Origin of the sequence: Brachybacterium tyrofermentans, assembly GCF_014897585.1 — a bacterium.
In the GTDB taxonomy this organism is placed as follows: Bacteria; Actinomycetota; Actinomycetes; order Actinomycetales; family Dermabacteraceae; genus Brachybacterium; species Brachybacterium tyrofermentans.
In genome coordinates this window covers 1-51,442 of the sequence record NZ_JABUXW010000029.1, presented here as the reverse complement: position 1 = coordinate 51,442, position 51,442 = coordinate 1, and the positions used below count along the sequence as shown (strand labels likewise).

Below are 51,442 nucleotides of genomic sequence, written 5' to 3'. Positions count from 1 at the left end.
AACACCGGCAACGACGCCGGTCGCCCCCGCTCACAACCCCGATGAAACATCGAGGCTAGCGATTCCGAGGGCGCGTTCCGGGAACGCACAGCTCGGGAGTCGTCAGCTCGGGAGTTCTCAGCTCGGGAGTTCTCAGCTCGCGTCGGCCGGGGCGCCGAGCTGGTCGGCGTCCATGATCGTGTACGCATACCCCTGCTCGGCGAGGAAGCGCTGGCGGTGCGCCGCGAAGTCCTGGTCCTGCGTGTCGCGCATGACGACCGTGTAGAAGTGCGCGGTGCGGCCGTCAGCCTTCGGGCGCAGCAGTCGACCCAGGCGCTGAGCCTCCTCCTGGCGAGAGCCGAAGGCGCCGCTGACCTGCACGGCGACGGATGCCTCCGGGAGATCGATCGAGAAGTTCGCGACCTTCGAGACCACCAGACGGGTCAGCTCCCCGGCACGGAAGGCGTCGAACAGCTCCTGGCGGCGGCGCACCGGGGTCTTGCCGGTGATGAGCTCGGCATCGAGGTGGGCGGCGAGCTCCTCGAGCTGGTCGATGTACTGACCGATCACCAGCATCGGCTCGCCCTCGTGCCGGGCGGCGATCCGCTCGACCACGGCGTTCTTCGCCGGATGCGCCGCCCCCAGCCGGGCCCGGTCGGAGGCCTCGGCCATCGCATAGGCCATGCGGTCGTCGGCCGGCATCGCGACCCGCACCTCGGTGCAGTCCGCAGGGGCGATATAGCCCTGGGCCTCGATGTCCTTCCACGGGGCGTCGTAGCGCTTGGGGCCGATCAGGGAGAACACCTCGCCCTCGCGGCCGTCCTCGCGCACGAGCGTCGCGGTCAGGCCCAGCCGGCGGCGGGCCTGCAGATCGGCGGTCATGCGGAAGACGGGCGCGGGCAGCAGATGGACCTCGTCGTACACGATGAGACCCCAGTCGCGGGCGCTCATGAGCTCGAGATGGGGGTGGATGCCCTTCCGCTTCATCGTGAGCACCTGGTAGGTGGCGATGGTGACGGGACGGATCTCCTTGCTGGCTCCGGAGTACTCGCCGATCTCGTCCTCGGTGAGGTCGGTGCGGCGCAGCAGCTCGCTCTTCCACTGCCGCGCGGAGACCGTGGAGGTGACGAGGACGAGGGTGGTGCGCTGCATCGCCGCCATCGCGGCCGCGCCCACCAGGGTCTTCCCGGCGCCGCAGGGGAGCACGACGACCCCGCTGCCGCCATGGCGGAAGCCGTCCACAGCCTCGGCCTGGTAGGGCCGCAGCTGCCAGTCGTCCTCCCGCAGCGCGATGGCATGGGCCTCGCCGTCGACGTACCCGGCCTGATCCTCGGCGGGCCAGCCGAGCTTGAGCAGCGCCTGCTTCAGCGCACCGCGCTCGGAGGGGTGCACGAGCACGGTCGACTCGTCGAGGCGCTCGCCGAGCATCCCTTGGATCCGCTTCGCCCGGGAGACCTCCTCGAGCACCGCGCGGTCCAGGGCGTGGAGCACGAGCCCATGGGTGGGGTCCGAGCGCAGCTGCAGGCGGCCGTAGCGGTCCATGGTGTCCGCGACGTCGATGAGCAGCGAGTGGGGGACCGGGTACCGGGAGTTGTCCACGAGGGCGGCGACCACGGATTCCGCGTCATAGCCCGCGGCCCGTGCGTTCCACAGACCGAGGTCGGTGATGCGGTAGGTGTGCACGTGCTCGGGAGCCCGTTCGAGCTCGGCGAAGGCGGCGATCGAGGCGCGGGCGGACTGCGCCTGCGGATGTCCCACCTCGAGCAGGAGGGACTTGTCGCTCTGGACGATGAGGGGGCCGTCGGTCATCCCCTCAGGCTACGCCGCAGATGCGGACGGACGACGGGCCGACGGGGTGTGCCGGGACACGCCCCATCGGCCGTCGGGGAATTGCGGCTCAGCCCTTCGCGGGGTCGGGCAGCTCGCGGCGGTTCAGCCGCTCGTACATCCCGAACTCGAAGAGCACGACGAACGGGATCAGGGCGATGATCGAGATGATCAGCATGCCCGCCACGGAGCTGATCACGGAGATCACGAGATACGCGACGATCGAGGTCCCGAGGTTGTTCTTGACCAGGGAGAAGCTCTCCTTGACCGCGGCGAACGGCGAGGCGCCGCGCGCGGCTGCCGGGATCGCGAACATGAGCATCACGGCGGCGATCAGGCCCGGGATGTAGAACAGGAGGAAGCCGACGAAGGTGATGGCGCCCACCAGCAGAGCGGTGAGGATGACGCGGAACGGGCCGATGAGCGCCTGACCGATGCTCGGCCGTCCGCCCTCGAGGATGATCTCGGCGCTGCGCACGGAGCCCGACTGCCACAGCAGCCCGAAGGGGACGGTGAGCAGTCCGGCGCCGAAGAAGATCGCATAGAACAGCAGGAGAGTGCCGACCGGTACCTCGTCGGACGCTCCGGCGGTCTCCATCGCGGGGAGCATCGCGGCGAAACCACCGGCGAATCCACCGATGAGGATCACGGTGGCGATGGCACCGTAGATCAGCCCGGCGACCAGGAACGGGACCCAGTTGCGCAGCAGGGCGTTGCCGGCGAACTTCAGGGCGGCACCCAGGTCGGAGCCGAGGTCCTGACCGGGAGCGGGAACGCCCGATCCGACCTGGCCGTCCTGCAGACCCCAGGCGGCATCGTGCGAGGGTCCGGGCTGGCCCGTCGGGCCTGCCGGCGCCGGCTGCCCGTAGGCCCCGCTGGGAGACGGCTGGCCGTACGCGGCCGCAGGCGACGGCTGGCCGTATCCCGAGGCGGGTGACGACTGGCCGTAGGGGTCCGCAGCGGACGTCTGGCCGTATGCCCCGGCGGGCGACGGCTGGCCGTACGACCCACCGGACTCAGGCTGGTCGTAGGGCGCGGCGGACGAGGGCTGCCCGTAGTCGCCGGCCGGGGAGGGCTGGCCGTACGGGCTCGCGCCGCCCGGCTGGGCAGATGGTTCGTGCGGGGGCGGGGGGACTGTCATGTGTCTGGTCTCTCTCGCGGTCGCGGCGTCCCGGCCTGTGCAGGCCGGTCCTCAGGGGCCGAAGCGGATCGGCTCGCGGCGCCGTTCCCGGCGCCAGCAGGTACACGATACGAAACGTTCGGCCCCGGCGATACCCGACGAATGGACGACGCACGGTGACCGACGGCGGGATCCCGGCTGTCCGGACCTCGCCGTCCCGCGGCGCTTCTGAGGGCATTCAGCAGGCCCCGCGGCGGGCGCACCGTGCCCTGCACCACGGCAAGCCCTGGCACGTGGGGCTACCCCCGCGCGCTTTTCATTAGAATGGGCCGTGATGGACCGGGCCCCGCAGTGCGTCGACGTCCTCGGCGCAGCGGTCCGGCCCGGCTCGACAGTCACCTGATCTGAGGAGAACCCATGGCTAGCTTCGCTCCGTCCCCCGCCGATGTCGCGGACATCGGTGTCACCGGAATGGCGGTGATGGGCTCCAACCTGGCCCGTAACTTCGCCCGCAACGGCTTCAAGGTCGCCCTCCACAACCGCAGCGTCGGCAAGACCGAGAAGGTCATGGACGACCACAGCGCCGACGGCGAGTTCTACCCCTCGGAGTCCATGTCGGACTTCGTCGCCTCCCTGCAGAAGCCGCGCGTCGCGATCATCATGGTCAAGGCCGGCAAGCCGACCGACGCCGTGATCGACGAGCTCGCCTCCCTCATGGAGGAGGGCGACATCATCGTCGACGCCGGGAACGCCCTGTTCGGCGACACCCGCCGTCGTGAGGCCGATCTGCGCGAGAAGGGCCTGCACTTCGTGGGCTCCGGCGTCTCCGGTGGCGAGGAGGGCGCCCTCAACGGCCCCTCGATCATGCCCGGCGGCACCAAGCAGTCCTACGAGCGCCTCGGCCCGATGCTCGAGAAGATCTCGGCGCACGTCGACGGCGAGCCCTGCTGCACCCACGTCGGTGCCGATGGAGCCGGCCACTTCGTGAAGATGGTCCACAACGGCATCGAGTACGCCGACATGCAGGTCATCTCCGAGGCCTACGACCTCATGTCCAAGGCGCTGGGCAAGAACGCCGGCGAGATCGGCGACGTGTTCGCCGAGTGGAACAAGGGCGACCTCGAGTCGTTCCTCATCGAGATCACCGCCGAGGTGCTCCACCACACCGACGTCACCTCCGGCAAGCCCTTCGTGGACGTCATCCTCGACCGCGCCGCCCAGAAGGGCACCGGCGCCTGGACCGTGCAGACGGCCCTGGACCTCGGCGTCCCGGTCACCGGCATCGCCGAGGCCACCTTCGCCCGCTCCGTCTCCGGCTCCACGCCGCAGCGCGAGGCCGGCCTCAAGGTGCTCCCCGCCGAGGCGCAGACCCTCGAGATCGCCGACGAGGCCCAGTTCATCGACGACCTGCAGAAGGCGCTCTACGCCGCGAAGCTGGTCTCGTACTCGCAGGGCTTCGACGAGATCGCCGCGGGCGCCGAGGAGTTCGGCTGGGACATCGACCTCGGTGCGATGGCTCGCATCTGGCGCGGTGGCTGCATCATCCGCGCCCGCTTCCTGAACCGCATCACCGAGGCCTACGAGCGCGACGCGAAGCTGCCGCTGCTGCTCTCGGACGAGTACTTCACCACCGAGATCGCCAAGTGCATCCCGGCGTGGCGTCGCGTGGTGGCCTTCGCGGCCGCCAGCGGCTACCCGGTGCCGGTGTTCGCCTCGACCCTGTCGTACTACGACGCGGTCCGCTCCGAGCGCCTCCCCGCGGCCCTCGTCCAGGCCCAGCGCGACTACTTCGGTGCGCACACCTACCAGCGCGTCGACGCCGAGGGCACCTTCCACGTGGAGTGGTCCGAGGACCGTCGCGAGACCAAGCAGGACTGATCCGCCACGGAGCGGACGATCGGTCGTGACCGTCCGTCCGCTCCGCGCTAGGACATGACGAAGGCCCGGACCATATCGGTCCGGGCCTTCGTCATGCTGCGGGTGATCGACGGCGCCTCAGCGCCTCGATCCGCAGATCAGTAGGTGTTGACGCTCGCGGAAAGCCCTCCGGTGGCGATCACGATCACGATCAGGATGATGTAGAGGATCCAGATGATCGCGAAGACGATCCAGCCCCACTTGTAGAGCTTGTTCGCCAGCGGGAGGTCCGTATCCGCCTTGACCAGGCCCACGATGGCGAGGGCCAGGACGATGAGGTTGCCGCCGCAGAGGATCGAGACGATCAGCTGGACGATCCACTTGGTCTTCTTGACGGGGGCGCCTCCGGTCGGCGCGGCAGGAGCGAAGTTCGGGTCGGTCATGATGGTGGTCCCTTCGAGGTTCCTAAGGGTTGAGTCCCCTGAACGTTTCATCAGTCGCCGCGGAGATCCCGCTCGACGTCGAAAGAGATCATAACCCTGGGAATACCCTGATGCGCCATGGGCAGAAGTCCCCACGCCGGTGGTCCGCCACGACGGCGGCGTCCTGGATCAGCCAAGCGTCACCCGGTGCACGAGCACCGTGAACTCCTCCGGGCTCCCCGACTCACGGGCCCGCAGCCGCCCGCCCTCGAGGGACAGCGCGTGCACCTGCTTCGCGACCACGCCGCCGCGGCCGTCGACGATCCCGATCGCGATCTCGCTCTCCTGCGCGATCGCCTCGAGCAGACGGTCGGTGACCGACAGGTCCGTCGCGCCGGCCTCCGCCGCCCGGATCCGGCCGACGGCCTCGAGGGCCGGGACCCGCAGGTCGGGCCCGTCGACGGTGACCAGGTCGGGGTCGACCGGACCGCCGGGAAGGGAGTGCGCGAGCTCGGGCCCGGCTGCGCTGCCGTCGGGCCCCACTGCCTGCGGGGAGAGACCGGCCGTGCGTGCCAGCTGCAGGGCGAAACCGGGATCCGAGAGGGTCACGGCGACGGTCGGTGCCAGGCGGCGCAGGGAGAGGGCTGACGCCTCGGGGGCGACCTGGAGGAGGTCGAGCACCTCGGGGTCCGCCGTGAGCACGGTGGTGGCCCGGGAGATCTGGACCCGCCCGTGTCGACGCTGCTCGTCCTGCAGCAGGTAGCTCAGACCCTGCGGGATCGGCGAGCGCGAGGCGCTCTCCAGCAGGGCGAGCAGGGCCTCCGCGTCCCGCCCCGAGCCGAGGGCCCGACGGACGGAGGCGGTGCTGAACCGCAGCGTGAGCGCACCTCCGCGGGAGACGACCTCGGCCCAGTCCAGCAGGGGCAGCAGACGCTCGGCGGGGCGACCGGGCACGACGACGGTGAGGTCGGCATCCAGCAGCACCTCGTCCACCGGGGCGGGGGCCGCCTCCTGCAGGGCTCCGGCGAGACGGGCATCGGCCTGGGTGACGTCCTCGTCCAGCGCGAGCACCAGCTCCTGGCCGAGCACCGTCAGCGCCCCGTCGTCGAGCACCCCGAGCGCTTCACCCTCCACCAGCACCGCGGCGGTCTCCTCCTCGATCACGTCGGCCGGGACCAGAGGGAACGCCCAGGCCAGCGAGAGCGCCAGGGAGTCCTCCTCGACGCTGAGGCCGGGGCAGGTGCGCAGGGCGCGCAGCAGGCTGCCGCGGCGCGTGCGCACGCCGTCGCGGCGGGTGAGGTCCGAGAGCAGCGAGCGGTTCGCGCCCGCGGCGTCGGGGGTGCCGACGACGGCTGCGAGATGGTGGCCGAGTGCCCAGGCGAGGACCAGCTCGGCCCAGCGCTGCTCGGCCGGTTGGATGCGGTGGGCGTCCCAGTCCCGGGTGGGATGCCATTCCTGCCCGTCGTGGCCGATCAGTCCGGCCTGCCAGGCGGATTGCAGCACGGTGGCGTAGTTGAGGGTGGAGGTGCCGGCGCGATCGGCGAGGCGGCGCAGGTCACGCTGGGGAAGCCCACCCTTGCGCAGCACTCCCGGCGGGTCCTCGTCGAAGCCGCGCACGGTCCCCAGCAGTCGCAGCGCCTCGAAGGCCCGCTCGACGGCCTGGGCCGAGCGGGAGCCCGGGATGCTCTCGGTGAGCGCGGGCCCGGTGGGGGAGCGGCGCAGCGCCGCATGGCTGCGGTGCACGCGACCGCCGCGGAGCGCCAGCTGGACGGTGCGGGGGATGTGCAGCGTGCCCTCGCCGTCGGCCACGACGATGCCGGCACCCTGCAGGGCGGCGGCGAGGCGGCCGCGGCCCTCCACGGTCGACGGGCCCCAGGCCAGGGTCTCGAGCACCTCGGACAGGGTCTCGCGCGCGGCATCCACCCGGCGTTCCGCCTCGGCCGGTGTCGGGTCGTCCGGGGTGGCAGGGGCGAGGCCCGCCGGGGCGCGGAGACCTTCGCGCAGCGGGCGGATCAGGTGCAGCTCGTCCTCGCCCCAGACCAGGGCGAGGGTGGTCAGGCGCTCGAGGCCGGGGGAGATGGTCGCCGGATCCGAGGAGACCGCCGCCGCGAGGTCCGCCGGTGAGGAACCGTCGTCCAGCACGGCGAGCGCTTCGACCAGATGCAGCTCCGGGAGGGTGAGCGCTCCGAGCGCCCGACGCGCCGAGGTGGCGCCGGCGGCACGGGCCGCGAGGGGGCCCAGCCCCTTGGGAACGGGCGAGGCGAGATCCGGTCGGGCGAGGAGCAGCGCCTCGAGGCGGTCGTCGCCGAACCGTCGCAGGGAGTCCGCGAGGGACCGGATCACAGCGGTCATGGTGCAATCCAGCATAAAGTGATTCTGCAGTGCTCAGTGCACGCGGTCCGGATGGATCATAGGGACCAGCCCCCATAGCCCAATCGGCAGAGGCGGCCGCCTTAAAAGCGGCACAGTGCGGGTTCGAGTCCCGCTGGGGGCACGAGGTTCCCGGAGCGGAACCCGATCAGGTCGTGGAGTCGGACAGGTCCCGGGAACCCGACCGGTCCCAGGAGCGGGACCGTCCAGGGAGCCGGTCCTGCCCGATTCCCGGGGACGACTCGTTCCGGGCCACAATGGAGGGCATGACCGCAGACTCCTCCGCCTCCGATCAGCTCGCCGCCCGCCTCGACGGGGTGCTCGCGCGCCTCGACGACGCCGCAGAGCGCAGCGGGCGCGATGGTCGGGCGATCACCCTGCTGCTGGCCACCAAGACGCGCACGCCGCAGGAGATCGCCACGGCGATCGAGATGCTGAGGGAGCGCGGCCGGGAGATCGCCGTGGGGGAGAACCGGGCTCAGGAGATCGCCAAGCACGCCGATCCGCTGCTCGTGGACAACGGGGTGCCACGGCACTTCATCGGCCGACTCCAGACCAACAAGGCCCGTGACGTGGTCGCGTTCGCCGAGCTGATCCACAGCGTGGACCGCACGGACATCGCCGACGCGCTCGAGCGCCGCGCCGATATGGCCGGCCTGGTGCGCGATGTGCTCGTGCAGGTCAACACCTCGGGGGAGGAGTCCAAGGGAGGATTCGCCCCGACGCTGGAGGCCGTCGGCCCGATCCTCGATCGTCTGCGCGCGAGCGAGCATCTGCGGCCCGTGGGCCTGATGACCATCGGCGCCAACACCAGCGACGCGGACCAGGTGCGGGCCTCCCTGCGCGGGCTGCGGGAGCTGCGGGACCAGGCCCGTGAGAAGTGCGATCTGCCGGAGCTCGAGCAGCTGTCGATGGGCATGAGCGGCGATCTCGAGATCGCCGTCGAGGAGGGCGCGACCATCGTGCGCGTGGGCTCGGCGATCTTCGGCGCGCGCGCCTGACCGGAACCGCGCCGGACCCAGGGCCCCGCCTGACCGGAGCCGCGCCGGACCCAGGGCCCCGCCTGACCGGAGCCGCGCCTGACCGACGGCCTACTCCACGAGCCCGTCCAGCTGGCTCAGGACGTCGTCCAGGTGGCTCTGGCCGCGGAGCAGACGGGTGAGGCGGCCGTGCGCGGTGCTGCGCGGGCCGGGCTCCGGGTGGTGCGCGTAGATCGCGAGCTCCATGGTGAGGTCGTAGACGGCCAACCGCTCACGCAGGTGCTCGCGCTCGAACAGCTCCGGATAGGTGCCGTGCAGCCAGCGGGGGACCTCCGCGAGAGCGGATCTCTCGAGCCCGTGCCCGCCAGGCGTGGGCGGGAACTCCTCTGACCTCGCGCACCAGCGCAGGAGGGTGTCGAGCTCGGCATCGGCCGCCTGGGCCGATGCCTCCGCGAAGTCGATGAGCCCGATGACGCGCCCCTGGTCGACCATCACGTTGGATCCGTGCAGATCGCCGTGGACGAGCACGGGGCGGTCCTCGGCGAACAGCCCCATCCGCTCCTGGAGCCACGCGGCGACGTCCGCGAGCAGGCGCGGGTCATGACCGGGCCGTCGCCGAGCGGCCTCGACCTGCGCCGGCGCGGCGCTGACGAGGGGCGGGTGGTACGCAGGCCACGGCTCGCCGGCGAGCGCATCGACCAGCCACGGCGGCAGCAGGCTCTCCGGCACCGGCATCTGGTGCAGGGCTCGCAGCGCCGAGCCGAGACTCTCGATCAGGGCGCGGCGCGTGGACGGGTCCGCCTCCGGCCACGCCGCATGCAGGGTGCGGCCGGGCAGGCGTTCGGAGACGTACCACGGGCCGTCGGGGCCGTCCCCGTGCGCGATGTGCGGGGCGTGGGGGACCTCGGTGCCCTCGAGCAGGCCGACGACCGCGGCCTCGTGGCGGTAGGCGTCGCGGAACCGCCCATCGCTCAGCCGGACCACGTGGTGCTCGCCGACCCACGCGCGGCTGACCCAGCCGTGTGTGGGGAGGTAGCGCCCCCGAGCCGGCAGGCCGGCGGCGGTCAGCGCCCTCCGCAGCGCCGGATCGGCGACGGGCTCGCCCTCGGGCGCCGTGGTCACCACCTCAGGACCCGGGGCCGACGAGCGCCTGGGGGTTCCCGTACTCGTGCTCGAGGACCTCGCAGGCGGCGCCGACGGCGATGAGGTCGGTGCCGCGCGTGGAGAGCATGACCTCGACATGCACCCAGGGCTCGGCGTGCAGACCCTCGGCCAGCGCCGCGCGGATCGCGTTCATGGACGACTCATGGTGGGCGTAGACGGTGCGGCCGCCGAGGACCACACGGTCCACGTCGACCAGGCGCACGATGTCCACGACGATCGTGGCGAGCACCTGGGCGGCGAGGTCGTCGTCCCCGGCGGCGAGGGCGGCCTGGTACTCGGCCTGCGCGCAGCCGCGTCGGCCGCAGGTGCAGGGGGTCCCGCCCATCCGCACCACCGTATGGCCGGCCTCGCCGGCATGGGAGTGGGCGCCGCGCACGATCGAGCCGTCCAGGCACAGGCTCGCCCCGAGGCCGTCCTCGACCAGCACCAGGGCGGCGTCGTGGAGCAGGCCGGGCTGGGACCAGGTCTCGCCCACGAGCGCGGCGCGGGAATCGTGATCCAGGAGCACGGGGAGGCCCAGCTCCTCCAGGAGCAGGCGGCGGATCTCCGCCCCGCGCCAGGGATCGGGGTCGGAGGTCCCGCGGTAGACGCCCTCGGACCAGTCGACCGGACCGGGCATGCCCACCCCGGCGCCCAGCAGCACCCCGGGGCCCACCTCGGCGAGGGCGCGCGCCTCCGTGGCGAGGGTCTCGATCAGCTCGGGCACGGGCTGCAGGCGGCCGATCTCGAGCTCTCGGCGCTCAAGGATCTCGCCGCTGAGGTCCACGACCACGCCGTGCACCCGCGAACGGGTCAGGTGCAGGCCGATCGCCCGGCGGGAGGACGGCACGATGCGGTAGAGCGTGGTCGGCTTGCCGGGGCCCGCGGCGAGCGTGCCGGCCTCGGCGATCAGCCCTCGACCCATCAGGCGCCCCATGATCTTCGAGATCGCCTGGGGCGTGACCTGGAGCGCGTCGGCCAGCTCGGCCCGCGAGACGGGGTCGCCGCGGCGCGCGACGGCGAGCACGGCGGCGTCATGCGCGCCGGCGACGCGGTCCAGGGGAGTTGTCTGTCTCACGCCGGTCATCCTCGCACGTGGTCCGTGTCTCGGCGCGCTCGGGAGCCACGCCGGCGCCGAGCCGACGGCGGCAGAGGACCGGTGCCCGCGAGACTCGGCCGGGACCTGCAGGGACGGTGACAGACGGCGCTCAGCGCGGACGCGACGACTGGAGCGCGGGGGATATGTGATCCGCATCGGCCATGCAGCGTCTTGACGTAACGCAACAGCGTTGCCTTACTCTGGACGCCGGGTCGATGGAGCCCGCCCCTGAACATCCGCATCCGAAAGGTCGAGGCACTCATGACCACCATCGACAGCACCCGAAGCATCCGCACCGCCCCACCGCCGCTGACCCCCGCCCGCCGCCGCCTCGCGCTGCTCGCGATCGCCCTGGGCGGCTTCGGCATCGGCGCCTCCGAGTTCGTGTCCATGGGCCTTCTGCCCGGCATCGCGCACGGCCTGCTCGGCGAGCAGATGGCCGCCGACCCCGAGGGCGGCATCGCCAGGGCCGGCATCGCGATCACCGCCTACGCCCTCGGCGTCGTGGTCGGCGCTCCGGTCCTCGCCGTGCTCTCCGTGCGCTGGAGCCGGTCCTCGATGATCATCGCGCTCGCCGCGGCGCTCGCCGTCGGCACCGTGCTCTCGGCGGTCATGCCCACCTTCGAGCTGACCGTGCTCGCCCGCTTCGTCGCCGGCATTCCCCACGGCGCCTACTTCGGGGTCGCCTCCCTCCTGGCCGCCTCCCTCATGGGGCCCGGTAACCAGGGCAAGGGCGTGGCCCTCGCACTCTCCGGGCTCACGGTCGCGAACCTGATCGGCGTGCCCGTGCTCACCGCCGTCGGCCAGGCCGCCGGCTGGCGCGCCGTCTACCTCCTGATCACCCTGATCTTCGTGACCACCGTGGTGGCTCTGAAGCGCACCATTCCGCACGAGCCGAAGGTCGTCGGCCGGCGCATGGTCGAAGAGGTCGTGGCGCTGAAGCGCGTGCAGCTGTGGATCATCATGGGCATCGCCGCCGTCGGGTTCGCCGGTGGGTTCGCCGTGTTCAGCTACGTCGCCGACATCACCACCAAGGTCACCGGTGCCCCGGCCACCGCCGTCCCGTGGGTGCTCGCCGCCGCCGGACTCGGCATGACCCTCGGCAACGTCATCGGCGGTGCCGCCACGGACCGCTCCCTGAACAAGACCCTCCTGATCGGCTTCCCGATCTACATCGCCGCCCTCGTGGGCCTGTTCATGGTCGCGCACCTCTCGCTGGTCGCCCTGCTGGTCGGGTTCTTCCTCGTCAACGCGGCGAACTCGTCCCTCAACCCGGCGATGCAGACCTGGCTGATCCGCGTGGCCCACCGCTCCGAGGTGCTCGGCGCCTCGCTCAACCACGCCGCCTTCAACGTCGCCAATGCCCTCGGCGCCTCCCTCGGCGGCGCCGTGATCGCCGCCGGCTTCGGCTACGAGGCGCCGATGGTCGTCGCGATCGCGCTGGCCTGCGTCGGCTTCACCCTGGTGATCGGGACCCTGGTGGGCCTGCGGGTGCGTGCCCGTCGCACCCTCGAGGTCCTCAGCGAGCACGAGGACACCATGACCGGCTCGCTCCCGGTCGTCGAGCCCGTCTCCGTCTGAGAACCACCACCTGTCCGCCGGGGCCCGGCCTCTCCCGCAGGAGGGCCGGGCCCCGGCGCATCCGGTCGGCCCGACCGGCGCCCCGACTTCCGCCCCGGAGCTCGTCATACTCGGTCATCCGGCTCCTGACAGCGGAAACCCGCATGCCTACAGTGGAGTGGCGCCGAGCGACGGCGCCCGAGCTGCCCCGCCTCACCGGAGCCGCGCCGACGCAGAGACCGTGGAGGCCCCGTGCATATCCAGACCGCCGCCGTGCAGACCCTCCGGCACCATGAGCACGGTGCCGTGGTCCCGCCGATCCACCTCGCCTCGACGTTCGAGCTCGACCCGGGCCGCGAGGACGGCAGCTACGCCTACCAGCGCGGCGCCAACCCCACCCGGGCCCAGCTCGAGACCGTGCTGGCCACGCTCGACGGCGCCGCCCACGGCTTCGCCTTCGCCTCCGGCATGGCCGCCACGGCCGCCGCGCTGTCCACCCTCGAGGTGGGCGACGAGGTGATCCTGCCCGCGAGCGTCTACGGCGGCACCTACCGCTTCGTGGATCTGGTGCTGCCGGGCCGCGGCGTCACCGGCCGCTTCGTGGACGACCTCGGTGCGCTCACCGATGCGGACTTCACCCCCGCGACCAGGGCGATCTTCATGGAGACCCCGGCGAACCCGACGCTGCGGATCACCGACCTGCGCCGCCTCACCGAGCTCGCCCACCGCCATGGGGCGATCGTGATCGTCGACAACACCTTCATGACACCCGTGCTGCAGCGCCCGCTCGAGCTCGGAGCCGACGTCGTCGTCCAGTCCGCCACGAAGTACCTCGCCGGTCACTCCGACCTGCTCGCCGGCGCGATCACCACGAACGACGAGAGCCTTGCGGAGGCCTTCGCCCTCGCTCAGAAGGCGCAGGGAGGGGTGCTCTCCCCGGGGGACTCCTTCCGCCTGATCCAGGGCATCAAGACGCTTCCGCTGCGCCTGGAGCGCCAGCAGGCCAACGCGGTCGCGATCGTGGACCACCTGCGGGGCCATGACGACATCGCCCAGGTCTGGTACCCCGGCTCCCACAGCGAGGACGAGGCGCGCATCCATGCCGGACAGGCCACCGGCACCGGCGCGGTGCTCTCCTTCGAGCTCGCACCCGAGCTGGACCGCGTCGCCTTCCTGCGAGCCCTGCGCTATCCCGGATACGCCGTGAGCCTCGGCGGGGTGGAATCGCTGATCTGCCGCCCGGCGACCATGACCCACGAGGCCATGACGCCGCAGGCCCGGGAGAAGGCAGGCATCTCCGACGAGCTGCTGCGGCTGTCCGTCGGCATCGAGGACATCACCGATCTCCTCTCGGACCTCGACCAGGCGCTCGCCGAAGCCGGCTGACGGGCGCTCGCCGCCACCCGCAGAGGCGGCGCTCCTCGCGGAGAGCGGAGCGGGCTTCCAGCCCAAGCACGGGAAACGCCGATACAGTAGGGGAGTCGGCGCGCCAGGGAACGGTGCTCTCCGTCCCTGACGTCGGCCCACCATCTCTCTCGTGAGGAGCGCCATGGCACGCCACAACATCGTGTTCGGCCGTGACCAGGCCGTGCAGGGGCAGAACTACAGCGCCCCCCAGTTCGGTCAGTCGCAGAGCGGCCCGGCCCAGGGGACCCAATGGTCCCAGGGCTTCGACCAGCAGAGCCCCGACAACCTCGAGGCCATGTACAGCAGGCCGGCTGCGACCGGTCACGACACCGGCCGCATGACGATGCGCGACGCCCTGAACGCGATCACCGCGACCCTGGGCCTCATCGTCGTCGTCGGCTTCGCCGTCGGGATCACCCCGAAGTTGCTCGGCGCCGTCGCTGGCCCCGAGGGGCAGCAGCTGGGCTCCCTGGTCGCCGGGGGTGCCCTGGTCGTCGGTCTCATCGGCGGCCTGGTCATGGCGATGGTCAACATCTTCAAGAAGCAGCCCTCGGCGATCGCCGTGCTCGCCTACGCCGTGTTCGAGGGTCTTCTCCTCGGCGGCATCAGCGGGATCATGGAGCTCGCCTACCCGGGCATCGCCCTGCAGGCCGTGCTCGGCACCCTCGCCGTGGCCGGCACCGTGCTGGTGCTGTTCCGCGTGGGCGTGCTGCGCACCTCGCCGAAGCTCACCAAGATCGTCTCCGTGGCGATGGTCGCCTACCTGATCTTCGGCGTCGTGAACATCGGGTACCTGCTCATGACCGGGCAGAGCCTGCGCAACGGGCTGATCGGCCTGATCATCGGCGGCCTCGCCGTCGTCATGGCCTCGTACTGCCTCGTGATGGACTTCGAGGACGTCCAGCGCGCCGCGAACTCGGGCGCGCCGCGCAACTACGCCTGGCGCTGCGCCTTCGGGCTCGCCGCCACCATGGTGTGGCTGTACATCGAGATCCTGCGGATCCTCGCGATCCTCCGCGGCGACTGACAGCGTCGATCGGCGAGCGCTCCGTGCGCCGCCCGTATGCTGGAACGGCGGGTCCCCTCCTCGGGGGCCCGCCGTTCCGTTCCCGACAGAGAGGTGTTCCCGATGGCCGAGCTGTGGCAGTGGGTGCTCGACCACGGCGTCGTCGTCATCACGTACATCTTCTTGGCGATCGACGTGATCCTGCGGATCCTCGGCCTCGTGGTGGTCCCGCGGAACCGACGGCCCGGATCAGCCCTCGCCTGGCTGATGGCGATCATGATCTTCCCGCTCCTCGGCTTCCCGTTGTACCTGCTGCTGGGCAAGGCGCAGCTGCCGCGGAAGCGACGTGAGAAGCAGAAGGTCATCAACCGTCTGATGCATGTGCGGGCGCACGACATCCCCGACAGCGAGCTCGATGCCGATTCGCCGAGCTGGCTGCAGTCCGCGGTGAACCTGAACCGCGAGCTCGGCGCGTTCCCGCTCACCGGGAACAACTCTGCGGATCTCGAGATCGACTACGACACCTCGCTGTCCCGCATGGCCGAGGACATCCGCGCCGCCGAGAGCGAAGTGCACGTCCTGTTCTTCGCGATGGCTCTGGACACGACCACCCAGGACTTCTTCGATGCCCTCGCGGAGTCCGCCGCTCGTGGCGTGAAGGTCCGGGTGCTGTACGACCACTGGGCCTCGCTCACCCACGGCTCGGTCTACCGGGCGATGCGTCGCCACCTCGACGCCCACGGCATCGAGCACTACCCGATGATGCCGGTCAAACCCTTCCGCGACGGCGCCTTCCAGCGGCCCGATCTGCGCAATCACCGCAAGCTGCTGATGATCGACGGCCAGATCGGGTGGATGGGCAGCCAGAACCTCATCGCCGCGCACTACAACAAGCGGGCCAACATCCGTCGGGGTCTGCACTGGCAGGAGACGATGGCCCGGTTCCGCGGCCCCATCGTCTCGGAGATGAATCTGCTGTTCGCCACCGACTGGTACTACGAGTCCGCCGAGATGCTCTCCGAGGCCGACCTGGTCCAGGCCCCGGTCGACACCTCCGGAACCTACGAATGCCAGCTGGTCCCCAGCGGCCCGGGCTTCGTGTTCGAGAACAACCTCGCCCTGTTCAATCAGCTGTTCTACTCGGCGGACCGGCGCATCTGCGCGGTCAGCCCCTATTTCGTGCCCGACGAGTCGATGCTCGCCGCGATCGTGACCGCGGCGCGCCGCGGCGTCGAGGTCGAGCTGTTCGTCTCCGAGATCGGCGATCAGTTCCTGGTCTTCCATGCCCAGCGCTCCTATTACTCGGAGCTGCTCGCGGCAGGGGTGAAGATCTGGCTCTACCGGGCCCCGACCATCCTCCACGCCAAGCACGTCACCATCGACGACTCGGTGACCGTGATCGGCTCCTCCAACATGGACATCCGCTCGTTCCTGCTGGACATGGAGAGCTCGATGATGGTCGGCGGCACCGATTTCATCCAGAAGATGTACGACGTGGAGGACGTCTACCGTTCGCGCAGCCGGCAGCTGACGCTCGAGGAATGGGAGCAGCGGCCCGTGCCGATGCGGCTGCTGGACAACCTCTGCCGGCTCGCCTCGGCGGTGGTCTGAGCAGAAGAGCTCCGAGCAGGGCAACTCCGAGCCGGAGTGCTCTGAGCGGGGGAGCGGAGGCGGTCAGCTGCCCAGCCCGGTGAGGGATTCCAGGGCGGCATCAGCGGCCTCCTCATGGTCGGTGACGCCGACGGCGGTCTCGAGGGCGAGGGCGCTGGGACCCTGCTCGGTCTCGAGCACCACTACGACGATCTCGGTGGCGTCGGTCTTCTCGAGGTCGTCGGAGCCGAAGTTCACGATGGCCCGGGTGGTGTAGCCGGGCATCCCGGCGATGGTCACCGGGGTGGTGGTCTCCTCGTCCCAGGTGCGCTCGCGGGCACGGTTGTCCCCCCAGTCGCCGTCCGTGAAGAAGCATTTCGCGATCTTCTGGGAGGCGATCTCGTTGCCCGGGTACTCGACGCCGGGCTGCCAGTCGACGGCGCCGACCGTGATCGTCGAGATCCATCCCTCCTCGACCAGCGCGGTCGCGACCTGGGTGTCATTGAGGAAGGAGGCGGGCCCGGCGCTCTCACGGCCGTCGAACACGGCCGGCGGGATGAACTGGAGGCCACCGCCGAGCAGCTTCCCGGAGGGGTTGGTGGAGGCCCGCTCGTACTCGGGGGTGTAGCAGCGCTCCTCGACGACTTCCGTCGGGGTGGGCGACTCGGACTCCGTCGACGTCGTGGAGGCGCTGGAGGAGGCGCTCTGGCTGTCGGGGCCGCTGCTCGCAGCGGGCCGCAGCACCAGATAGGCCACGGTGGCGCCGACGATGAGCAGGAACACGAGCGCGAAGGAGAGCCCGCCGAGCAGCAGAGCGTTGCCTCGGCCACCGCCGGTCTGCCGGGTCGTCATTCGACGACCTCGAGGCTGGCGATGATGTCGGCGAGCTCCTGGACGTGCTCAGGCTGGTCGGCCGCGACGTCGCTGGCCAGGGCGCTGGGCCCGTCGGGTCCTTCGACCACGATCGCCGTCACCACCGAGGAGTCCGTGGTCGCGAGGATCTCGGGGTCCTCGAAGTGGTAGGTGGCCTGCACGATCCACGCCTGATGGCCGTCGACTGTCATGACCTCGGAGCGGTAGTCGGTGACCTTCGGGTGGTCGCCGAAATAGGCGACGACCCCGGAGGTGGTCGCGTAGCACTGGAAGATCGCGACCGCGGCCTTCTCGAGCCCGGGATAGCCGCCCTCCTCGTCCGACCAGACCACCCGACCGAGGTTCACGACGCTGAACCAGGAGTTCTCGACCTGTCGTCCCTGGGCGTTGACCTCGGACATATAGGGGAGGTCACCGGAGCCCCACGGGTAGTCCCAGGTGTCGGGGATCGTGTACTGGAGATCGCCGCCGCGGATCGTGCCGGGGTCCGAGGACGGGGGCGAGCCGGGGTCGCTCGGGAAGGTGCAGTCCGTGGTCGGCTTCTCGGTGAAGATCGGCGGAGGGGGAGCGAGGTCGGGGTCCTCGGGATCGGGCACGTACTCCGACTGGCCGCCGGCGGTCCGGTCACCGGTCTTGAACGCGGTGGGATCGCCCTCGTCGAGCACGGAGCGGAACACCGTCTGCGAGAGCACGAGGGCGATGACGGCGAGCAGCACGACCCCGGAGCCGACGACGGCCAGCACGGTTGCCAGGGTCCGGTGGCGGGCCCGCTCTCCGGGCTCGCCCAGGGTCACGCCGTTCTCGGCAGGCCCCGTCCCGGACAGCTCATGCGGATCGTGATCGCTGAAGTCGGGCAGGCCGGAATCAGGCGACCGCTGATCGTCGCTGTGCGGATCCTGAGTCATCGCCACCTCCCCGGCGCGGAGGGCCCCTGCCCCGTCGAGGGATCCCTGAAGAGGACCCCGTGTCCCCGGGTGATTCTCGCATGCGACGCCCGGCGTTCCTGAACCGGGACGACCCGCGGGACGGACCTGCCTCGACCAGCGGGATCGACGGTGCCGCGATCGGCGGGCCGGGCAGCAGCACGAGGAGCGGGGCCACCAGCAGGTCCAGGTCACGACGAGCAGGTGCGATTGATACTCTCCGGGCACAGGCCGACGGAGACCTCGCTCCGGTCCCGGCACCGATAGATGGAGTCCGCATGCGCCCACCCCTCGTCCTGACGATCGCCAGCTCCGATTCCGACGGGGCCTCCGGCCTCCAGGCGGATCTGAAGACCTTCACGGCGCTCGGTGCCTATGGGGCGAGCGCCGTCACCATGGTCTCGACGGTGAACTCGCAGGGGCTCCGCGGCATTCACTATCTGCCCGGAGATGTGGTGCGCAGCCAGATCGATGCCGTCGCCACGGACCTCCTGCTCGACGCCACCAAGATCGGTGCCCTGGGCAGTGCGGCCGTGGTCGAGGCCGTCGCGGAGGCGGTGCGCGAGCACTCCGGGTCGCTGGGACGTCTCGTGCTGGATCCGGTGATGGTGGGCAGCGACGGTTCGGCGCTGATCTCCGCGGAGGGCGCGACGGCGCTGCGCGACTCCCTGCTGCCGCTGGTCGATGTGCTCACCCCGAACATGGCGGAGGCGGCTCAGCTGCTGGGCCGGCCGCTGGCCACCTCGATCGACGAGATGCGGGAGCAGGCGCTGGCCCTCCAGGCGCTCGGACCGCGGGCCGTGCTCATCACCGGCGGACGGCTGGAGCACGACGACGCGGTCGACGTCCTCGTGCACCCCGGCGGCACCGATCTGCTGCGGGCGGAGCGCGTGGCCGGACGGTTCGTGCGCGGCGCCGGGTCGACCCTCTCGGCCGCGATCACGGCGCAGCTCGCCCGGATCGAGGAGTTCAGCCGCGCCGGGGAGCTCGGCGAGATCGGCGATGCCGGCAGCCAGGACGACCTCGTGACCATCGTGGCCTCGGCCCGGGAGTTCCTCGCGAGCGCCATCGAGAACGCGCAGGGCTGGAAGGTCTCCCGTCACAGCGGGACCGGCTACAGCCCCTTGAACCACCTGATCACGCTCGACAAGGCCTGATCGCTCGACAGGGCCTGATCGCTGAGCCCGGCCTGATCACTCAGCCGTGAGCAGCCCGAGCTGCTCCTTGAGAGCGAGCACGCGCAGCACGGACTCCTTGACGCGCGCCAGGTTCGCGGGATCCTCCGCGGCCCACGCCTCGAGCGCGTCGACCAGCTGACCGGTGAGCGAGGCGTCGGCCGTGATCACCACGTCTCCGCCGGCGGCGAGCGGACGGGTGGCACGCTCGGCGACGGGAACGTCGGCGACGGCCTGAGCGGCCCCGATGTCGTCCGTGATCACGAGCCCGGTGAAGCCGAGCTGGTCGCGCAGCAGGTCCTGGATCGCGGCCCGCGAGAACATGGCGGGCACGCCCTCCTCGAGCTGCGGGTAGATCGCCGAGGACATCATCACCAGCTGTGCGCCGGCGTCGATCCCGGCGGAGAAGGAGCCCAGGAACGGATCGTCGGGCCCGGTGACGGTGTCCTCGATGCCCTCGGCCGAGAAGTCGGTGTTCTCGCGGACCCTGCCCAGGCCCGGGAAGTGCTTGAGGGTCGCCGCCACCCCCTGGGCATCCAGCGCCTCGACGGCGGCTGCGACGCACTCGCCCACCTGCTCGGGCTCCGTGCCGAAGCCGCGGTCCAGCGTGCCGACGGGCCCGTTGCCGTCGCCCAGCGCGGGATCCACGACGTCGGCGACGGGGGAGAAGGCCACGTGGATGCCGAGAGCGGCGAGGTCCTCGCCGATGCTCGTGTACGCCTCGGCGACGGCGTCCGTGCCGTCCTTCCCGAGGGATTCGGCCGACGGGGTATTCCGGGCGGCATCCCCGCGCAGCATCCTCACCTGCCCGCCCTCCTGGTCCACGGCGATCAGCGGGGGCAGGTCGGGGCGGGAGCCCTCCTGGGCGGCGTCCACCGCGGCGTCCACCGCGTCGGCGCTCTCCCACACCTGCAGCAGGAAGATCCCGCCGGCGTGATGCTCCGCGAGCACCTCGCGAGGGATCTCGGTGCCCGCCGGGATGCCGACCAGCACCAGCTGCCCGGCCAGCTCCCGCGGCTCGAGCTCCTCGAGCAGCAGCTCGGCGGCCGTCGGTGGATCCTCGGTCGGCTCGGTCGTGGGGTCGTCGGTCGGGCCCCCGCCGTCCGAGCCGTCCGCCGAGCCGGTGCCGCCGTCCGAGGAGCCGCCGGAATCGCCGTTCCCGTCCGTCGCCGGATCCTCCCCGGGAGTGGTGCAGGCGGCGAGGGCGGCCGTCGGGGCCAGGGCCAGGAGATGACGTCGTCGCATGGCGCCAGTGTTCCATGCCGACCCCTGCCCCAGGATGCTGTGATGTGCGGCACCGGACGCCCCGTAGGGTGGCCCCATGAACACCGAGACGTCGCCGCGGGAGCACCCCCGAGCTGCCTCGATAGAGTCCGGGACCGGCACCGCGCTGGAGACCTGGGTGCAGCGGATCACCGAGGCCGGTGGTCCCGATCTCGACCACGCCGCCATCGCCCGCCTGCTGCCCGAGCGCTGGGACATCACCGAATGGTGGGCGCAGGGCGTCACGGTCGCCTATGAGCAGGTCATCGGCCGACGGGTGGTGGGACAGAGCTGCGACGGCGATTTCTCCGCCTCCGCCTCCCGGACCGTCCCGGGGGACATCGACGCCGTGCGCGACCGCTGGGCGACATTCATGACGCCCGCGCGACGAGAGCAGCTGGGACTCGAGGAGCCCCGCCTCAGCGACACTGCGACCTGGCGCTATTGGCGCGCCGCGGTGGCCGACGGGAGCCGCATCTCCGTGAACATCACGGCGAAGAGCAGCCCGGCCGGACGCACCTCGACCGAGCCCCGCAGCACGCTCGGCATCGAGCACAAGGGCCTGGAGACGGCAACCGGCCGCGACGCCTGGAAAGCCGCCTGGAGCCGGACCCTCGCAGACTTCACGACCTCCCCCGACGACCTCCTGAAGGAGACCCGATGACCGACGCCGCCTCGCCGAGCCCATCCGCCGCCCCGCAGGGCACCTCTGCCGCGCAGCTCCCCGCCCCCGACGGCTCCTCCGATCCCCACGAGTGGCTCGAGGACGTGACCGGGGAGAAGGCCCTGGCCTGGGTGCGCGAGCACAACGCCGCCGCGGAGTCCGAGCTCGACGCGGTGCGCGATCCCCGCGGATCCGACGCCGACGAGGCACCGCTCGCGCAGACCCTGCAGCGCGAGATCCTCGAGATCCTCGACGCGACGGACAGGATCCCGGGCGTGGTGCTGCGCGGCGAGCATCTCTACAACTTCTGGACCGACGGCGAGCACGAGCGCGGGCTGTGGCGCCGCACCACGCTGGAGTCCTACCGCACGGACGCCCCCGACTGGGAGATCCTGCTGGACGTCGATGCGCTCAACGAGGCCGAGGGCGAGGACTGGGTGTGGCACGGCGCGAGCCTGCTGCGCCCCGTCGGCCTCGAGGACGGGGAGCCCTATCGGCACGCCCTGATCGACCTCTCCCACGGCGGCTCCGACGCCGACGTCACCCGCGAGTTCGACCTCGAGACCCTCTCCTTCGTGCCCGAGGCCGAGGGCGGGTTCTTCCGCCCCGAGGCGAAGGGGAGCCTGAGCTGGATCGACGTCGACACGGTCTGGGCCTCGACCGATTTCGGCGAGGGCACCATGACCAGCTCGGGCTACGCGCGCCAGGCGCGCCTGTGGACCCGCGGCACCCCGCTGGACGAGGCACTTCTGGTGCATGAGGTCGCCGAGAACGACATGGCCGTGTTCGCCGCCCACGACTCCACCCCCGGCTGGGAGCGGGACTGGGTGATCGAGGCGCACGCCTTCTACGACAACAGCGTCCACGTCGTGGATCGGGGACAGGAGCCCCCGGCGCTCACCACCCTCGACGTCCCCCACGATCTCGAGGCCAACGCGCACCGCGACCTGGGCATCTTCAGTCCGCGCAGCGACTGGGAGATTGACGGGACGACCTACCTGTCCGGCTCTCTCGTCGTCGGTGACTTCGACGGCTTCCTGCGCGGCGAGCCCGAGCTGCACGTGCTGTTCGAGCCCACCGAGAGCACGTCGCTGGAGGGGATGACCATCACGAAGACCGCGGTGGTGCTCTCGATCCTCGAGGACGTCGTGCACCGCCTGGAGGTCCACACCCGCGACGAGGACGGCGCCTGGGTGAGCCAGGACCTCTACCCCGAGCTGCAGGGCTCGATCGGGGTGGCGGCGGTCGACTCGGACGTCGACGACCGGATCTGGGTGACCGTGACCGGCTTCATCGAGCCCACCACGCTGCACCTGGGTGATCTCTCGGAGGTCGCCGGCGGTGGCGAGCCCGGCGAGCTCGAGATCATCAAGTCCACCCCGGCCCGCTTCGACACCACCGGCCTGGAGGTCAGCCAGCACTTCGCGACCAGCGATGACGGCACCCGGATCCCGTACTTCGAGATCTCGAGCACCGACGCCGTGGAGTCGGAGCGGCCCTCGCCGACCCTTCTGTACGGGTACGGCGGCTTCGAGATCTCCCTGACTCCGAGCTACCTCGGCGCGATCGGCAAGGCCTGGCTGGAGCGCGGCGGTACCTACGTGCTGGCGAACATCCGCGGCGGCGGCGAGTACGGGCCGCGCTGGCATCAGGCGGCGCTCAAGGAGAACCGTCATCGTGCCTACGAGGACTTCGCCTCGGTGGGACGGGACCTCGTGGAGCGCGGCGTCACCGACCGGGACCATCTGGCGGTGCGCGGCGGCTCCAACGGCGGCCTGCTCACCGGGAACATGGTCACCCAGTACCCCGAGCTGTTCGGGGCGGTCATCATCCAGGTGCCGCTGCTGGACATGAAGCGCTACAACCATCTGCTGGCCGGTTACTCCTGGATGGCCGAGTACGGCGACCCGGACACCGAGGACTGGGAGTACATCCGCACCTTCAGCCCGTACCACCTGCTGCGCGAGGACACCGAGCAGCCGTATCCGCCGACCTTCCTGCTCACCTCCACCCGCGACGACCGGGTCCATCCCGGTCACGCCCGCAAGTTCACGGCCGCGATGGAATCCCTCGGCGCGGATGTGCGCTCATGGGAGAACACCGAGGGCGGGCACGGGGGAGCGGCCACCAACGAGCAGGCGGCCCGGATGAACGCCCTGCTGTACACGTTCCTGTGGAACACGATCGGCTCGTGAAGCTCCCCGGCGTGCGCTCCACCGACCTCTTCGATCGTCCCGCGCAGGACGATCTGCTGCAGATCCGCAACGACCTGATGACGGTCTACCGCGAGATCTCGGCCGGCGACGAGCGTCTGTTTCCGCTGCGCTATGCGCGGACCGTCCCGCGCAGCACTTCGCTGCGACGGACGGCGTCGGCCGGAGCGCCGGTCGACGAGGTGACGGTCGACGGCGCCGAGCAGCCCGTGGCGGCAACGCCGGAGGTGCCCGTGCTGCTGCTCCCCGACGGGCCCGACCGGGCCTCGGTGCTGCCCTACGACGTGCTGCGTCGAAGCCTCGCCGGGCGCGGCCTCGACGTGCTCATGATGGAGCACCGGGGCGTGGGCCTCTCGCGCCTCGACGCGGAGGGTCACGACCTCCCGCCCCATGCCATGTCGCTGCGTGAGGTGCTCGGTGACGTGCTCGCGGTGCTGGACCATGCTCGGGCCCCGCAGGTCGCGCTGTACGGCGTGGGCTATGGCGCCTACTTGGCCCAGGCACTCGCCGTCCTGCACCCCGAGCGGGTGCATTCCCTCGTCCTGGATTCCCCGCTGACCAGTGCGGACGACGAGAAGATCGCGCAGGAGACGCTGCGAGCGATGTACTGGGACGGCACCGTGCCGGCCACCTCGACGACCGCGTCGTCCCTGCGTCGGCTCGTGGGGGAGGGCGTCGTGGACGGGTACCGCGCGGGTCCGGTGGTGCTGGCCGTCCATGAGCACGGCGGGCCGTCCGCCGTGCGGGACCTCGTGGACCTGCTCGCCCTGGGTCGCGGTCAGCTCACCTGGAACAGCGTGCGGCAGGTGCTGAACCGTGACTGGCTGCAGTCCACGCCGTACGTCATGGAGTACGACCTGACCGCCCGCATCCTCCACACCGAGCTCGGCGGCGGGCATCATGCGGACGGCGGTCCGCTGGATCCGCTGGTGATCTCCGGTGAGAAGTCCCGGACGGTGCCGCCGTTCACCGGTGAGGTGCTCGATCTGCACGAGCTCGCCCCGGCGATCACCGCCCCGACCCTGGTGATCACGGGGTCGCTGGATCTCATCTCCCCACCTCGGATCGCCCGGGAGCTCACGGCACGGATCCCCGGGGCTCGACTGCTCGAGGTCCCCGGGGCCGGCCACTCGATGCTCGACACCCGCAGCCAGATCACGCAGATCGCGGCCCGCTGGAGCGCCTGCGGGGCCGCGCATCTGCTGCCGGAGCACGCGCACGAGCTCGCGGCGCTCCCGGCGACGCCGACGGATCAGGCACTCTCCCGCGGCCTCCAGATCGCGCTGGCCGCAGAACGGTACTCGCCGTGGCGGATCCGCGTGGAGTCCGCCCGGGCGAAGCGGGAGCAGGCCCAGGTCGACCCCCGGTCCCGCCGCACCCGTCACGTGAAGCTCGACTGAACGGCTGTTACGGACCGGCCTGTCCGTCCCGGTCCCCTCGATCGACGGGGCCGCCTGTCGTCGGCCCGACATCCGAGACGTACGACCCGGCGATGAAGATTCGCAGGAAACTCTTCGAGGACGATGGATGATTTCTGCCCGGCGGTCTTCAGATCGGTGCGGGGCCCGCATACCCTGGAATCTGGTCGTGACCCGGGGAGCGCGATCGATGGCTCCCGGTCGTGGCCGGAGAGAAGCACCGCAGGACTGAACAGCATCACGATGGAACAGCACAGGGGGAACCATGCGTCGACGGGTGACGGGCGTGCGCAGCACGGACTCGCCGGCCTCGACGCCGCGGGTCTCGATCGTCCTGGCCGCTGCGAGCGTCGCCGCCGTCGGCGCCTTCACAGGCTTCGGCATCGCCGGTGTCGGGCCGCTGGCCGCGCTCGCCGGGGACCAGCAGGACGACCCGACCGTCGTCCAGGAGGTCACGCCGTCCGACGGCGGCGGAGCCGACAACGCCCCCACGCAGACGCCTGAGCCCGCGAGCCCCGGGACGACGACCGCCGACCCGTCGCCCGAACCGGACTCGCCGTCGCCCGAGTCGGATTCGCCGGACACGGACGCGGATTCGCCGACTCCGGAGTCGGAATCGCCTGCCCCGGAGACGGAGGAGCCGACCTCCGAGGCACCGGATGCCGAAGACCCGGACCCGTCGTCGGAGAACCCCGCCGAGGACGAACCCACGACCCCGGAGTCGACCGAGGACCCCGGTCCCGTCGGCCCCAGCCCTGTCGAGCCCGCTCCGCCGACCGATGACCAGAGCACACCCCCGGGCGACGGTGCAGGCGGCGAGGACGACGGAGACGACGGCAGCGACGGTGGCGGCTCGACGCCCAGCCCGACCGACCCGACCACGGAGCCGTCGACCGATCCGACTACTGATCCGACTACTGATCCGACTGCTGATCCGTCGACCGATCCGACCGATCCGTCTGAGCCGACTGAGCCGACTGATCCGACTGAGCCGACTGATCCGACTGATCCGACTGATCCGACGACAGCTGAGCCGACCGAGTCGCCGAGCGAGAGCCCGAGCTCGACCGATCCGGAAACCACCCCGTCCACAAACGATCCATCCACCGATCCCACCGATCCCACCGATCCCAGCGATGGCGGCTGAGGTCGCCCCAGGATCGATCGCTCCGACGCGCTCACCTCTCGAGGACGTCGCGAGCAGCCGACGGGCACCTCAACGACTGCACGATGACCTCCCCGTCGCGAGGGACACCGTCAGACCCCCAGCAGGTGAAGGATCTCGGCACGGTGCCGGATGATCCAGGCGGCGCTGCGTGAACGCCAGGCCAGCCGCCACGGCACGGAATCGTCCGTCGCCGCCTCGCCTGCCGAGATGTTCAGTCGCGTGGCCTCGTACGCCGTATCGCGGATCGCGTAGTCGCTCATGCCCTGCACGACCGCCGGCCAGAGCGCACGCTCCAGGCCGTATGCGTCCAGGAAGGCGCGCAGCAGCTCGACCTTCTCCTGGAGACTCGTCAGCGGAGCGACCGCGTCGACCTCGGGATCGTGGAACCGCATGGTCAGCCAGCAGGTGGCGGCGATCTCGTCGAGTCGCACGATCGGGCCCGCGAATTCCCAGTCGATCAGGGACACGGACTCCGCCGAGGTCACCAGGACGTTCCAGGGCCCCGTGTCGCCGTGCCCGATCACGATCTCGGAGAGGAAGGTGCTCTCGCTGAACGGGTCCGGGGCATGGGCCCGGAACTCGAACGGCTGCCACGCGTCGGTGGGCAGTGCGTCGAAGTCCGCGCCGGCGTCATGGAGCGAGCGCAGCAGGCGACCGAAGGACTCGACCTGATCGCGGTTCAGCACCACGTCGACCGCCGTGGTCCCTTCGACGAAGCTGACCTCGTCCAGCTCCGGCGACTGCTCTGCGAGCGGGACCGGCAGATCGTCCACTCGAGCGTCGGCGAGATGGGAGAGCAGCCGATGCACGGTGGTCGACCAGACCCGCCGATCACGCGACACGCTTCTCGAGGTCACCGAGACGAATTCGTCGGCCACAGGTTCTCCGTTCGGGGGAAGATGCTGAGGGTCCAGCAACCAGGTAGCAGGTACCAAGAATGAGGGTGCCTGCGGTGGTTCCAGGATCCGAGCGTAGGCGGCTGCAGGCACGGCGGCGATCGAATACTCGAGCTCCTGTGCGTGCGCAGGCGGCCGGGCTCTGGACCTCGTCCGTCGTCGCGCACCGGGCGCGAGAGGCCGATCTCGTGATGCGTCGCGCCCTACGGCCGGCACGCCACGCTGAACCCGCCGTCGTCGTAGACGGTCTCGAAGTCCGTCCTCCAGGTCTCCTGCGACCAGTCGGTGATGTCTGCGGGCGGCTGCTCGGCCCAGGAGAAGGCGTAGACGTCGCTGAGCACGCAGTCGGGCACCCTCGTGTTGGGACCGTGGATCCACTGCACGTCGTGGTCGGGCACCGCCTGGGCCATGAGGGTGATGTCGACGGCGAGCACGGCGCCGTCCGGCACGGCGTCCAGCGCGGCGGCGGCGTACGGGGCCCGCCATGTCGGCTCCCAGCTCCCGGGCCGCACGACGTCCAGCACCGGCATCGACCCGCCCAGCATCAGTGTGACCACGGCGGAGGCCGCGACCGCGGTGACCCGGATGCGCCGCACGGGCACCGGGGCGTGGCGCCGCAGCCACGCGGTGGCGCGGCCGCTGCGACGGTCGCCGAGGGCATCGAGCAGCGCGGCCAGGGCGATCGGCATGAGCACGGCGTCGTAGTGCCAGCCCCATCCCCAGTAGAACTCGACGGTGCCGGTGAAGCGCCAGGCCAGCGTGGGCAGCACGAGGGCGATCAGCGGGGAGCGGGCACCGATGACCCCGGCGGCCAGCAGCAGCATCAGCACCGTCACCCACTTCGCCCCCGGCCAGAACACGTCCAGCGGCGAGCCGAGGTTGTCGGTGTAGTCGTACTGCCCGGCCGTGTTCAGCGCCGGCAGGATCACGAAGGTCGACAGGATGAACCAGCCCGCGCCCCAGCAGGCGAGGGCGTATCCCAGCAGGCGATGCTCGCGATCGTCCCGGTGCCGTAGTGCGATGATCCCTCCCAGCAGGGCGACGGTGAGACCGAGGTCCTCCTTGACCAGCACCAGGGGCGCCGCCCACAGCACAGCGGCGGGCACCCGGTCACGCAGCAGGGAGGTCAGGGCCATCGCCAGCAGCGGCACCGCGAACGCGATCTCGTGGAACTGCACGGACGCGGCGGATTGGAGCCCGAAGGAGAACACGTACGCTCCGCCCGCGACGGAGCCCAGCCAGGGGCCGAGGCGATCGATCGCGAGCCGGGTCAGCGGGATCGCGGAGATCCCCAGCAGCAGCGCCTGGGTCCACAGCAGCGCCTCGCCCGAGGGCCATACCCACCACACGGGGGCGAGCAGCGCCAGGATCGGATGGAAGTGATCGCCGAGCAGGTTCACGTCGTCGCCCTTGATCGGGACGATCGGCGCGCGCAGCTCCCCGTAGGCCCGCGCGAGCTGCGTGAAGATCCCCAGGTCCCATGACCGTGTCACGAGGTTCCGGAACTGCAGCGTGCCCTGCACCCCATAGGCGACGGTCGCGAGCACGGCGAGCAACGGGGGCACCAGGAGCCATCCCCGCCGCGCGACTCGGTCGGTGGACGGCGGGGCGTCCTGCCGGGTCGAGGGAGCGTCGGCGGTGCGGTTCACGGTGCGAGGGTACCGGGCCCGCACGCGCGGCCGGATCGCAGGGGTGGGGCGGGGCTCTGCTCCGACTCGTGAGCGCCTCGCCGGCGAATCCTGCACTGACCATAGAATCAGCTCATGACCTCGATCTCTTCCGGCCGCCTGCTCCGCCTCACCGTCGCGGCGGGCGCCGTGGGCGCTCTCACCCTCATCGAGCCCCGACGGCTCGGACCCTGGACCCGTGCCGCCTACCGGGTGGGCACGGCTGCGGTGAGCGGTCTGCTCGTCGCGGATACCACGACGGAAGAGGGGGCGCTGCTCGACCCGGCACTCGACGGACTCCTCACCGGAGGTGTCACCCTGGGCCTCATGGACCTGTCCGAGCATCTGGATCACAGGATCGTGGGCGGGCTCCATCGTCTCGGGGTGTCGCGGCCGCGGTTGTTGCTGGCCGGGATCGGGGCGGCTGGCGCGGCGGCGCTCTACCTGGTGCCGACGCCGACCTGGGCCGAACGCGGTGGCGAGCTTGCTCCGTCCGAGGACGACCAGGCGACGGTGGAAATGCCCGAGCAGGTCAGAGCGTTGATCGCGGCTCTGCTCGCGCCTCCGGCCGACGGCGGCGACCATGCCGGCGCCCCCGCGCTGCGCACGCAGCTGGACTCCACCCGCGTCATCGATGTCGGCAGCGGGAGCAGCGACGTGATGCTCGTCGTCGAGCGGGCGGAGCGCCTCGCCGTGCCGTGGAATCAGACCTGGCCGGTCACCGGCCGCTTCGATCAGGGCGGCTTCTGCTTCTCGCTGGAGCTGCAGATCGATGAGGGCCGGCTCGGGATGCTCAGCGTGATGGTGCTGGACGAGGACGAGCGCGTGGACGAGGCCCTCGAGTTCCTCGACCGTCCCGGATACGAGCTGCCGACGCCCCAGGCGATCACCCTGCACCATGAGAGCGAGAGCGAGGAGCCGTCGGACGCACTCCCGTGACGGCGAGCTGTCACCGGGGCCTGCATGGGCCCTTACACGGGCGGCGCAGCCGTGGCGCCTCGTGGTTGCACGATCGTGGCCTGGATCTTCAGTGATTGGGCTCACGCCGGTGCATCAGGCGTGATGAGATGCGCAGTGCTGGTGCGCGCCGGTGATCCCGGGCGCGACGATGCGCAGCGCACCGCCCATCCCATCCCCCGGAGGAACGCTTCGATGCCCTTCATCCACCCTCACCTGCCCAGACCGCGCGGAGTGCTCGCGGCGGCAGCCGGCGCGACCCTCGTCGCCGGTCTTCTCGTGACCACACCGGCGCTCGCCGACGGCGGCCCCGAACCCCTCGGATCCGCCTCCGACCTCGGCGTGGACACCCCCACGCCCGACGAGGTCCTCGACGCCGCGCCCGAGGCGATCCCCGGGCGCTGGCTCGTCGAGGTCTCCGGCGACCCGGTGCTCCGCGGCGGCAGCCGCTCGGCCAACGTCTCCGCCCAGGACACGGTCAGCGCCCGCGCCGCTGATGCGTCGATCCCGCTGACGGTCGATACGACCTACGTCCAGGGCTGGAACGGCATGGCGGTGCAGATGGACGACGCGGACGTCACGAAGCTGCGCGCCGTCGACGGTGTAGAGGCCGTGTACCCGGTGCTCGAGGTGGCCCAGCCCGAGCCCGCCGAGCCTGCGGACGCGGGCCCGGAGGATGTGTTCGGCAATGCCATGACCGGCGTGGACCAGGTGCAGGAGGTGGACGGCCTCACGGGTGAGGGCGTCACCGTCGCGGTGATCGACTCCGGCATCGACTACAACAACCCCGACCTCGGTGGATCCGGCGTCAACGACGAGAAGGCCGACTTCCCCGGTGATCGCGTCGTCGGCGGCTACGACTACGTCGGCGACGACTACGACTCCACCACCGGGATCCCCGCGGCGCCCGACGCCTACCCCGACGACTGCGGTGGCCACGGCACGCACGTGGCCGGCATCATCGGCGCGGACGGCGAGGTCATCGGCGCCGCCCCTGACGTGGACCTCCTCTCCTACCGGATCTTCGGCTGCGACGGCACCAGCAGCACCGACGTGATCCTCGAGGCGATGGAGCAGTCGCTGACCGACGGTGCGGACGTCGTGAACATGTCCCTCGGGGCGAGCTTCATGACCTGGCAGGACTACCCCACGGCGCAGCTGGCCGACTCCCTCACCGCCAACGGCGTCACCGTCGTCATCTCTGCCGGCAACGAGGGGGCGGCCGGGACCTTCTCGAGCGGCGCCCCCGGCGTCGCCTCCGACGCGATCACCGTCGCCTCGGTCGACAACACCCACATGCGCACGCCCTTCGGCATCGCGGCCGACGGCGAGCGCGCCTATGCCGCAGCCACCGGCGGTCCGGCCGCACCCACCGAGGGAGAGCTCGCGCTGATCCCTGCTGGCGAACCGGGCACCGAGGCCGCGCAGGGCTGCACCGCCGACGCGGTCCCGCCCGCCGCCAGCTCCGGCCAGGCTCTGCTCGTCGAACGCGGCGTCTGCTCCTTCTACGAGAAGGCGCTCGCCGGCCAGGAGGCCGGCTACGACGCCGTGATCCTGTACAACAACTCACCCGGCGCGGTGAACCCCACCGTCGAGGGCGACCCGGCGATCACCATCCCCGTGGTCATGATCGGTCAGGCCGACGGGGCTGCGCTCCAGGAGGCGGCCGCCGCGGGCGACGTCACCTGGGCCTGGCAGGAGGGCACCACCGTCGTCGAGAACGCGACCGGCGGGCTGGTCTCGGACTTCTCCTCCTACGGGCTCACCGCCGAGCTGGAGCTCAAGCCGGACATCGCCGCTCCCGGCGGTTCGATCTGGTCCACGGTCCCGCTCGAGCAGGGCGGGCACGGCGCGAAGTCGGGGACGTCGATGGCGGCTCCCCATGTCGCCGGTGCTGCGGCGCTGCTCCTGCAGGCCCACCCGGCCCTCGCACCGAAAGATGTGAAGACCGCGATGATGAACACCGCGGATCCGCTGACCTGGTCGCTCTCACCTGATCAGGGCTACCTCGAGCCGGTCCACCGTCAGGGCGCCGGCCTGCTCGACCTGGTCGAGGCAGTGCACACCACGACCAGCATCGGCGCTCCCTCGATCTCGCTCGGCGAGGGCGAGCAGGGCCTGCAGACGGTCACCCTCGGGGTCACCAACGACTCCGACCAGGAGAAGACCTACGACATCGGGGTCCAGCACGGCGTCGCGACCGGCGCGCCGACGGAGAACCCGCAGTTCTACACCGCCGAAGGCACCGCCGACCCGTCCGCGTCGAGCATGACCGTGCCGGCCGGCGCCACGTCGGAGGTGGAGGTGACCCTCGGTGAGGACTTCGGCGAGGACGGCCTCATCTACGGCGGCTGGGTGACGTTCACCAGTGCCGACGACGACCTCGTGGTCCCCTTCGCGGGCCTGTCCGGCGACTACCAGGCGCTGCCCGTCCTCAGCGACCAGGGGATGGGCCTGCCCTCCCTCGGGGTGAGCGATGGAGCCGGCGGCGTGCTGCTGGATCCGGAGGGCGGGAGCACGTACACGATGCAGGACGGGGACATCCCCTACCTCGCCTACGCGTTCTCGTACCCCGTCGAGCGGCTGGAGATGAAGGCCTACTCGGTCTCGAAGACGGGGAAGCTGCGGCTCGTGAACCCGGGCGTGGGCCTGATCGATTCCACGGACCACCTCGGTCGCTCCCCGGAACCCGAGGTCTACGGCTGGGACGGCACGTACGCCCTGAAGAACGAACGGGTGCGGACCGTGAAGGATGGCGACTACGTGCTGCAGATGCGGGTGCTGAAGCCCCTCGGCGATCCGGAGAACCCGGACCACTGGGAGACCTACACCTCCCCGCAGTTCACGATCGACAACCCGGCACGCGGCAAGGACGACGCCCGCTGACCGAGGGCGGCGCCGTCCCCGAGCAGGGCGGCGCCGACGGGCGTGATGCACGCTAGAACACTGCGAGGGCGGTGGCACCCGATACCCGGGTGCCACCGCCCTCGCCGTCGTGCCGTCGCCGTCGCCGTCGTGCCGTCAGCCGTCCAGCTGTTTCGCCTCGATCCGGGCGAAGCGGATCTCGCGCGACTCGACCTCCCAGAGGATCCCGATCGCGTCGTCGTCCAGTGCCTGGACCACCGAGTAGTCCAGCGGCCCGGGCTCGAACACGAGTGCTTCCTGCCAGGTCGCGCCGTCGTCGGCCGAGCTGTGCAGGGTGCCGCGCACCCGCGCGAAGCGGTCCCACGCATTGCTGAACAGCAGGATCGTCGCGCACGGATCCTCGGGCGACGCGTCCGGGAAGCGGCGCGCCAGCTGGGCGTTGTTGCCGGGGTCGACGAACTGCTCGTCGATGCCGAGGTCCTCCCAGGTCATGCCGCCGTCCGCCGAGATGGCGATCCTGCGGTGCCCGCCGCGGGCATGGTCGCGGGAGTTCAGCAGAACGCGCCCGTCGGAGAGCTCCACGACGGTGGTCTCGTCCATGTCCTCGCCCACCGGCTCGCCCCGCTGCCAGGTGGCGCCGTGGTCGTCCGAGATCAGGCAGTAGGAGCGCACCACCTGCTCGTCGCTCGGGGCGCCGCCCACCCAGAACCAGCCGGCGTAGGGCTGCACGAGCCGCCCGGCATGCGGACCGCGGCGCAGCTGCAGTCCGGTGCCGGAGGTGGGGAAGGCGGTGCGCAGCAGCTCCGGTGGGGAGGCGATCGCGGTGAGGGAGCGGTGCGTCCAGGTACGGCCCTGATCGGTGCTCGTGCTCACCGCGGAACCCAGCACGTCCCGATCCGCGTCGTCGGTGCCGGCTACTGCATCCCACACCCCGCGATCCTTGGCATGGGTGTGGAACACATGCACGGTGCCGGTGACGGCATCGACCACATAGCTGGGGTCGCAGTACCACTGGCGTCTTTCCTGGTCCGCCTCGCGCAGGGACTCGAACCGTCCCCACGTGCGGCCGCCGTCCAGCGACCGGCGCTGCACGAGTCCTGTGGGATCGGGGACGTCCTGACCGGTCTCGCGGCCGTCGAAGGCGGCGAGGACGATCCCGTCGCCGAGGTGGGCGAGGCCCACGATGCGGTACCGGGGCCACGGCCCCTCCCCGGCCCGGGCGAGCACGGAGTGGGGGACCGGTGCCTCAGGGACCGGGGAGGGGCTGTGGCCGAGGGAGATCACCGCGAGAGGATCCAGTCCATGTCGAGGCGGGCGAAGGTGATGGTCTCGTCCGCCGCTTCGTAGAGCAGGCCGAACTCGTCGCGACCGATCGCGATGACCACCGAGTACTGGCAGGCGCCGGCGTCGAAGACCCGCTTGCGCTCCCAGGTGGCGCCGTCGTCGGTCGAGATCTCGATCGTGCCGTTCACCCGGTCGTTCGGGACGTGGTCGGCATGGGAGAACAGCAGCACCTTCGCCGTCGCGGAGCCCTGCGGGGCGTCCGGATACGCCCGCGTGATCTGCGCGTTGTTCCCCGGATCCACGAGGGACGGATCGCGGTGCAGATCCTCCCAGGTCTCGCCACCGTCATGGCTCAGGGCCACCCAGCGGCGGCCGGTGCGCACGTTCTCCCGCGAGTTCATCATGAGCGTGCCGTCGGAGAGCTCGACGACCTTGTTCTCGTCCATCTCCGTGCCGACGGGGGTGCCCATCGTCCAGGTCTCGCCCTGGTCGTCGGAGTAGACGGAGTACGCCTGGACGATCTCCGCGTCCCCCTCGCCCTCTCCGCGGAAGAACCCGGCGTACTGCTGGACCAGACGGCCGGCGTGCGGGCCGTAGTGCAGCTGGATGCCGGCGCCGGAGGAGGCGAACATGGCGCGGCAGTCCGCGGGCTTCACGATCTCGGTGAGGGAGCGGTACTCCCAGGTCTCGCCGTCGTCATGGCTGATCGCGACGGTGGCGCTCATGATGCTGCGGTCCTCGTCGTCGTTCCCATAGTCGCCGTCCCACACGCCGACGTCCTTGGAGAACACGCTGAAGCAGAAGACGGTGCCGGTCCTGCGGTCGACCACGTACGACGGATCGCTGAACCCGAGCTTCTCCCCGGGCTCGGTGGATTCCAGACCCTGGCGGATGACCGTGGGCTTCTCCCACGTGCGGCCGCCGTCACGCGAGCGACGCTGCCACAGGGAGTTCGGGCTCGGAGAATCGCCGCCGATGGGTCGCTTGTCGAAGGCGGCGAGCAGATCGCCGCTCGGGGCGACGGCCAGAGCGGGGATGCGGAAGTTGGCCACGCCCTGATAGCCGGGCCAGGCCAGCGGCTGGTCCTCGTAGGTGCCGTGCCGGCGGCCGTTCTCCTTCGGCGGCGGCAGGGCGGCAGCGGAGCCAGCTCCTGCGCCGAGAGCGGTGACTGCGGCGACGCCGCCGAGCAGACCGCGGCGGGACAGACCGTTCACAGGGGTGTTCATCATCGAATCTCCTTCAGGTGGTGGGTGGGGACAGTGCACGCGTCGGGGACGCGAGATCGAGAGCCCGGGCGAGACGCGCCGGCCCTGGCGGTTCGGGCTGGGTCGGGCGGCGGAGCTCAGGGGGAGAGCGCGTCGGCGGCTTCGCCGACGAGGACGGGCGCATGCTCCTCGCCGGCGTTGGACTGGTGGCCGATCAGCCGCACCGGCGCGCGGCCGTCCTGCGTGATCCGCAGGTCGGAGAGGGCGCAGCCGGTCAGGTTCCAGACGCTCGCGGGCAGGTCCCGGACGGTGACGTCGGTGTACCAGAGCGTGTTGCCGCAGAAGGTCGGGGGCAGCACGCCCTCGAGGACCACCCCGGGGCCCGGGTCGCGGACGGTGTCGCCGATGGGGAGGGCGAACTCCGCGGTCCAGCGGCGCGGTGAGCCGCCGTTGGCATGGTTCATCGTGCAGCCGGTGACCGAGCCGTGGTTCCAGTTGTCGGTCGCGTGATCACCGAACGGGCTGGTGGCGGCGATCGAGTAGTAGGCGCCGTAGCAGCCGACGATGACGTTGCCGGTGAGGTTCCAGTTCCCGGAGGAGTTCCAGACCGCCAGCCGGCACGTGGTGAAGACATTGGCGGCGAGCACGGAGTACTCGCAGCGATCGGCCGTGGAGACGCCGAGGTAGCAGTCCTCGACACGGTTGCCGGTGATCTGGAGACCGTAGGAGAAGTAGTCGTCCGCGGCGTCCCCGGTCGCGGCGATCCCGGCACCCTGCCAGCCGATCAGATCGCAGTCGATCACCCGCAGATTCCGGGCCCGACGGGCGCGGATGGCCGTGTGCTCGACGGTCAGCTGGACGTCGAGGGCCGGGGCCTCGGTGCCGAGCAGCCGCACGCCCCGGATCGTCACGTCCTCCGCCTTGTCGATGACGAACGCTCCGTGACCGGTGCTCGACACGCTCACCGTCGCGCCGTGCCCCTCGATCACGGTCCCGCTGGGGAGGTCCACGGGAGCGTCCAGGACATAGCGCTGTGCGGGATCGAGCTGGATCTGCGGGGTCGTCGCGAGCACCTCAGCCCAGTCGGCGCCGGCTGCCAGGACCGGGACCGACTCGGCGCCACCGGTCCGACGAGGCTCCGGCGGACCGGCCACGGCGGCCGACGGGGCCAGCGCCGCGGCGAGTCCGAGGCCGGCCGCACCGAGTCCCGTCAGCAGGGCACCGCGCCCTATCTCCCCGCCGGCGCTATGGCCTGCGTCAGGTACCGGGGCGGGCCCTCGCGGTGCACTGGGCTGCTCCGGGGGAGCGGTCGTGGGGTCGTGGGTCATGAGGACGTCCGATCGTCGGGGACTGGTGGGTGAGGACGACGGTCCGGGTGCTGGGCGGGGTGGGTCAGGCGGTGGTGACGGCGTGGTGGAACCAGGTGGTGAGGGTGGTGGGGTGGGTGATGGCGGTGCCGACGACGACGGCGAAGGCTCCGGCGGTGCGGGCTGCGGCGGCCTGGGCGGGGGTGTGGACCCTGCCCTCGGCGACGAGGACGCTGGTGGCGGGGAGACGGCCGGCGAGCTGGTGGAGGAGGTCGAGGTCGGGTCCGTCGGTGGTCGGGCGGGCATCGGTGTAGCCGGCGAGGGTGGTGCCGATGATCTCGACGCCGGCGTGGGCGGCGACCAGGGCGGAGTCGAGGGAGTCGCAGTCGGCCATGAGGGGGCCGTCGAAGACTTCGCGCACGGCGTGCACGGTCTGGGTGAAGGTGCGGCCGTCGGGGCGGGGGCGGGTGGTGCCGTCCAGGGCGAGGATGTCTGCTCCCGCGTCGATCACGGCGTGGCAGTGCTCGAGGGTGGGGGTGATGAAGACGCCGTCGGTGCCGTCTTTCCAGATGCCGATCACGGGGACGTCGACGGCGTTCTTGACGGCGCGGATGTCGTCGAGGCCTTGGGCGCGGACGGCGGTGGCGCCGCCGGTCTGGACGGCGGTGGCGACCTGGGCCATGGTGCGGGGGTCGCGCATGGCTTCGCCGGGGTAGGCCTGGCAGGAGACGATCAACGAGCCCTCGAGCGGGGCGATCAACGGATGCATGGGGAAGCCTTTCATCGGGAGAGGAGAGCGTCGTGGGCACTGGCCGCCGCCCCGAGCAGGGCCGCATGGGTGCCGGCGCTCGCGGGAAGCACCGGGGTCGCCGCGACGACGTCCATCGCCTCCTGCGCGATGCCCTGGCGCACGGCGTCGCCCCACGGGCCGTCGGCCTCGGAGACTCCGCCGGTCAGGGCCACGACCTCGGCGTCGAGCACGTTGAGGAGCCCGCCGATCACCCGGCCGGTCGCGAAGCCGGCCAGCCGGTACGCCTCGAGCGCGGCCGCATCGCCCTCCAGGGCGGCTCGGGCGAGCCCATGACCATCGGTGATCTCGGAGGCGGGCACTCCTGCGTCATCCCCGGACTCCGCCCTCAGGCGATGCGCGAGCTGCACGATGCCCGGCCCCGAGGCGAAGCCCTCGAGGTGGCCGACGCGCCCGCAGGGGCAGGGCACGCCCTCGGCCTCCGGGACGGCCAGGTGGCCGATGTGCCCGGCCGCTCCGTGGGCGCCCAGGACCGGGGAACCGCCCACCACCTGGCATCCGCCGATCCCGGTGCCGACGGCGACGAGCAGCAGAGAGTCGCGACCGCGGCCCACTCCGAAGCGGGCCTCGCCGATCCCGTGGGCGTGCACATCGTTCAGCACGGTGACGCTCACCCCGAAGCGCTCGGCGAACGGGCCGGCGACGTCGGTGCCCGCCCACCCGCGCAGCGAGTCCGTGGCGTGGGTGACTCGCCCCTCGGCGCTGTCGATCACGCCGGCGGAGGAGATGCCGACGCCGGCGATCGGCGCTCCGTCGCGCACCTCCTCGGCGAGCTCGAGGGCGGCGGCCAGGATCGCCGCGGCCCCGTCGCGGGCCGGGGTGGGAACCGTGCCCACTCGCTCGACCCGTGGCCTCGGAAGAGCCCCGTCGGCCGAGCCTGCACCCGAGCCCGAGCCCGAGCCCGAGCCCGAGCCCGCACCCGCCCCGCGGACCAGGGCGGCGCGGATCTTCGTGCCCCCGAGGTCGAGGGCGAGGACCGGATCAGGCATCCGTGCCGCCCAGCAGGCCCGTCTGCTCCAGGATCGTGCGGATTCGGCCCACGGTCTCGCCCTCGATCGGCGACATCGGGACGGTGACGTTGTTGGTGGCGATCACGCCGAGCTCGCGCAGCGCCGTCTTGAACGCGCCGATGCCGGCCGCCGGCCCCACCTTGTCGGTGGGCTGGAAGACGATCTCGAACAGGGCCGCGAGGCGATCCTGTTCGCGGCGCACCAGCGCCCAGTCCTCGGCCTGCGCGGCGCGGTGCATGCGGGCGTAGCCGGCGGGGTCCACGTTGCCCAGGCCGGGCACGGAGCCGTCGGCCCCGGAGAGGTAGGCGCCGTCGACGACGACCTCATGGCCGGTCAGCAGCGTGAGCGGCGAGCCGGCGTCCCGGTTCATCGCGGCCAGGCGGCGGAAGGAGACGTCGTCACCGCTCGAGTCCTTGACCCCGGTGATGACGCCGTCCGTGCCGAGCTGCAGCAGGTGCGCGGGGGAGAGCTTGGTGTGCACGCACACCGGGATGTCGTAGGCCCAGATCGGGGCGTCGGCCGCGGCCGCGATCGTGCGGAAGTGGGTGTCGATCTCCTCGGGGCCGGTGATCGAGTAGAACGGCGCGGTGACCACATAGCCGTCCAGGTCGAAGCGCTCGGCGGCGCGCATGTGGTGGATGACCCGGTCGGTCTGCATGTCGATGACGCCGGCGATGACGGGCACCTGGCCGGCGACGAATCCGGTCACCGCCTCGAGCACCTGGGACCGGCGGGCGTCGTCGGAGTAGGCGACCTCGCCGCTCGAGCCGAGGGCGAAGATGCCGTCCACGCCGCCCTCGAGGAGGTGGGCGATCAGGCGCTCGAGGGAGGCCATGTCGATCTCGCCCTCGGGCGTCAGGGGCGTGAGCAGAGGGGGGACGACACCGCTGAGGCGATCGGCCGACGAGGTCGAGGGGGAGGTCTGCGTGGTGGTCATGTGGGGTGCTCCTTCGAAAGGCATTCGGGGGGATGGTGGTCGGCGCGCAGGTCGCTACAGGAGCGAGGGCGCGGCGGCGAGCAGGGTGCGGGTGTACTCGTCCTGGGCGTCGGTGAAGATCCGCTCGGCGGTGTCGTGCTCGACGATCTTGCCGCGGTTCATGACGATGATCGAGTCCGAGACGAAGCGGACGGTGCTGATGTCATGCGAGATGAACACCAGTCCCAGGCCGAGCTCGCGCTTGAGGTCCATGAGCAGGTTCAGCACCTGGGCGCGCACGGACACGTCCAGGGCGCTGGTGGGCTCATCGGCCACGATGATCTGCGGCTCCAGGGCCAGGGCGCGCGCGATCGCCACGCGCTGGCGCTGACCGCCGGAGATCTGCCGCGGCAGCACCTCCATCGCCGACTGCGGCAGGCCCACGAGATGCAGCAGGTCCGTGACGCGGGCGAGACGCTCCCGCTCCGTGCCCACGTCGTGCACCCGCAGCGGGTCCATGAGCGTCTCCCGGACGGGAAGCCGCGGGTTCAGGGCTGTCGCCGGGTCCTGGAAGACCACCGAGACGGTGCGTCCCAGGTCTCGGCGTCGGGCCCGCGAGCGGCCGAAGGGCCGCCCGTCGAAGAGCACGGTTCCGCTGGTCACGGGCTGCAGTCCGGTCATCACACGCGCCAGGGTGGACTTGCCGGACCCCGACTCGCCCACGATGCCGAGCACCTCGCCGCGACGCACCGACACGCTCACGCCGTCCACGGCTCGGATGGTGTCGGGCCGCAGCAGGCTGCCGGTGCGCAGCTTGTGCACCACGTGCACGTCGTGCAGCTCGATGGTGGGCGCGGGCCGCACGTCGACACTGTCCGCGCTGTCCGCGCTGTCTGTCCCGGAGGTGTTCTCGGTGATCTCGTTCATCGCAGGTCTCCTTCGAGGGGAGCGGGGACGGCGCCGGTGCTCGCCACGACGTGGCCGGAGCCTCCGACCGGGAGCAGCTCCGGCCGCCGGGCGGGATCGGCCGACGGGTCCAGCGAGCGCGGGGCGAAGCGGTCGCCGGGGGCGAAGTCGCGCGGCGAGGGAACGGTGCCGGGGACCTGGTGCAGGCGCTCGGCACCCGCCTCGATCGACAGCACCGAGCCGAGCAGCCCGCGGGTGTACTCGTGGCGGGGGTCGGTCAGCAGATCGTGCTGGATGCCCTGCTCGATCACCTGGCCCGCGTACATCACGGTCACGCGGTGGGCGAGCTGGGCGACCAGGGCCAGGTCGTGGCTGACGAACACCATCGCGAAGCCGAGCTCCTCACGCAGCGAGTTCAGCAGGTCCACGACCTGCTTCTGCACGGTGACGTCGAGCGCCGTGGTGGGCTCATCGGCGATGACCAGCTTCGGATCGCGGGTCAGGGCCATCGCGATGAGCACGCGCTGGCGCTGGCCGCCGGAGAGCTCGTGCGGGTATGCGGACAGGGTGCGCTTCGGATCCAGGCCCACGAGAGCCAGCAGATCCTCGGCGGTGCGGGTGCCGCCGCGGCTGGTCAGCTGCGCCAGCTGCGAGCGGATCAGCATCGACGGGTTCAGGGAGCTCAGCGCGTCCTGGTAGATCATCGCGATCTCGTGGCCGCGCAGGGCGTTCATCCGCTTCGGGGAGATCGACAGCAGATCGACGTCTCCCAGCATGATCGTGCCGCTGATGCGGGCGGTGCGGGGCAGCAGGCCCATGATCGCGAGGCTCGCGACGGACTTGCCGGAACCGGACTCGCCGACCAGGCCCATGGTCTCGCCCGGGCGCACCTGGAAGGAGACCCCGTCGAGGATGTCGGTGCCGTTGTGCGCCCCCGGGAAGGAGACACGCAGGTCCTGGACGTCCAGCAGCGGCGGCAGCGACCTGTCGACCACCTCTCGCTCGGGCCGTGCCAGCTCGGCGGCCCGCAGTGCGGCGAGGGAATCGTCCAACAGGCACCGCGCCGTCTCCGCGTCGGTCGCCCCCAGCACGTCGGGCTGTGCCCCCTTCGCAGAAGCTGTGGTCTCAGCAGTCTCACCAGTCTCAGCGGTCGCCGTGGCGACGCCGGCCTCGTCGGCCGCGACGTCGACCTTTGTGCGGATCCGCGGGCTGGCCATGGCGTCGGTGAGACCCTCGGAGAGGATGTTTAGCGAGAGCACGGTCAGCAGGATCGCGAGGCCGGGGAAGAATGTGGGCCACCAATAGCCGGCCAGCAGCAGCTGCTTGCCCTGGGAGAGGATGTTGCCCCACGACGGGGAGGGCGGCTGCACGCCGGCGTTGATGAAGGACAGCGAGGCCTCCAGCACGATCGCGTCGGCGACCAGCACGGTCGCGAACACCATGATCGGGGCGATGCAGTTGCGGGCGACGTGCTTGAGGAGGATCCACGGGGTGGAGGCGCCCATGACCTGCGACGCGGCCACGTAGTCCTCGCCGAACTGGGCGAGAACGTTGGCGCGCACCACGCGGGCCAGCTGCGGCACGTACAGGAAGCCGATCGCGAAGATCAGCACCGGCAGCGACGTGCCGAACACGGCGACGAACACGGCTGCCAGGGCGATGCCCGGGAACGACATGACCACGTCGAGCACCCGCATGAGGATCTCGGACGGCACCTTCGAGGCGGTGGCGGCGAAGGAGCCGAGCACGGCGGCGCCCACGAGCGCGGCGGCGGTGGCGGCGAGCCCGATGATCAGCGAGGAGCGGGCACCGTGGGCGACGCGCGAGAAGATGTCGCGCCCGATCCTGTCGGTCCCCATCCAGTGGTCCAGGCCCGGGGGCTGGACCGGAGGGCCGCTCGCGAGGGGACCGTACTGGGCGACGACCGGCGCGAAGATCGCGAGAAGGGTGAGCCCCACCAGGAACAGGACCGCGATGCGGCTGGGCCAGGGGAGGGCGGTGAACGGGGCCAGCGGGCTGCCGCTGACGGACTGGAGACGGGATCCGAGCTTCCGTCGCATGTCAGATGCTCCTGATGCGGGGGTTGACGACGACGTACAGGAGGTCCACGACGATGTTCACGATGATGAAGGAGATCGCGACCACGAGGGTCACTCCCTGCACGAGGAACACGTCGTTGCGGGTGACGCCGTCGAGGATGAGCTGGCCCATGGCCTGGATGTTGAAGATGATCTCGATGATCACGGCGCCGCCCATGAGATAGCCGACGCGCAGGCCGAGCACCGTGATCGGCGTGATCAGCGCATTGCGCAGCACGTTGCGGCTGACGACGACCGGGTAGGGGATGCCGGCACCGATCGCGGTGCGCACGTAGTCACGGTCCAGCTCCTCGACCATGGCCGTGCGGACCACGCGGGTGAGCGATCCGGCGACCGGGATCGCGAGCGCGAGAGCCGGAAGGGTGATGTTGTTGAGGTAGACGGCGGGATCCTCGAAGAACCCGACCCAGCCGGAGACGAGGGCGGGGAACAGCTGCCAGCCGCCGGGGATGTCGGCGAGCCACTGGACCAGCAGCAGGGCGAGCCAGAACGACGGCGTGGCGAGCGATGCGACGGTGAACACGCGGATCACCTGGTCGAGCCAGCGGTCGCGGAAGAGGGCCGCCAGCACGCCGAGCACCGCGGCGATGACGATCGCGATCGCGAGGCCCAGGAAGGTGAGCTGGAGGGTGATCGGGAGCGCGCGGGCGACGACCTCGGTGACCGGGGTGTTGCCGCTGGTGGTGCCCAGGTCCCCCTGGAGCATGCCCCCGAGGAACGAGAAGTACCGCTCCAGGAGCGGGTCATTGAGCCCGTTGGCCTCTCGATACAGATCCAGCGCCTCCTCCGAGGCGGATTCGCCGAGCGCACGCCGAGCCTGGTCGGTGGGCGAGAGCGACATGATGACGAACACCAGCAGGGTGACGCCGAGGATCATGAGCGGCAGCGCGACGAGGCGCCGCCCGAGGAGTCGGACGAGTTGGGACACGAGGTCCTCCGTGGGTCGAGCGGTGGATCAGGACGAGGAATGCGAGGGGCCGACGGGGCAGGGCCGACGGGGCACGGCCGGCGACGACGGGGCTGCCGGGGCGGGGCGGCTCGCGGCTCGCCCCGCCCCGGGCGCGTCACTCCGCCTGCGTGGAGGCGACGTCGATGAAGCTGAGCCCGGTCAGCGAGATCGGCTGGAAGTCCACCAGGGTGGTGGGGTCCCAGGCCGTCGGGGACTTGCGGTGGAACAGCGGGTAGAGCGGGACCTCGTCCGAGATCAGATCGAACAGCCGGCCCCAGATCTCCTCCTGCTCCGCCGGGTCCACGGCCTCCAGGCCCTGGGCGAGCAGCTCCTCCGTCTGGGTGCAGGCCTCCTGGCCCTTCCAGTGCATGCGGTTCTCGGTCCAGACGGGGCTGCCGTACCACCAGCGCATCAGCAGGTCGGGGTCGTTGCCGAACACCGAGGGGTCACCGGGGGCGACCATCACGTCGAAGGAGTCGGGGTCGGAGTCCACGGTGGTGTAGGCGTCGGCCGACTGCTTCTGCTCGAAGGTGACGTCGATGCCGATCGCGGAGAGGGACTCCTGGATGATCGGGGTGCACTGCTGGACCCAGTCGTGGTCGGTGACCAGCATACGGAAGGACGTCAGGCCGGTCTCCGCGAACAGGGCCTTCGCCTTCTCGGCATCCAGGGAGTAGACCGTGGAGGCTTCCTTGTAGTTCGGGTGGTCCTTCTGGACGAAGCAGCTCGCGGGCTCCGCCTGACCGCTGAGGCCGGTCTCGATGACCGTGTCCATGTCGATCGCGTAGAGGAACGCCTGGCGGTTCCTCAGATCGTTGAACGGGTTGTCCTTCCCGTTGTTGAACATCGCGAAGAGCAGGCCGAAGCCGCCCACGGAGTCGACCGTGCCGCTGCCCTTGAGCTGGTCGATCGAGAGATACGGGACCGAGTCGATGACCTGCACGGTCTTGGACTGCATGGCATTCGTGCGGGTCGCGGCGTCCGGGATGATCTCCCAGCCCATGGTCTTGCCCTGGGCGGGCATCGGCCCGGTGTAGTCGTCGAACCGCTCGAACTGGACGACCTTCGAGGTGGCGCCGTTGTCGGTCATCGTCCAGGGGCCGGTGCCGACGGGATTGGCGTCGAACTCCTTGGGGTCGGCCTCGACGGCGGCCTTGGGCACGATCTTCACGGTCGAGAGACGCTCGGCGAACACGCCGGTGGGGGCGGTGAGGGTGAAGGTGACGGTGGTGTCGTCCTTCGCGGTGACCGACTCGATGAAGGGAATGAACTGCGAGTACAGCGAGGCGTTCGCCGGGTCGAGCACCCGCTCGAAGGAGAAGACCACGTCATCGGTGGTGACGGGGGAGCCGTCGTGGAAGACGGCGCCGTCGCGCAGCGTCACATCCACGGAGGTGCTCTCCGCTGACGGGATCTCGGTGCCCAGCGCCGCGTAGACCTCGCGGGTCACGGGGTGCAGCTCGGTGAGGCCCTCGAGGGTGTGCCAGTTGACGGCCACGGTCAGAGCGGCCGACGTGCTCATCGGGTCGTAGCCGTTGGTGCCGAGCTCGTAGCTGATGGCGGCGCTGAGGTGGCCGTCCGGGTCCGCATCGCCGGCGGGGGCGCCGCCGGAATCCGATCCGGTGCCCTTCCCGGCGTCTTTCGGGGCGCAGGCGCCGATGCCTGCGACGATGCCGGCGGCGCCGGCGAGAGCGGCGGAGCCGCGGAGGAAGCTGCGCCGTCCGAGTCGATCGGCGGAGATGGTGATCGCCATTGATGCATCCCTTCAAGGGGTGGTCCGGACGCATGTCGCGCCAGGGTCGGGGGAACGCCGTCCTCGCAGTTCGACGATGTCCGCCACGCTGCGAAGATCAGACGTATGATGTCTGATGACCGGGACAGTACAGGAATCGATCACTGATCGCCACCACGGGACCGGATACCGATACGCAGCAGTGACCATCCGTCCGATCTGAGGTTCGACGGGTGCGCACGGCATGATGGGGCATGCGTCACAGAGGTGACGGTGCACCGGGGGAGGACAACGAGATGGCTCGAACCAAGGGAGCTGGCAACAGCGCCGTCGACCGCATCCAGGATCTGATCCTGGCGGAGGGCATGGTGCCGGGGGACCCGATGCCCACGGAGACCGCCCTGTGCGAACGGCTGGAGATCTCGCGCTCCTCGGTCCGGGAGGCGATGCGCACGCTGGCCTCCCTGGACATCGTCGAGGTGCGGCATGGTCACGGCACCTTCGTGGGCCAGCTGTCCCTCGCCCCGCTCGTGAACGGACTGCTGTTCCGGGCGCGGCTGGACGACGGCAATGATCTGCGGGCCCTGCGCGAGGTGGTGGAGCTGCGCATCGCCATCGACCTCTCCGTCACGGATCAGCTCGTCGAGATCTACCGCGGCACCACGAACCCCGACCTCGAGAGCCTCGTGGAGGAGATGCGCGTGCTCGCCAGCACCGGCCGGCCCTTCCCGGAGGCGGACGCGGCCTTCCACGGCGCCCTGTTCTCGCGGCTGCCCAACGGTCTGCTGCGCCAGCTCGCGCAGGCTTTCTGGGAGATCCACACGACGGCGGTGCCCCTGCTGGAGATCGTGCAGTCCGAGGACATCCTGGTCACCGTCGACGCGCACCAGGCGATGCTCACCGCCCTCGAGGCGGGGGACGCGGACGCCTATCGCGACGCCGTCCACGAGCACTACCGGCCCTTGGGTCGCACTCTCGACGCCGCCGGCCGCGCGGCCGCGTCGGCCTCGGCGGGGTGACCCCGGAGCGTGTCGTCGTGACCTCGGATCCTGCCGCCACGACCCCGGACCCTGTCGCGACGGCCCCGGATCCTGTCGCGACGACCCCGGATCCTGTCGCCACGACCCCGCAGCAGGTCGTCGCGCTCCTGCGGTCCCGGCCCTGGGCCTCCCTGGAGTGGGCTCGTGACCTGGTCTCCGAGTTCCCCGACCGTCTGCACGGCGTGCTGGCGCACTGGGGCCTGGAGGTCCGGCATGTGCATCTGGCGGGCGCCGGACTGCCGGTGCTCGAGGTGGAGCGTCGGTCGGGACCCGTCGGCCCCCGTGGACCCTCCGACGCCCCCACGGGCTGCGGCCTCCAGACGACCGGCAGTTTCGTCGTGAAGTTCGGGGGTGGGGGAGCCGATGTGGCCCAGCAGGCCCGGATCCTGGCGGCGGCGGACGGTCACGGCTACGTCCGGCTGATCGCCCACGACGGGGAGCGAGACGCGATGCTGCTCGAGAAGCTCGGCCCGATGCTCCCGCAGACCGTCCCCGATCCCATCGCCCAGACCGATCTGCTCGGTGACCTGCTGCTGCAGGCCTGGGAGGTCCCGCTCGACGTCGGGCGACCCTTCGCCCCATCGCAGAAGGCGCGCTCCCTGCTGGCGATCCTCGACGGCGCCCTCGCGGCCGGCGCTCCAGGATCCCCGCTCCACGCCGAGGTGCTCGGCCGAGCCCGGATGCTCGCACTCGATCTCATCGAGTCGCCGTCACAGCATCAGGTGGTCGTCCACGGCGACCCGCATCCCGCGAACGTGCTGCAACGCGGCGACACGCACGTGCTCATCGACCCCGACGGCTTCCTCTGCGAGCCCGAGTACGACCTCGGGGTCGCGCTGCGCGACCACCGGCAGGTCATCGACGATCTCGACCGCACCGACGGGCCGGGTGCCGGCCGTCGCTGGCACGCTGAGCTCGCCGAGCGCCTGGCGCGGCGCGTCGGACTGGACCCGGAGAGAGCCCTGGCCTGGGCGCATCTCGAACGCGCGACAACGGGCGTCCATCTCGGCCGGCTCGGCTATCTGGCAGAGGGCGAGGCCTGGCTCCGGACGGCGCGCCGCGTGCTGTGCTGATCCGCCCCGGCCCTGTCGCGGCGTGAACCCGCCCTCCGCGGTGCCGCCCGGAGCGCTACCGTGGTCGGCATGAGCGATGCGGACGACCTCGGACAGCTGGCGGCGCTGGACATCTTCCTGCCCTCGCCGCCGCCGGATGCGGAGACGCAGGAGGCCTTCCTCGACGAGGCCGCGGCCCTGGCGCTGGACGGCCATCCGATCACCGTCTACCTGCAGGATGAGGACGCCTGGGCCTTCGAGGAGTGCGAACCGGTGCGGGCGCTGCTGGACTCTGCCGGCGAGAGTGCTCTCCCCGTGACGCTGCTGGGGCTGGACATCGTGGTCAGCGCGATGTACCCGACGACGGAGCAGATGAGTCGGTTCGCCCGGGCGGGGACGCAGGCGCGCGAGCGGAGCTCGGCAGCGGCCTCCGCCTGCGTCCCCGGCGGTGCCCCGATGCCCCGCGAGGCCGGCGGGTTCGCCGCCCAGCTGATGGGTGCTGCGCCGGCCCCAGCCCGCCCCGCCGGAGGACCGGACATCGGCGCCCGACGCAATCTGATGGGCGGCGACATCGGGGACGGTCTGCCTAGTACAGGCACAGGCACAGGCACAGGCACAGGCGCAGGCGCAGGCGCGGGCACAGCCGCATCCGGCGCAGGCGTCGCCAGCACGTCGGCCAGCTGACTCCGCCGTGAACGGCGCGGGCCACGGGGCCGCGGGGCCGTCAGCCGGTCATGACCGCTCTGCGGACGCAGTCGCGCAGGAGCTCGCGACGGGCGTCGTGGACCGTCGTCGGCTCGGCGGAGGTCGCGGCATAGACGGTGCTGACCGGTGACCAGGCCATGGACATGCTGATGACCATCGCCATGATGTCGAACGGGTCGCCGGCACATATCGTCCCCGCCGCCTGGCCGTCGGCGATGAAGGCCAGCTTGCGGTCGTCCAGCCGGTCGGCGTCCTCGACGAGGTGACCTTCGGGTCGACGCTCGAGGCGGGTCCAGGTGGCCAGTCGGATGAGTGACGGCTGCTCCACGTACTCGTCGTAGAGGCGCACGGCCCAATCCGGGAGGTCCGAGGAGTCGATCGGGACCACTTCCACGATCCGCTCCAGGGAGTCCCGGAAGATCGCGTCGAACAGGCCGTCCTTGTTCCCGAAGTAGTCGTAGAGCTGCGCTTTGTTGGTGCGGGCGGCTGCGACGATGCGCTCCACGCGCGCACCGGCGATGCCGTGCTGCGCGAACTCCTCCGTGGCAGCGTCGACGATGCGCTGCCGGGTCGCGGCACCTCGTGCGGTCAGCACCTTGGTCGGTCGTGATCCGGTCTGCATGCTTCCACGATACGCAACAGAACAGTTTGTTTGACTTCGGCGTCCCGGGGTCGCACACTAAAGCAGACCGAACAGTCTGTTGTTAGGAGAGACGATGCGAAGTACTCAGGGATGGGTGGCCCACCGATCAGCCGCAGAGGGGTCTGCTCCGGACGGGTCTGCGGCGGATGGGTCTGCTGCGGAGCACGCAGCCGCAGGCGCCCGCGCGACGCTGCACCGGGAGGCGGTGGAGCGCCGCGATCTGCGGGCAGACGACGTCGCCGTGCGCGTCGACTACTGCGGCGTCTGCCATAGCGACCTCCACGCCCTGCGCGATCACGGGGGTAGGAGCGCGGGCGGGGATGAGGCTGCGGGCGCGAGTGCGGCGGCGGCCGCGGCTGCGGATGAGACTGCGGAGGCGACGGATGGTGGCTCCTCGGTTCCCCTGGTCCCCGGCCACGAGTTCATCGGTGTCGTGACCGAGATCGGTCCGGAGGTCCAGCGCTTCGCGATCGGGGACGTCGTCGCGGTCGGCAACATCGTCGACGCATGCCTCGTCTGCGACATGTGCACCGCCGGGCAGGAGAACTTCTGCCGGGAGTTCCCCACGCTGACGTACGGGGGAGTGGATCGACGGGACGGGAGGCCCACCCTCGGGGCATATGCGCGCGAGTACGTCGTGCGCGAGGAGTTCGCCCACCGCGTGCCGGAGGGTCTGGATCCGAGCGCCGCAGCACCTCTGCTGTGTGCGGGGATCACCGTCTGGGAGCCGTTGACGGCGCTCGAGGTCGGGCCGGGAGTGCGTGTCGCCGTGGTGGGTCTGGGAGGGCTCGGGCATCTCGCGGTCAAGCTGGCCACGGCGCTCGGCGCCGAGACCACCGTCATCAGTCGTTCAGCGGGGAAGCTTGAGGATGCTCGGCAGCTCGGGGCTGCGGATCTCCTGGTCTCCGGCGACGGGCCGGCGATGGCCGCGGCGCGGGGACGATTCGACGTCATCGTCGACACCGTGGCCGTCTCCCACGAGCTCGCCCCGTATCTCGAGCTGCTCGCGCTCGACGGCACCCTGGCGCAGGTCGGCTACCTCGGCCCCGTCACCGTCGAGACCACGGATCTGCTGCTCGGACGCAAGAAGCTCACGTCGGCCGGAAGCGGAGGGATGGCGAAGACCGCGCAGCTGCTCGAATTCTGCGCGGAGCACGGCGTGGTCGCCGATGTCGAGGTGCTCCCGTCCTCACAGGTCGGTGAGGCCCTCGATCGGCTTGCCCGGGGTGACGTCCGCTTCCGGTTCGTCCTGGACATGTCGGACCTCGACGTCGACCCGAGCTGAGCGGGGTGTCCCGTCTGCCCGTCACTCAGCCGAGCGAGCAGGCCACGCCGTTGAAACCGTGGTTGCAGTACCCGTTCGGGACCTTCTCGAGGTACTGCTGGTGCTCGGCCTCGGCGGTGTAGTACCGCCCGTCGCCGGCTGCCGCGAGCGGCTTCAGCTCCGTGGTGATGGCGCCGCGACCGGCCGCGTCGAGGGCGTCCTGGTAGCGGACCGCGGAGTCGCGGACCACCTCGCCCTGCGCTTCGGTCCTCCAGTACACGGCGCTGCGGTACTCGGTGCCCACGTCGTTGCCCTGGCGGTTCGCCGTGGTGGGGTCGTGCTGCTCCCAGAACTGGGAGAGCAGTGCCCGCAGGGTCTCGTCCCCGCCGGTGTAGACGACGCGCACGGCCTCGGTGTGTCCGGTCTTCGCGGAGAAGACCTCCTCGTAGGTGGGGTGCGGCGTGTAGCCGCCCGCGTAGCCGGAGGAGGTCGTGTGCACACCGGGCGTCTTCCATGCGATGCGTTCGATGCCCCAGAAGCAGCCGCCGGCCAGGATGATCTCCTCGGTGTCGGCCGGCCAGGGGCGCGGATCGACCGGGGAGTCCGGGCCGAGCATGTCGGTGCCCAGCACGAGGTGCTCGCGCGCGAGGGAGTAGGTGTACTGGTCTCGGCCGGGGAGCGCATCCTCCGGCGTGACCATGTCCTTCTTGTGCCCGTACAGGAGATCCATCATCTGCCACATGAGCGCCACGCTAGTCCTGCGCGCGGGCGAGCGGGAGGGGGCCGGGAGGCTTCTCACGAGGAGGGTTCACGGGGAATAGAGGGGCCGGGAGCCGCGGTGGTGCTGTCGGCGGCCGCGCTGCTCTCGGGCGGTGGGTGGTCGCTGCCTGTCCGCTGGCTGGTCGCTGCCGTACTTCGCACACAGTGACCCTGGCGATTCCTCGGCATCCAGGTTCTTCGTCCGGCCGCGAGATGCGGTCGGAGGTCATTCCGGCGACTCGAGGGGCGGCTCATCTGACGGGCTTGACCGGCGGGTCATCTGACGGGCTTGACCGGCGGGTCATCAGTCGGGCTCGACCGACGGACCTTCTGACGGGCTCGACCGACGGACCTTCTGACGGGCTCGATTGACGGCTCTTCTGGCTGACTCATCGGGCGCAATCGTCTGATGGCATCGAGTTATCCACAGCGCATTCACGACAGTGGACGAGCGTGAGTTCTTTCCTCCACAGTGGGTGGTTATCCACAAATTAGTCCCCAATTCCTCGGGGGTCTTGTTCGGAGGTGCTTTGAGGGTCACTCTGGAGGGGAATCAACGAACAGCTGTTCGATCCCGGCAATGATGCCGACGACGGACGACGCAAGGAGGAGAGCCATGGAAGCGGTCGTGACGGCGCTGCCCGGCTCTTCGCCTGCGTCTGCCTGGACCAGGGAGCTCGCGGGCCTCCTCGAACGTGCCCCGCGGGGAGAGGATCTCGCGAGCTCCTCGGACCATGACCTGATCGACCTCATCGCGGCTCTCGAACGGGGGAAGGGCGCGCTCGGTGCCTGCCAGGCGCACGCGGAGGTCGTGTTCCGGGAGTCCCAGATCGCCGCGCAGAGGCACCAGGGGGTCGCGCGGGGGGAGCTCGGCAAAGGGGTCGCGGATCAGGTCGCGCTTGCCCGCAGAATCACTCCGAAACATGCTTCGGATCAGCTGGTCATCCACCGGATCCTCGTCGAGACGCTGCCCCGCACCACCAAGCTCCTCGAGCAGGGCGAGATCAGCGAATGGGCGGCTGCCGAAGTTGCGAAGAACGTGCTCGTCCTCAGCGACGAGGATCGAGCGCTCGTCGACCAGGAGCTCGAGGGGAGGCTCCCCGCTATGACGGCGTCGGCCTCGGGCCGCGCCACTCGCGCTCGGGCACAGGAGCTGGACCCCGCCGCAGCTGTCAAGCGCGCATCCCGAGCGGTCGCCGAGCGACGGGTCTCGATACGTCCCGCGCCGGACGGCATGTCGATCCTCCACGCAATCCTGCCCACTAACCTCGGGATTTCATGGGGGTGTGGTCCCGACCGGCGGACGGCTTAGAGAAAGGTG

41 protein-coding genes and 1 tRNA gene are annotated in these 51,442 nt (G+C 70.9%); 19 read left to right on the top strand and 23 right to left on the bottom strand.

Features of this window, described 5'->3' with window-relative positions; translation table 11 throughout:
- Window positions 1-132 precede the first annotated feature (132 nt).
- Window positions 133-1,788, bottom strand: coding sequence for a DNA repair helicase XPB (locus tag INT49_RS17545; RefSeq protein ID WP_193119041.1), 1,656 nt, complete (start codon window positions 1,786-1,788; stop codon window positions 133-135).
- A gap of 88 nt (window positions 1,789-1,876) precedes the next feature.
- A complete protein-coding gene (locus INT49_RS17540) occupies window positions 1,877-2,947 on the bottom strand; it encodes a hypothetical protein (RefSeq protein ID WP_226850854.1) in 1,071 nt (356 codons plus the stop codon).
- 396 nt (window positions 2,948-3,343) lie between these two features.
- Between INT49_RS17540 and gndA the strand changes: the two genes are divergently transcribed.
- Window positions 3,344-4,804: an NADP-dependent phosphogluconate dehydrogenase gene (gene gndA / locus INT49_RS17535; RefSeq protein WP_193119040.1), complete on the top strand. Its 1,461-nt coding sequence runs from the start codon at window positions 3,344-3,346 to the stop codon at window positions 4,802-4,804.
- A gap of 137 nt (window positions 4,805-4,941) precedes the next feature.
- Here gndA and INT49_RS17530 read toward each other — a convergent pair whose 3' ends face one another.
- Both INT49_RS17530 and INT49_RS17525 read right to left on the bottom strand, forming a co-directional pair.
- Complete coding sequence (locus INT49_RS17530) at window positions 4,942-5,226, bottom strand: hypothetical protein (RefSeq protein WP_193119039.1); 285 nt, start codon at window positions 5,224-5,226, stop codon at window positions 4,942-4,944.
- Between the two features lie 168 nt (window positions 5,227-5,394).
- The gene (locus tag INT49_RS17525) at window positions 5,395-7,557 is read right to left on the bottom strand and encodes a helicase-associated domain-containing protein (protein WP_193119038.1); all 2,163 of its coding nucleotides are present in this window, start codon (window positions 7,555-7,557) and stop codon (window positions 5,395-5,397) included.
- 68 nt (window positions 7,558-7,625) lie between these two features.
- Here INT49_RS17525 and INT49_RS17520 point away from each other — a divergent pair.
- Both INT49_RS17520 and INT49_RS17515 read left to right on the top strand, forming a co-directional pair.
- Window positions 7,626-7,699: transfer RNA gene (locus INT49_RS17520), tRNA-Leu, on the top strand.
- Between the two features lie 142 nt (window positions 7,700-7,841).
- Window positions 7,842-8,576: a YggS family pyridoxal phosphate-dependent enzyme gene (locus INT49_RS17515; RefSeq protein ID WP_193119037.1), complete on the top strand. Its 735-nt coding sequence runs from the start codon at window positions 7,842-7,844 to the stop codon at window positions 8,574-8,576.
- Between the two features lie 90 nt (window positions 8,577-8,666).
- Here the strand turns inward: INT49_RS17515 and INT49_RS17510 are convergent, their stop codons facing one another.
- Window positions 8,667-9,677 (bottom strand): phosphotransferase family protein, encoded by a 1,011-nt coding sequence (locus INT49_RS17510; protein ID WP_319021688.1) that lies wholly within the window; start codon window positions 9,675-9,677, stop codon window positions 8,667-8,669.
- Window positions 9,678-9,681: 4 nt separating this feature from the next.
- Window positions 9,682-10,785, bottom strand: a complete 1,104-nt coding sequence (locus INT49_RS17505) for an ROK family transcriptional regulator (protein ID WP_193119035.1) — start codon at window positions 10,783-10,785, stop codon at window positions 9,682-9,684.
- A gap of 273 nt (window positions 10,786-11,058) precedes the next feature.
- Between INT49_RS17505 and INT49_RS17500 the strand changes: the two genes are divergently transcribed.
- The 4 genes from INT49_RS17500 to cls all read left to right on the top strand — a co-directional run bounded on the left by INT49_RS17500 (window position 11,059) and on the right by cls (window position 16,381).
- Window positions 11,059-12,378 carry an MFS transporter gene (locus INT49_RS17500; RefSeq protein WP_193119034.1) on the top strand — a complete coding sequence of 440 codons (1,320 nt, stop codon included), beginning with the start codon at window positions 11,059-11,061 and terminating at the stop codon, window positions 12,376-12,378.
- Between the two features lie 231 nt (window positions 12,379-12,609).
- A complete protein-coding gene (locus INT49_RS17495; protein WP_193119033.1) occupies window positions 12,610-13,743 on the top strand; it encodes a trans-sulfuration enzyme family protein in 1,134 nt (377 codons plus the stop codon).
- A gap of 163 nt (window positions 13,744-13,906) precedes the next feature.
- Window positions 13,907-14,791 (top strand): Bax inhibitor-1/YccA family protein, encoded by an 885-nt coding sequence (locus INT49_RS17490; RefSeq protein WP_193119032.1) that lies wholly within the window; start codon window positions 13,907-13,909, stop codon window positions 14,789-14,791.
- 102 nt (window positions 14,792-14,893) lie between these two features.
- Complete coding sequence (gene cls, locus INT49_RS17485) at window positions 14,894-16,381, top strand: cardiolipin synthase (protein ID WP_193119031.1); 1,488 nt, start codon at window positions 14,894-14,896, stop codon at window positions 16,379-16,381.
- Window positions 16,382-16,444: 63 nt separating this feature from the next.
- On the opposite strand, the gene INT49_RS17480 is transcribed toward cls, so the two are convergent.
- Together INT49_RS17480 and INT49_RS17475 are read right to left on the bottom strand one after the other, a co-directional pair.
- Window positions 16,445-17,212 carry a hypothetical protein gene (locus tag INT49_RS17480; protein WP_193119030.1) on the bottom strand — a complete coding sequence of 256 codons (768 nt, stop codon included), beginning with the start codon at window positions 17,210-17,212 and terminating at the stop codon, window positions 16,445-16,447.
- Window positions 17,209-18,138 (bottom strand): hypothetical protein, encoded by a 930-nt coding sequence (locus tag INT49_RS17475; protein WP_193119029.1) that lies wholly within the window; start codon window positions 18,136-18,138, stop codon window positions 17,209-17,211. The genes INT49_RS17480 and INT49_RS17475 overlap by 4 nt, the downstream gene beginning before the upstream one ends.
- A gap of 296 nt (window positions 18,139-18,434) precedes the next feature.
- Between INT49_RS17475 and thiD the strand changes: the two genes are divergently transcribed.
- Window positions 18,435-19,313 (top strand): bifunctional hydroxymethylpyrimidine kinase/phosphomethylpyrimidine kinase, encoded by an 879-nt coding sequence (thiD, locus tag INT49_RS17470; protein WP_193119028.1) that lies wholly within the window; start codon window positions 18,435-18,437, stop codon window positions 19,311-19,313.
- 36 nt (window positions 19,314-19,349) lie between these two features.
- Here the strand turns inward: thiD and INT49_RS17465 are convergent, their stop codons facing one another.
- Entirely contained in the window at window positions 19,350-20,576 is a 1,227-nt protein-coding gene (locus tag INT49_RS17465; protein WP_193119027.1) for a glycoside hydrolase family 3 protein, read from the bottom strand.
- Between the two features lie 76 nt (window positions 20,577-20,652).
- On the opposite strand from INT49_RS17465, the gene INT49_RS17460 reads away from it, so the two are divergent.
- The 4 genes from INT49_RS17460 to INT49_RS17445 all read left to right on the top strand — a co-directional run bounded on the left by INT49_RS17460 (window position 20,653) and on the right by INT49_RS17445 (window position 26,036).
- Window positions 20,653-21,258, top strand: coding sequence for a hypothetical protein (locus tag INT49_RS17460; protein WP_193119026.1), 606 nt, complete (start codon window positions 20,653-20,655; stop codon window positions 21,256-21,258).
- Window positions 21,255-23,453 carry a prolyl oligopeptidase family serine peptidase gene (locus tag INT49_RS17455; protein WP_193119025.1) on the top strand — a complete coding sequence of 733 codons (2,199 nt, stop codon included), beginning with the start codon at window positions 21,255-21,257 and terminating at the stop codon, window positions 23,451-23,453. The genes INT49_RS17460 and INT49_RS17455 overlap by 4 nt, the downstream gene beginning before the upstream one ends.
- Entirely contained in the window at window positions 23,450-24,871 is a 1,422-nt protein-coding gene (locus INT49_RS17450; RefSeq protein WP_319021687.1) for an alpha/beta fold hydrolase, read from the top strand. Before INT49_RS17455 ends, INT49_RS17450 begins: the two co-directional genes overlap by 4 nt.
- A gap of 283 nt (window positions 24,872-25,154) precedes the next feature.
- Window positions 25,155-26,036 (top strand): hypothetical protein, encoded by an 882-nt coding sequence (locus tag INT49_RS17445; RefSeq protein WP_193119023.1) that lies wholly within the window; start codon window positions 25,155-25,157, stop codon window positions 26,034-26,036.
- A 110-nt stretch (window positions 26,037-26,146) separates the two neighbouring features.
- On the opposite strand, the gene INT49_RS17440 is transcribed toward INT49_RS17445, so the two are convergent.
- Together INT49_RS17440 and INT49_RS17435 are read right to left on the bottom strand one after the other, a co-directional pair.
- Window positions 26,147-26,935, bottom strand: a complete 789-nt coding sequence (locus INT49_RS17440) for a phosphotransferase (protein ID WP_193119022.1) — start codon at window positions 26,933-26,935, stop codon at window positions 26,147-26,149.
- 221 nt (window positions 26,936-27,156) lie between these two features.
- On the bottom strand, window positions 27,157-28,602 hold the full coding sequence (locus INT49_RS17435) for a DUF2079 domain-containing protein (RefSeq protein ID WP_319021686.1): 1,446 nt from the start codon (window positions 28,600-28,602) through the stop codon (window positions 27,157-27,159).
- Between the two features lie 114 nt (window positions 28,603-28,716).
- Between INT49_RS17435 and INT49_RS17430 the strand changes: the two genes are divergently transcribed.
- Both INT49_RS17430 and INT49_RS21625 read left to right on the top strand, forming a co-directional pair.
- Complete coding sequence (locus INT49_RS17430; protein WP_226850852.1) at window positions 28,717-29,559, top strand: hypothetical protein; 843 nt, start codon at window positions 28,717-28,719, stop codon at window positions 29,557-29,559.
- Window positions 29,560-29,772: 213 nt separating this feature from the next.
- Window positions 29,773-32,463 (top strand): S8 family serine peptidase, encoded by a 2,691-nt coding sequence (locus INT49_RS21625; protein ID WP_193119019.1) that lies wholly within the window; start codon window positions 29,773-29,775, stop codon window positions 32,461-32,463.
- A gap of 135 nt (window positions 32,464-32,598) precedes the next feature.
- Here the strand turns inward: INT49_RS21625 and INT49_RS17420 are convergent, their stop codons facing one another.
- The 10 genes from INT49_RS17420 to INT49_RS17375 form a co-directional block, all read right to left on the bottom strand.
- The gene (locus tag INT49_RS17420) at window positions 32,599-33,726 is read right to left on the bottom strand and encodes a sialidase family protein (RefSeq protein ID WP_193119018.1); all 1,128 of its coding nucleotides are present in this window, start codon (window positions 33,724-33,726) and stop codon (window positions 32,599-32,601) included.
- The gene (locus INT49_RS17415; protein ID WP_193119017.1) at window positions 33,723-34,955 is read right to left on the bottom strand and encodes a sialidase family protein; all 1,233 of its coding nucleotides are present in this window, start codon (window positions 34,953-34,955) and stop codon (window positions 33,723-33,725) included. The genes INT49_RS17420 and INT49_RS17415 overlap by 4 nt, the downstream gene beginning before the upstream one ends.
- A gap of 113 nt (window positions 34,956-35,068) precedes the next feature.
- On the bottom strand, window positions 35,069-36,259 hold the full coding sequence (locus tag INT49_RS17410) for a right-handed parallel beta-helix repeat-containing protein (RefSeq protein ID WP_193119016.1): 1,191 nt from the start codon (window positions 36,257-36,259) through the stop codon (window positions 35,069-35,071).
- A gap of 64 nt (window positions 36,260-36,323) precedes the next feature.
- Entirely contained in the window at window positions 36,324-37,007 is a 684-nt protein-coding gene (locus tag INT49_RS17405) for an N-acetylmannosamine-6-phosphate 2-epimerase (protein ID WP_193119042.1), read from the bottom strand.
- 11 nt (window positions 37,008-37,018) lie between these two features.
- Complete coding sequence (locus INT49_RS17400) at window positions 37,019-38,035, bottom strand: ROK family protein (RefSeq protein ID WP_193119015.1); 1,017 nt, start codon at window positions 38,033-38,035, stop codon at window positions 37,019-37,021.
- A complete protein-coding gene (locus INT49_RS17395; protein WP_193119014.1) occupies window positions 38,028-38,993 on the bottom strand; it encodes a dihydrodipicolinate synthase family protein in 966 nt (321 codons plus the stop codon). The genes INT49_RS17400 and INT49_RS17395 overlap by 8 nt, the downstream gene beginning before the upstream one ends.
- 54 nt (window positions 38,994-39,047) lie before the next feature.
- Window positions 39,048-39,899 (bottom strand): ABC transporter ATP-binding protein, encoded by an 852-nt coding sequence (locus INT49_RS17390; protein ID WP_193119013.1) that lies wholly within the window; start codon window positions 39,897-39,899, stop codon window positions 39,048-39,050.
- The gene (locus INT49_RS17385; protein ID WP_193119012.1) at window positions 39,896-41,938 is read right to left on the bottom strand and encodes a dipeptide/oligopeptide/nickel ABC transporter permease/ATP-binding protein; all 2,043 of its coding nucleotides are present in this window, start codon (window positions 41,936-41,938) and stop codon (window positions 39,896-39,898) included. Before INT49_RS17385 ends, INT49_RS17390 begins: the two co-directional genes overlap by 4 nt.
- A gap of 1 nt (window position 41,939) precedes the next feature.
- Entirely contained in the window at window positions 41,940-42,905 is a 966-nt protein-coding gene (locus INT49_RS17380; protein WP_193119011.1) for an ABC transporter permease, read from the bottom strand.
- Between the two features lie 136 nt (window positions 42,906-43,041).
- Window positions 43,042-44,679 (bottom strand): ABC transporter substrate-binding protein, encoded by a 1,638-nt coding sequence (locus INT49_RS17375; RefSeq protein WP_193119010.1) that lies wholly within the window; start codon window positions 44,677-44,679, stop codon window positions 43,042-43,044.
- Window positions 44,680-44,954: 275 nt separating this feature from the next.
- Between INT49_RS17375 and INT49_RS17370 the strand changes: the two genes are divergently transcribed.
- The 3 genes from INT49_RS17370 to INT49_RS17360 all read left to right on the top strand — a co-directional run bounded on the left by INT49_RS17370 (window position 44,955) and on the right by INT49_RS17360 (window position 47,434).
- Window positions 44,955-45,677 carry a FadR/GntR family transcriptional regulator gene (locus tag INT49_RS17370; RefSeq protein ID WP_193119009.1) on the top strand — a complete coding sequence of 241 codons (723 nt, stop codon included), beginning with the start codon at window positions 44,955-44,957 and terminating at the stop codon, window positions 45,675-45,677.
- A gap of 17 nt (window positions 45,678-45,694) precedes the next feature.
- Window positions 45,695-46,771 (top strand): aminoglycoside phosphotransferase family protein, encoded by a 1,077-nt coding sequence (locus tag INT49_RS21620; RefSeq protein ID WP_193119008.1) that lies wholly within the window; start codon window positions 45,695-45,697, stop codon window positions 46,769-46,771.
- A 69-nt stretch (window positions 46,772-46,840) separates the two neighbouring features.
- Window positions 46,841-47,434, top strand: a complete 594-nt coding sequence (locus INT49_RS17360; protein ID WP_193119007.1) for an arsenic metallochaperone ArsD family protein — start codon at window positions 46,841-46,843, stop codon at window positions 47,432-47,434.
- A 40-nt stretch (window positions 47,435-47,474) separates the two neighbouring features.
- On the opposite strand, the gene INT49_RS17355 is transcribed toward INT49_RS17360, so the two are convergent.
- Window positions 47,475-48,077: a TetR family transcriptional regulator gene (locus INT49_RS17355; protein ID WP_193119006.1), complete on the bottom strand. Its 603-nt coding sequence runs from the start codon at window positions 48,075-48,077 to the stop codon at window positions 47,475-47,477.
- A gap of 94 nt (window positions 48,078-48,171) precedes the next feature.
- On the opposite strand from INT49_RS17355, the gene INT49_RS17350 reads away from it, so the two are divergent.
- The gene (locus INT49_RS17350) at window positions 48,172-49,383 is read left to right on the top strand and encodes an NAD(P)-dependent alcohol dehydrogenase (protein WP_193119005.1); all 1,212 of its coding nucleotides are present in this window, start codon (window positions 48,172-48,174) and stop codon (window positions 49,381-49,383) included.
- Between the two features lie 25 nt (window positions 49,384-49,408).
- On the opposite strand, the gene msrA is transcribed toward INT49_RS17350, so the two are convergent.
- The gene (gene msrA / locus INT49_RS17345; protein ID WP_193119004.1) at window positions 49,409-50,104 is read right to left on the bottom strand and encodes a peptide-methionine (S)-S-oxide reductase MsrA; all 696 of its coding nucleotides are present in this window, start codon (window positions 50,102-50,104) and stop codon (window positions 49,409-49,411) included.
- 633 nt (window positions 50,105-50,737) lie between these two features.
- On the opposite strand from msrA, the gene INT49_RS17340 reads away from it, so the two are divergent.
- Window positions 50,738-51,433, top strand: coding sequence for a DUF222 domain-containing protein (locus INT49_RS17340; RefSeq protein WP_193119003.1), 696 nt, complete (start codon window positions 50,738-50,740; stop codon window positions 51,431-51,433).
- Window positions 51,434-51,442 lie beyond the last annotated feature (9 nt).

Bases quoted from the DNA above. Each gene is read 5' to 3' on its own strand.
- INT49_RS17545 (WP_193119041.1), bottom strand. From the start codon at position 1,788: ATGACCGACGGCCCCCTCATCGTCCAGAGCGACAAGTCCCTCCTGCTC.
- INT49_RS17540 (WP_226850854.1), bottom strand. From the start codon at position 2,947: ATGACAGTCCCCCCGCCCCCGCACGAACCATCTGCCCAGCCGGGCGGC.
- gndA (WP_193119040.1), top strand. From the start codon at position 3,344: ATGGCTAGCTTCGCTCCGTCCCCCGCCGATGTCGCGGACATCGGTGTC.
- INT49_RS17530 (WP_193119039.1), bottom strand. From the start codon at position 5,226: ATGACCGACCCGAACTTCGCTCCTGCCGCGCCGACCGGAGGCGCCCCC.
- INT49_RS17525 (WP_193119038.1), bottom strand. From the start codon at position 7,557: ATGACCGCTGTGATCCGGTCCCTCGCGGACTCCCTGCGACGGTTCGGC.
- INT49_RS17515 (WP_193119037.1), top strand. From the start codon at position 7,842: ATGACCGCAGACTCCTCCGCCTCCGATCAGCTCGCCGCCCGCCTCGAC.
- INT49_RS17505 (WP_193119035.1), bottom strand. From the start codon at position 10,785: ATGACCGGCGTGAGACAGACAACTCCCCTGGACCGCGTCGCCGGCGCG.
- INT49_RS17500 (WP_193119034.1), top strand. From the start codon at position 11,059: ATGACCACCATCGACAGCACCCGAAGCATCCGCACCGCCCCACCGCCG.
- INT49_RS17490 (WP_193119032.1), top strand. From the start codon at position 13,907: ATGGCACGCCACAACATCGTGTTCGGCCGTGACCAGGCCGTGCAGGGG.
- cls (WP_193119031.1), top strand. From the start codon at position 14,894: ATGGCCGAGCTGTGGCAGTGGGTGCTCGACCACGGCGTCGTCGTCATC.
- INT49_RS17480 (WP_193119030.1), bottom strand. From the start codon at position 17,212: ATGACGACCCGGCAGACCGGCGGTGGCCGAGGCAACGCTCTGCTGCTC.
- INT49_RS17475 (WP_193119029.1), bottom strand. From the start codon at position 18,138: ATGACTCAGGATCCGCACAGCGACGATCAGCGGTCGCCTGATTCCGGC.
- thiD (WP_193119028.1), top strand. From the start codon at position 18,435: ATGCGCCCACCCCTCGTCCTGACGATCGCCAGCTCCGATTCCGACGGG.
- INT49_RS17465 (WP_193119027.1), bottom strand. From the start codon at position 20,576: ATGCGACGACGTCATCTCCTGGCCCTGGCCCCGACGGCCGCCCTCGCC.
- INT49_RS17460 (WP_193119026.1), top strand. From the start codon at position 20,653: ATGAACACCGAGACGTCGCCGCGGGAGCACCCCCGAGCTGCCTCGATA.
- INT49_RS17455 (WP_193119025.1), top strand. From the start codon at position 21,255: ATGACCGACGCCGCCTCGCCGAGCCCATCCGCCGCCCCGCAGGGCACC.
- INT49_RS17445 (WP_193119023.1), top strand. From the start codon at position 25,155: ATGCGTCGACGGGTGACGGGCGTGCGCAGCACGGACTCGCCGGCCTCG.
- INT49_RS17430 (WP_226850852.1), top strand. From the start codon at position 28,717: ATGACCTCGATCTCTTCCGGCCGCCTGCTCCGCCTCACCGTCGCGGCG.
- INT49_RS21625 (WP_193119019.1), top strand. From the start codon at position 29,773: ATGCCCTTCATCCACCCTCACCTGCCCAGACCGCGCGGAGTGCTCGCG.
- INT49_RS17415 (WP_193119017.1), bottom strand. From the start codon at position 34,955: ATGATGAACACCCCTGTGAACGGTCTGTCCCGCCGCGGTCTGCTCGGC.
- INT49_RS17410 (WP_193119016.1), bottom strand. From the start codon at position 36,259: ATGACCCACGACCCCACGACCGCTCCCCCGGAGCAGCCCAGTGCACCG.
- INT49_RS17405 (WP_193119042.1), bottom strand. From the start codon at position 37,007: ATGCATCCGTTGATCGCCCCGCTCGAGGGCTCGTTGATCGTCTCCTGC.
- INT49_RS17400 (WP_193119015.1), bottom strand. From the start codon at position 38,035: ATGCCTGATCCGGTCCTCGCCCTCGACCTCGGGGGCACGAAGATCCGC.
- INT49_RS17395 (WP_193119014.1), bottom strand. From the start codon at position 38,993: ATGACCACCACGCAGACCTCCCCCTCGACCTCGTCGGCCGATCGCCTC.
- INT49_RS17390 (WP_193119013.1), bottom strand. From the start codon at position 39,899: ATGAACGAGATCACCGAGAACACCTCCGGGACAGACAGCGCGGACAGC.
- INT49_RS17385 (WP_193119012.1), bottom strand. From the start codon at position 41,938: ATGCGACGGAAGCTCGGATCCCGTCTCCAGTCCGTCAGCGGCAGCCCG.
- INT49_RS17375 (WP_193119010.1), bottom strand. From the start codon at position 44,679: ATGGCGATCACCATCTCCGCCGATCGACTCGGACGGCGCAGCTTCCTC.
- INT49_RS17370 (WP_193119009.1), top strand. From the start codon at position 44,955: ATGGCTCGAACCAAGGGAGCTGGCAACAGCGCCGTCGACCGCATCCAG.
- INT49_RS17360 (WP_193119007.1), top strand. From the start codon at position 46,841: ATGAGCGATGCGGACGACCTCGGACAGCTGGCGGCGCTGGACATCTTC.
- INT49_RS17355 (WP_193119006.1), bottom strand. From the start codon at position 48,077: ATGCAGACCGGATCACGACCGACCAAGGTGCTGACCGCACGAGGTGCC.
- INT49_RS17350 (WP_193119005.1), top strand. From the start codon at position 48,172: ATGCGAAGTACTCAGGGATGGGTGGCCCACCGATCAGCCGCAGAGGGG.
- msrA (WP_193119004.1), bottom strand. From the start codon at position 50,104: ATGTGGCAGATGATGGATCTCCTGTACGGGCACAAGAAGGACATGGTC.
- INT49_RS17340 (WP_193119003.1), top strand. From the start codon at position 50,738: ATGGAAGCGGTCGTGACGGCGCTGCCCGGCTCTTCGCCTGCGTCTGCC.